Annotated in this window: 61 protein-coding genes, 2 tRNA genes and 2 pseudogenes (1 of these 65 running past the window's edge); 27 read left to right on the top strand and 38 right to left on the bottom strand. The window is 69.6% G+C overall.

The genetic code is table 11. The annotated features are described in order from the left end of the window. The first annotated feature begins 539 nt into the window (after positions 1–539). Entirely contained in the window at positions 540–764 is a 225-nt protein-coding gene (locus ACWEFB_RS26200; protein ID WP_326556216.1) for a hypothetical protein, read from the top strand. Positions 765–866: 102 nt separating this feature from the next. Here the strand turns inward: ACWEFB_RS26200 and ACWEFB_RS26205 are convergent, their stop codons facing one another. The 6 genes from ACWEFB_RS26205 to ACWEFB_RS26230 form a co-directional block, all read right to left on the bottom strand. After that, positions 867–1,664, bottom strand: coding sequence for a carbon-nitrogen hydrolase family protein (locus ACWEFB_RS26205; RefSeq protein ID WP_452289511.1), 798 nt, complete (start codon positions 1,662–1,664; stop codon positions 867–869). Positions 1,665–1,709: 45 nt separating this feature from the next. Further along, a complete protein-coding gene (clpX, locus tag ACWEFB_RS26210) occupies positions 1,710–3,002 on the bottom strand; it encodes an ATP-dependent Clp protease ATP-binding subunit ClpX (protein ID WP_326556214.1) in 1,293 nt (430 codons plus the stop codon). Between the two features lie 208 nt (positions 3,003–3,210). Beyond that, the gene (locus ACWEFB_RS26215) at positions 3,211–3,873 is read right to left on the bottom strand and encodes an ATP-dependent Clp protease proteolytic subunit (protein WP_121156500.1); all 663 of its coding nucleotides are present in this window, start codon (positions 3,871–3,873) and stop codon (positions 3,211–3,213) included. Between the two features lie 11 nt (positions 3,874–3,884). Next, complete coding sequence (locus ACWEFB_RS26220) at positions 3,885–4,526, bottom strand: ATP-dependent Clp protease proteolytic subunit (RefSeq protein ID WP_326556213.1); 642 nt, start codon at positions 4,524–4,526, stop codon at positions 3,885–3,887. 172 nt (positions 4,527–4,698) lie between these two features. Beyond that, positions 4,699–6,051: a trigger factor gene (gene tig / locus ACWEFB_RS26225; RefSeq protein WP_452289514.1), complete on the bottom strand. Its 1,353-nt coding sequence runs from the start codon at positions 6,049–6,051 to the stop codon at positions 4,699–4,701. Between the two features lie 115 nt (positions 6,052–6,166). Then, positions 6,167–6,240, bottom strand: a tRNA-Pro gene (locus tag ACWEFB_RS26230). A 226-nt stretch (positions 6,241–6,466) separates the two neighbouring features. On the opposite strand from ACWEFB_RS26230, the gene ACWEFB_RS26235 reads away from it, so the two are divergent. Continuing rightward, positions 6,467–6,540, top strand: a tRNA-Gly gene (locus ACWEFB_RS26235). Between the two features lie 100 nt (positions 6,541–6,640). Here ACWEFB_RS26235 and ACWEFB_RS26240 read toward each other — a convergent pair. The 3 genes from ACWEFB_RS26240 to ACWEFB_RS26250 form a co-directional block, all read right to left on the bottom strand. Beyond that, entirely contained in the window at positions 6,641–7,900 is a 1,260-nt protein-coding gene (locus ACWEFB_RS26240) for an acyltransferase family protein (RefSeq protein ID WP_452289516.1), read from the bottom strand. A 216-nt stretch (positions 7,901–8,116) separates the two neighbouring features. After that, on the bottom strand, positions 8,117–8,839 hold the full coding sequence (locus tag ACWEFB_RS26245; protein ID WP_452289518.1) for a transporter substrate-binding domain-containing protein: 723 nt from the start codon (positions 8,837–8,839) through the stop codon (positions 8,117–8,119). A gap of 50 nt (positions 8,840–8,889) precedes the next feature. Next, on the bottom strand, positions 8,890–9,018 hold the full coding sequence (locus ACWEFB_RS26250; protein WP_452289520.1) for a hypothetical protein: 129 nt from the start codon (positions 9,016–9,018) through the stop codon (positions 8,890–8,892). A 329-nt stretch (positions 9,019–9,347) separates the two neighbouring features. On the opposite strand from ACWEFB_RS26250, the gene ACWEFB_RS26255 reads away from it, so the two are divergent. Continuing rightward, complete coding sequence (locus ACWEFB_RS26255) at positions 9,348–10,025, top strand: hypothetical protein (RefSeq protein ID WP_452289522.1); 678 nt, start codon at positions 9,348–9,350, stop codon at positions 10,023–10,025. 17 nt (positions 10,026–10,042) lie between these two features. On the opposite strand, the gene ACWEFB_RS26260 is transcribed toward ACWEFB_RS26255, so the two are convergent. From ACWEFB_RS26260 to ACWEFB_RS26285, 6 genes are all read right to left on the bottom strand, one after another. Beyond that, positions 10,043–10,237, bottom strand: coding sequence for a hypothetical protein (locus ACWEFB_RS26260; protein WP_452289524.1), 195 nt, complete (start codon positions 10,235–10,237; stop codon positions 10,043–10,045). A gap of 77 nt (positions 10,238–10,314) precedes the next feature. Further along, a complete protein-coding gene (locus ACWEFB_RS26265) occupies positions 10,315–10,848 on the bottom strand; it encodes an SRPBCC domain-containing protein (protein ID WP_452289526.1) in 534 nt (177 codons plus the stop codon). Beyond that, positions 10,845–11,165, bottom strand: coding sequence for an ArsR/SmtB family transcription factor (locus tag ACWEFB_RS26270; RefSeq protein WP_452289528.1), 321 nt, complete (start codon positions 11,163–11,165; stop codon positions 10,845–10,847). The genes ACWEFB_RS26265 and ACWEFB_RS26270 overlap by 4 nt, the downstream gene beginning before the upstream one ends. 76 nt (positions 11,166–11,241) lie before the next feature. Next, positions 11,242–11,409 carry a hypothetical protein gene (locus tag ACWEFB_RS26275; protein WP_452289530.1) on the bottom strand — a complete coding sequence of 56 codons (168 nt, stop codon included), beginning with the start codon at positions 11,407–11,409 and terminating at the stop codon, positions 11,242–11,244. 23 nt (positions 11,410–11,432) lie between these two features. Continuing rightward, positions 11,433–11,873, bottom strand: coding sequence for an ATP-binding protein (locus ACWEFB_RS26280; protein ID WP_452289532.1), 441 nt, complete (start codon positions 11,871–11,873; stop codon positions 11,433–11,435). Next, complete coding sequence (locus tag ACWEFB_RS26285) at positions 11,870–12,682, bottom strand: MEDS domain-containing protein (protein ID WP_326556202.1); 813 nt, start codon at positions 12,680–12,682, stop codon at positions 11,870–11,872. The genes ACWEFB_RS26280 and ACWEFB_RS26285 overlap by 4 nt, the downstream gene beginning before the upstream one ends. A gap of 277 nt (positions 12,683–12,959) precedes the next feature. Between ACWEFB_RS26285 and ACWEFB_RS26290 the strand changes: the two genes are divergently transcribed. Next, positions 12,960–15,473: an alkaline phosphatase family protein gene (locus ACWEFB_RS26290; RefSeq protein ID WP_452289534.1), complete on the top strand. Its 2,514-nt coding sequence runs from the start codon at positions 12,960–12,962 to the stop codon at positions 15,471–15,473. Here the strand turns inward: ACWEFB_RS26290 and ACWEFB_RS26295 are convergent. Next, positions 15,456–15,713: pseudogene (locus ACWEFB_RS26295) on the bottom strand (DedA family protein); the annotation flags it as partial. The gene ACWEFB_RS26290 and the pseudogene ACWEFB_RS26295 sit on opposite strands and share 18 nt — an antisense overlap. A gap of 125 nt (positions 15,714–15,838) precedes the next feature. Continuing rightward, positions 15,839–16,612 carry an MBL fold metallo-hydrolase gene (locus ACWEFB_RS26300; RefSeq protein ID WP_452289536.1) on the bottom strand — a complete coding sequence of 258 codons (774 nt, stop codon included), beginning with the start codon at positions 16,610–16,612 and terminating at the stop codon, positions 15,839–15,841. A gap of 188 nt (positions 16,613–16,800) precedes the next feature. On the opposite strand from ACWEFB_RS26300, the gene ACWEFB_RS26305 reads away from it, so the two are divergent. The 3 genes from ACWEFB_RS26305 (at position 16,801) to ACWEFB_RS26315 (ending at position 20,261) form a co-directional block, all read left to right on the top strand. Further along, positions 16,801–16,995, top strand: a complete 195-nt coding sequence (locus ACWEFB_RS26305) for a CsbD family protein (protein WP_452289538.1) — start codon at positions 16,801–16,803, stop codon at positions 16,993–16,995. 449 nt (positions 16,996–17,444) lie between these two features. Continuing rightward, entirely contained in the window at positions 17,445–18,851 is a 1,407-nt protein-coding gene (locus ACWEFB_RS26310) for a glycosyl hydrolase family 18 protein (RefSeq protein WP_452289540.1), read from the top strand. 174 nt (positions 18,852–19,025) lie between these two features. Then, positions 19,026–20,261 (top strand): acyltransferase family protein, encoded by a 1,236-nt coding sequence (locus ACWEFB_RS26315; RefSeq protein WP_452289542.1) that lies wholly within the window; start codon positions 19,026–19,028, stop codon positions 20,259–20,261. Between the two features lie 127 nt (positions 20,262–20,388). On the opposite strand, the gene ACWEFB_RS26320 is transcribed toward ACWEFB_RS26315, so the two are convergent. The 3 genes from ACWEFB_RS26320 to ACWEFB_RS26330 all read right to left on the bottom strand — a co-directional run bounded on the left by ACWEFB_RS26320 (position 20,389) and on the right by ACWEFB_RS26330 (position 22,832). Beyond that, complete coding sequence (locus tag ACWEFB_RS26320; RefSeq protein WP_452289544.1) at positions 20,389–21,525, bottom strand: hypothetical protein; 1,137 nt, start codon at positions 21,523–21,525, stop codon at positions 20,389–20,391. Next, entirely contained in the window at positions 21,455–22,042 is a 588-nt protein-coding gene (locus ACWEFB_RS26325; protein WP_452289546.1) for a SigE family RNA polymerase sigma factor, read from the bottom strand. The genes ACWEFB_RS26320 and ACWEFB_RS26325 overlap by 71 nt, the downstream gene beginning before the upstream one ends. An 85-nt stretch (positions 22,043–22,127) precedes the next feature. Next, the gene (locus ACWEFB_RS26330) at positions 22,128–22,832 is read right to left on the bottom strand and encodes a TetR family transcriptional regulator (protein WP_452289548.1); all 705 of its coding nucleotides are present in this window, start codon (positions 22,830–22,832) and stop codon (positions 22,128–22,130) included. A gap of 94 nt (positions 22,833–22,926) precedes the next feature. On the opposite strand from ACWEFB_RS26330, the gene ACWEFB_RS26335 reads away from it, so the two are divergent. The 3 genes from ACWEFB_RS26335 to ACWEFB_RS26345 all read left to right on the top strand — a co-directional run bounded on the left by ACWEFB_RS26335 (position 22,927) and on the right by ACWEFB_RS26345 (position 25,858). Beyond that, complete coding sequence (locus tag ACWEFB_RS26335) at positions 22,927–23,886, top strand: SDR family oxidoreductase (protein WP_452289550.1); 960 nt, start codon at positions 22,927–22,929, stop codon at positions 23,884–23,886. 119 nt (positions 23,887–24,005) lie between these two features. Next, positions 24,006–25,205, top strand: coding sequence for a low temperature requirement protein A (locus ACWEFB_RS26340; protein ID WP_452289552.1), 1,200 nt, complete (start codon positions 24,006–24,008; stop codon positions 25,203–25,205). Between the two features lie 185 nt (positions 25,206–25,390). Then, positions 25,391–25,858 carry a hypothetical protein gene (locus tag ACWEFB_RS26345; protein WP_452289554.1) on the top strand — a complete coding sequence of 156 codons (468 nt, stop codon included), beginning with the start codon at positions 25,391–25,393 and terminating at the stop codon, positions 25,856–25,858. A gap of 107 nt (positions 25,859–25,965) precedes the next feature. On the opposite strand, the gene ACWEFB_RS26350 is transcribed toward ACWEFB_RS26345, so the two are convergent. After that, positions 25,966–26,625 (bottom strand): FMN-dependent NADH-azoreductase, encoded by a 660-nt coding sequence (locus tag ACWEFB_RS26350; RefSeq protein ID WP_452289556.1) that lies wholly within the window; start codon positions 26,623–26,625, stop codon positions 25,966–25,968. A gap of 156 nt (positions 26,626–26,781) precedes the next feature. Between ACWEFB_RS26350 and ACWEFB_RS26355 the strand changes: the two genes are divergently transcribed. Continuing rightward, positions 26,782–27,357, top strand: a complete 576-nt coding sequence (locus ACWEFB_RS26355; RefSeq protein ID WP_452289558.1) for a MarR family winged helix-turn-helix transcriptional regulator — start codon at positions 26,782–26,784, stop codon at positions 27,355–27,357. 9 nt (positions 27,358–27,366) lie between these two features. Here ACWEFB_RS26355 and ACWEFB_RS26360 read toward each other — a convergent pair whose 3' ends face one another. The 4 genes and pseudogenes from ACWEFB_RS26360 to ACWEFB_RS26375 all read right to left on the bottom strand — a co-directional run bounded on the left by ACWEFB_RS26360 (position 27,367) and on the right by ACWEFB_RS26375 (position 32,132). Further along, positions 27,367–29,604, bottom strand: coding sequence for a xanthine dehydrogenase family protein molybdopterin-binding subunit (locus tag ACWEFB_RS26360; protein ID WP_452289560.1), 2,238 nt, complete (start codon positions 29,602–29,604; stop codon positions 27,367–27,369). Then, a complete protein-coding gene (locus ACWEFB_RS26365; RefSeq protein ID WP_452289562.1) occupies positions 29,601–30,620 on the bottom strand; it encodes an FAD binding domain-containing protein in 1,020 nt (339 codons plus the stop codon). Before ACWEFB_RS26365 ends, ACWEFB_RS26360 begins: the two co-directional genes overlap by 4 nt. Before the next feature lie 5 nt (positions 30,621–30,625). After that, positions 30,626–31,089, bottom strand: a pseudogene (locus tag ACWEFB_RS26370) ((2Fe-2S)-binding protein); the annotation flags it as partial. Between the two features lie 110 nt (positions 31,090–31,199). Then, positions 31,200–32,132, bottom strand: a complete 933-nt coding sequence (locus ACWEFB_RS26375) for an alpha/beta hydrolase (RefSeq protein ID WP_452289564.1) — start codon at positions 32,130–32,132, stop codon at positions 31,200–31,202. A gap of 130 nt (positions 32,133–32,262) precedes the next feature. Here ACWEFB_RS26375 and ACWEFB_RS26380 point away from each other — a divergent pair, with 130 nt between their 5' ends. Beyond that, entirely contained in the window at positions 32,263–32,628 is a 366-nt protein-coding gene (locus tag ACWEFB_RS26380; RefSeq protein ID WP_452289566.1) for a winged helix-turn-helix transcriptional regulator, read from the top strand. Between the two features lie 181 nt (positions 32,629–32,809). Continuing rightward, on the top strand, positions 32,810–33,625 hold the full coding sequence (locus ACWEFB_RS26385) for a DedA family protein (protein ID WP_452289686.1): 816 nt from the start codon (positions 32,810–32,812) through the stop codon (positions 33,623–33,625). Positions 33,626–33,721: 96 nt separating this feature from the next. Here the strand turns inward: ACWEFB_RS26385 and ACWEFB_RS26390 are convergent, their stop codons facing one another. Continuing rightward, complete coding sequence (locus ACWEFB_RS26390) at positions 33,722–35,971, bottom strand: MMPL family transporter (protein ID WP_452289569.1); 2,250 nt, start codon at positions 35,969–35,971, stop codon at positions 33,722–33,724. A gap of 241 nt (positions 35,972–36,212) precedes the next feature. Here ACWEFB_RS26390 and ACWEFB_RS26395 point away from each other — a divergent pair, with 241 nt between their 5' ends. Next, positions 36,213–37,391, top strand: coding sequence for an ice-binding family protein (locus ACWEFB_RS26395; RefSeq protein WP_452289571.1), 1,179 nt, complete (start codon positions 36,213–36,215; stop codon positions 37,389–37,391). Positions 37,392–37,445: 54 nt separating this feature from the next. Beyond that, positions 37,446–38,462, top strand: a complete 1,017-nt coding sequence (locus ACWEFB_RS26400; protein ID WP_452289573.1) for a glycosyltransferase — start codon at positions 37,446–37,448, stop codon at positions 38,460–38,462. A 40-nt stretch (positions 38,463–38,502) separates the two neighbouring features. On the opposite strand, the gene ACWEFB_RS26405 is transcribed toward ACWEFB_RS26400, so the two are convergent. Then, on the bottom strand, positions 38,503–38,898 hold the full coding sequence (locus ACWEFB_RS26405; protein ID WP_452289688.1) for a GNAT family N-acetyltransferase: 396 nt from the start codon (positions 38,896–38,898) through the stop codon (positions 38,503–38,505). Positions 38,899–39,129: 231 nt separating this feature from the next. On the opposite strand from ACWEFB_RS26405, the gene ACWEFB_RS26410 reads away from it, so the two are divergent. From ACWEFB_RS26410 to ACWEFB_RS26430, 5 genes are all read left to right on the top strand, one after another. Beyond that, positions 39,130–39,738, top strand: coding sequence for a GrpB family protein (locus ACWEFB_RS26410; RefSeq protein ID WP_452289575.1), 609 nt, complete (start codon positions 39,130–39,132; stop codon positions 39,736–39,738). Positions 39,739–39,963: 225 nt separating this feature from the next. After that, positions 39,964–40,242 carry a hypothetical protein gene (locus ACWEFB_RS26415; protein WP_452289577.1) on the top strand — a complete coding sequence of 93 codons (279 nt, stop codon included), beginning with the start codon at positions 39,964–39,966 and terminating at the stop codon, positions 40,240–40,242. 83 nt (positions 40,243–40,325) lie between these two features. Then, positions 40,326–40,583 (top strand): hypothetical protein, encoded by a 258-nt coding sequence (locus ACWEFB_RS26420; RefSeq protein ID WP_452289579.1) that lies wholly within the window; start codon positions 40,326–40,328, stop codon positions 40,581–40,583. Positions 40,584–40,633: 50 nt separating this feature from the next. Continuing rightward, entirely contained in the window at positions 40,634–40,861 is a 228-nt protein-coding gene (locus ACWEFB_RS26425) for a hypothetical protein (protein ID WP_452289581.1), read from the top strand. Positions 40,862–40,901: 40 nt separating this feature from the next. Next, entirely contained in the window at positions 40,902–41,177 is a 276-nt protein-coding gene (locus tag ACWEFB_RS26430) for a hypothetical protein (RefSeq protein WP_326556177.1), read from the top strand. Positions 41,178–41,231: 54 nt separating this feature from the next. Here the strand turns inward: ACWEFB_RS26430 and ACWEFB_RS26435 are convergent, their stop codons facing one another. From ACWEFB_RS26435 to ACWEFB_RS26445, 3 genes are read right to left on the bottom strand one after another with little or no spacing between them, the layout of a single operon-like run. Further along, on the bottom strand, positions 41,232–42,236 hold the full coding sequence (locus tag ACWEFB_RS26435; RefSeq protein ID WP_452289583.1) for an ABC transporter permease: 1,005 nt from the start codon (positions 42,234–42,236) through the stop codon (positions 41,232–41,234). Continuing rightward, complete coding sequence (locus ACWEFB_RS26440) at positions 42,233–43,123, bottom strand: ABC transporter ATP-binding protein (protein WP_452289585.1); 891 nt, start codon at positions 43,121–43,123, stop codon at positions 42,233–42,235. The genes ACWEFB_RS26435 and ACWEFB_RS26440 overlap by 4 nt, the downstream gene beginning before the upstream one ends. Then, positions 43,120–43,509, bottom strand: coding sequence for a GntR family transcriptional regulator (locus tag ACWEFB_RS26445; RefSeq protein ID WP_326563182.1), 390 nt, complete (start codon positions 43,507–43,509; stop codon positions 43,120–43,122). Before ACWEFB_RS26445 ends, ACWEFB_RS26440 begins: the two co-directional genes overlap by 4 nt. Before the next feature lie 159 nt (positions 43,510–43,668). On the opposite strand from ACWEFB_RS26445, the gene ACWEFB_RS26450 reads away from it, so the two are divergent. Beyond that, on the top strand, positions 43,669–44,226 hold the full coding sequence (locus tag ACWEFB_RS26450; RefSeq protein WP_452289587.1) for a TetR/AcrR family transcriptional regulator: 558 nt from the start codon (positions 43,669–43,671) through the stop codon (positions 44,224–44,226). A gap of 35 nt (positions 44,227–44,261) precedes the next feature. Next, the gene (locus ACWEFB_RS26455) at positions 44,262–44,921 is read left to right on the top strand and encodes a hypothetical protein (RefSeq protein ID WP_452289589.1); all 660 of its coding nucleotides are present in this window, start codon (positions 44,262–44,264) and stop codon (positions 44,919–44,921) included. Between the two features lie 101 nt (positions 44,922–45,022). Here ACWEFB_RS26455 and ACWEFB_RS26460 read toward each other — a convergent pair whose 3' ends face one another. From ACWEFB_RS26460 to ACWEFB_RS26470, 3 genes are all read right to left on the bottom strand, one after another. Continuing rightward, the gene (locus tag ACWEFB_RS26460) at positions 45,023–47,296 is read right to left on the bottom strand and encodes a discoidin domain-containing protein (protein WP_452289591.1); all 2,274 of its coding nucleotides are present in this window, start codon (positions 47,294–47,296) and stop codon (positions 45,023–45,025) included. A gap of 228 nt (positions 47,297–47,524) precedes the next feature. Further along, positions 47,525–48,187: a hemerythrin domain-containing protein gene (locus ACWEFB_RS26465; protein ID WP_326556171.1), complete on the bottom strand. Its 663-nt coding sequence runs from the start codon at positions 48,185–48,187 to the stop codon at positions 47,525–47,527. A gap of 28 nt (positions 48,188–48,215) precedes the next feature. After that, positions 48,216–48,740, bottom strand: a complete 525-nt coding sequence (locus tag ACWEFB_RS26470; protein ID WP_452289594.1) for a hemerythrin domain-containing protein — start codon at positions 48,738–48,740, stop codon at positions 48,216–48,218. Positions 48,741–48,820: 80 nt separating this feature from the next. Here ACWEFB_RS26470 and ACWEFB_RS26475 point away from each other — a divergent pair, with 80 nt between their 5' ends. From ACWEFB_RS26475 to ACWEFB_RS26490, 4 genes are all read left to right on the top strand, one after another. Next, on the top strand, positions 48,821–49,285 hold the full coding sequence (locus tag ACWEFB_RS26475) for a MarR family winged helix-turn-helix transcriptional regulator (RefSeq protein ID WP_326556169.1): 465 nt from the start codon (positions 48,821–48,823) through the stop codon (positions 49,283–49,285). Between the two features lie 97 nt (positions 49,286–49,382). Continuing rightward, entirely contained in the window at positions 49,383–50,432 is a 1,050-nt protein-coding gene (locus ACWEFB_RS26480; protein ID WP_452289596.1) for an SMP-30/gluconolactonase/LRE family protein, read from the top strand. 212 nt (positions 50,433–50,644) lie between these two features. Then, positions 50,645–50,848 carry a hypothetical protein gene (locus ACWEFB_RS26485; protein WP_363600691.1) on the top strand — a complete coding sequence of 68 codons (204 nt, stop codon included), beginning with the start codon at positions 50,645–50,647 and terminating at the stop codon, positions 50,846–50,848. A 220-nt stretch (positions 50,849–51,068) separates the two neighbouring features. Continuing rightward, positions 51,069–51,923, top strand: a complete 855-nt coding sequence (locus tag ACWEFB_RS26490; protein ID WP_452289599.1) for a helix-turn-helix domain-containing protein — start codon at positions 51,069–51,071, stop codon at positions 51,921–51,923. On the opposite strand, the gene ACWEFB_RS26495 is transcribed toward ACWEFB_RS26490, so the two are convergent. The 5 genes from ACWEFB_RS26495 to rpmB all read right to left on the bottom strand — a co-directional run bounded on the left by ACWEFB_RS26495 (position 51,883) and on the right by rpmB (position 54,076). Continuing rightward, positions 51,883–52,752 (bottom strand): TIGR02452 family protein, encoded by an 870-nt coding sequence (locus ACWEFB_RS26495; protein WP_452289601.1) that lies wholly within the window; start codon positions 52,750–52,752, stop codon positions 51,883–51,885. The two genes, ACWEFB_RS26490 and ACWEFB_RS26495, sit on opposite strands and share 41 nt — an antisense overlap. Positions 52,753–52,759: 7 nt before the next feature. Then, the gene (locus ACWEFB_RS26500; protein ID WP_452289690.1) at positions 52,760–53,161 is read right to left on the bottom strand and encodes a Fur family transcriptional regulator; all 402 of its coding nucleotides are present in this window, start codon (positions 53,159–53,161) and stop codon (positions 52,760–52,762) included. 206 nt (positions 53,162–53,367) lie between these two features. After that, positions 53,368–53,673, bottom strand: coding sequence for a 30S ribosomal protein S14 (gene rpsN, locus ACWEFB_RS26505; protein ID WP_452289603.1), 306 nt, complete (start codon positions 53,671–53,673; stop codon positions 53,368–53,370). Continuing rightward, complete coding sequence (gene rpmG / locus ACWEFB_RS26510) at positions 53,673–53,840, bottom strand: 50S ribosomal protein L33 (protein WP_452289605.1); 168 nt, start codon at positions 53,838–53,840, stop codon at positions 53,673–53,675. Before rpmG ends, rpsN begins: the two co-directional genes overlap by 1 nt. Beyond that, positions 53,840–54,076 carry a 50S ribosomal protein L28 gene (rpmB, locus tag ACWEFB_RS26515; RefSeq protein WP_452289607.1) on the bottom strand — a complete coding sequence of 79 codons (237 nt, stop codon included), beginning with the start codon at positions 54,074–54,076 and terminating at the stop codon, positions 53,840–53,842. Before rpmB ends, rpmG begins: the two co-directional genes overlap by 1 nt. Before the next feature lie 126 nt (positions 54,077–54,202). Here rpmB and ACWEFB_RS26520 point away from each other — a divergent pair, with 126 nt between their 5' ends. Further along, positions 54,203–54,422, top strand: the 5' end (the start) of a protein-coding gene (locus ACWEFB_RS26520; protein WP_452289608.1) for a CobW family GTP-binding protein. It continues 1,079 nt past the right edge of the window; the window shows 220 of its 1,299 coding nt (coding positions 1–220); its start codon is at positions 54,203–54,205; the stop codon falls past the right edge of the window.

The raw sequence follows: 54,422 nt of genomic DNA on the forward strand, positions 1-54,422 counted from the left end.
AGAAACGTGAGCAAGCCGGCCGGGGTTAAATCATAATTGGCACTGGCTTATCAAGCACCCTGTTGAGTTCTCAAAGAACAAACACACACCGAACCACTGTCCTCGACTTCGAGGACCGCCCTCGGGGCAACTCACCTAACTTACCCGCCCGGTTTGGCGCTGTCAAGCCCGTATCTTGGACTTTCTTCGCTTCATCCGGGTTTCCTCGCGCTCGCGCCCACCGTCACCGGTGGTCGCTACTGTCCGAGGGAAGCCTGCAGACCGGCCGATAGTCGCTCAGCGACACATCCGCCCGGCTCCTGCCGGCCTCAAGTACTCTACCCGGTTGGCCTCGCGATCTCAACCCGGCTCAGCCGGTGAGTCGCACCACCCGATCCAGCCTCGCTCGGCACTCTCGCGCCACGAGCCTGGGCGCTTGCGGTTCCGGCCGTTTTGTCCGGTGTTCCGCTTGCAGAGAGAAAGTTACGCGAGGGACTCTCCGGAACGCAAATCAACGTCCATCACCACGTTGACGCCTCAGCCGTGCCAGAGTGGCAGCCATGGTTGCCGTACCGGAGGAACACCGACTTGCCGCGGACGCCATCGCCGGGCTGTTGCTGCCGATCTGGCAGCTGGTCATCGGTGGGCTCGTACTGCTGGCTCTCGTCATGTCGGTGCGCCGGCTGGCTCGGCGCGGCCCCACCCGGATGACCACCGGTCTGCTCGTCACGGCCGCGGCCATCGTCGGGCTTGCGCTGATCGGAGTGTTCCTCGAAGGACACTGACCCACCGGACGGTTCCGCCTCGTCGTCACGTCGGAGAGCGAGTCCAATCGCTTCGCGCGGGGTTACGGGGACACTCGGCACCGCGAGCTCGGGCAGGCGGGGTCAGAGCCGACGGTTGGCCAGGCTGGGCAGCTCTGCCCGGATGGTGTGCAGCCGGTCGAGATCGAGATCGGCACAGACCACGCCGATGGTGTCCGGGGCCTGGGCGAGGACCGTCCCCCAGGGGTCGATCACCATGCTCCGGCCGAAACAGTTCCGCCCCGGGTCGTGGTCACCGATCTGGCCGGCGGCCGCCACGAAACACTGGTTCTCGATCGCCCGGGCGCGCAGTAGCACCTCCCAGTGGTCCCGACCGGTGTGGGTCATGAACGCGGCGGGCACCACCAGCAACTGGGCCCCTCCAGCCACGGCAAGCTGCCGGTACAGCTCGGGGAAGCGCAGGTCGTAACAGATCGAGAGACCGACGCGTACGCCGTCGATGGTGACGGTCACCGGTTCCGGGCCCGGAGCCACTCCCCTGGACTCGAGGTAGGAGACGCGACCGGGGATCTCCACGTCGTACAGGTGGATTTTGCGGTAGGTCGCGATCAGCTCGCCGGCGCGGTCGAAGACCAGCGACGTGTTGTAGGTGTGCTGCGGGTCGGGGCCGACCTCGTGGAACGACCCGGCGTGGACGAAGATGCCGAGCCGGCGCGCGGCGGCGGCAAAGAACTCGGCGAACTCGCCGTCGACGGGCTCGGGCTTGGGTTGCCCCAGGGCAGGACCGAGATAGTCGACGTACTCCGGCAGGATCGCCAGATCGGCTCCGGCCGCTGCGGCCCGGTCGAGGAGGTCGGACGCGGCGGCGAGATTGGCTTGCCGGTCAGCGCGGGCGTTGAGCTGGCAGACGGCGACACGCATGCAACGAGCGTACGGGCCGCCGCCCACCTCAGACCAGGCCTGCGCTCAGGCCGACTTCTCCTCGCGGTCACGCCGCCGCCGGCCGGTGAACTCCCGCGGCACGATGGTCGGGTTGACGTTCTCCAGGACCACCTCACGGGTGATCAGGACCCTGGCGGCGTCGGGGTTGCTCGGGACCTCGTACATCACGGAGAGGAGGACCTCCTCCAGGATGGCGCGCAGGCCACGGGCACCCGTACCGCGCAGCATCGCCTGGTCGGCGATCGCGGCCAACGCGGGCGGCTCGAACTCCAGCTCCACCCCGTCCAGCTCGAACAGGCGCTGGAACTGCCGGACCAGGGCGTTGCGTGGCTCGGTCAGGATCCGTACGAGGGCCTCACGGTCCAGGCTCCGGACGTTGGTGATCACCGGGAGCCGGCCGATGAACTCGGGGATCAGGCCGAACTTCAGCATGTCCTCGGGCATCACCTTGCCGAAGATGTCGTCGGTCGACCGTTCCGAGACCGCGCGGAGGTGGGCGCCGAAGCCGGTCCCGCCCTGCCCGGTCCTGGATTCGATGATCTGGTCGAGACCGGCGAAGGCGCCACCGCAGATGAACAGCACGTTGGTGGTGTCGATCTGGATGAACTCCTGGTGCGGGTGCTTCCTGCCCCCCTGCGGCGGTACGTTCGCGACCGTACCCTCGAGGATCTTGAGGAGAGCCTGCTGCACGCCCTCGCCGGAGACGTCCCTCGTGATCGACGGGTTCTCCGACTTGCGAGCGATCTTGTCGACCTCGTCGATGTAGATGATGCCGGTCTCGGCGCGCTTGACGTCGTAGTCAGCCGCCTGGATCAGCTTCAACAGGATGTTCTCGACGTCCTCGCCGACGTAGCCGGCCTCGGTCAGTGCGGTGGCGTCGGCGATGGCGAACGGGACGTTGAGCATCCGGGCCAGGGTCTGCGCCAGGTGCGTCTTGCCGCATCCGGTGGGGCCGATCAGCATGATGTTCGACTTGGCGAGTTCCACCGCGTCGTTGCCGGCACCGGGGGCTCCGGCCGCCTCTGCCTGGATCCGCTTGTAGTGGTTGTAGACCGCGACCGAGAGCGCCTTCTTGGCCTGCTCCTGGCCCACCACGTAGTTGTCGAGGAACTGGCGGATCTCCATCGGCTTGGGAAGCTCTTCCCACTTCACCTCGCCGGACTCGGCCAGTTCCTCCTCGATGATCTCGTTGCAGAGGTCGATGCACTCGTCACAGATGTAGACCCCTGGGCCTGCGATGAGCTTCTTGACCTGCTTCTGTGACTTGCCACAGAAGGAGCACTTAAGTAGGTCGCCGCCGTCGCCGATCCGTGCCACCTACGTTCTCCCTGCGCTCATCGGCCGGATCAACCCGGCCCTGGCCTGAGGACGGTACGCCTCGTTGGTCTAGATCGCTCGCCGGGCTGACCGGCGAAGCGGTGCAGACCCGACGTTACTCGCTGCCGGAGCATTCTCCGACCCCCAAAACCGGGTGTGTCCGGAGGCGGGGGGCCAAAGCACCCCGGCCACCCCCGGACAACACTCGTCAGCTGGCGGCGTTCGCCGCGAGCAGGCCCTTCTTGCGGCTGGTCAAAATGGTGTCGACCAGGCCGTACTCGCGGGACTCCTCGGCAGTCATGATCTTGTCACGGTCGATGTCCTTGCGGACCTTGTCGACCGGCTGGTTCGAGTGCCGCGAGAGCATCTCCTCCAGCTGGGTACGCATCCGCAGGATCTCCCGGGCCTGGATCTCGATGTCCGAGCCCTGCCCGTAGCCGCCCTCGGTGGCCGGCTGGTGGATGATGATGCGGGAGTGCGGCAGCGCCATCCGCTTGCCCGGCGTGCCGGCGGCGAGGAGCACCGCTGCCGCGCTGGCGGCCTGCCCGAGGCAGACCGTCTGGATGTCCGGGCGGACGTACTGCATGGTGTCGTAGATCGCCGTCATGGCGGTGAACGAACCGCCGGGCGAGTTGATGTACATGATGATGTCGCGGTCCGGGTCGGTGCCCTCCAGCGTCAGCAGCTGGGCCATCACGTCGTTCGCCGACGCGTCGTCCACCTGGACCCCGAGGAAGATGATCCGGTCCTCGAACAGCTTGTTGTACGGGTTCGACTCCTTGACCCCGTACGACGTGCGCTCGACGAACGACGGCAGCACGTATCGGTTGTGCACTGGTGCGAACTGCGGCGGCAGCGTCAGGTCAGTCATCGTCAAGCTCCTCAGCTCAGGGTCCCGGCGCCTTCCGGAACCTGCGTGGCTCCGGTGATCACCTTGTCGATGAAGCCGTAGTCCTTGGCTTCCGCCGCGGTGAACCAACGGTCCCGGTCGGAGTCGGCCTCGATGGCCGCCTGGTCCTGGCCGGTGTGGAACGCGACCCGCTCCTGGAACATCCGCTTCGTGTACAGCATCTGCTCGGCCTGGATCGCGATGTCCGACGCCGTGCCGCCCATCCCACCGGACGGCTGGTGCATCATGATCCGCGCGTGTGGGAGCGCGTACCGCTTGCCCTTGGTGCCGGCGCAGAGGAGCAGCTGGCCCATGGAAGCGGCCATGCCCATCGCGACGGTCGAAACGTCGTTGTCGATGAACTGCATCGTGTCGTAGATCGCCATGCCGGAGTAGACCGAGCCACCCGGCGAGTTGATCCAGAGGTTGATGTCGCGGTCGGGATCCTCCGCGGCGAGCAGCAGGAGCTGCGCGCAGATGCGGTTGGCGACCTGGTCGGTCACCTCACTGCCCAGGAAGATGATGCGTTCCTTGAGCAGCCGGTTGTAGACCGAGTCGTCGAGGTTGCCAATCGAGTCCCCACCGCGGGCTTCGATCGCCCGCAGGGGCATCGCTGGGATGTTCATTTCGGTCATGGCAGCCCTTCGCTCTCCGTACCGTCTTACGCCGACACTAACCGCTGCGAGGGGTCCGAGCTTCCTCCTCCGGGCACTGTTCGCTCTCAGCGCAGCTACCCGGAGACGTACCCCGGAAGGGTTCCGGCCGCCGTGCGGGAGACCCGCGCGGCGGCCGGAGAACGCCCGTCGATCAGTGCTCGTGCGCGTGGTTGTGTTCCTCGTCGGCCACCGCGCGCAGCGCGTCGAGGCTGACCGCGTTGCCCGCCGAGTCGGTGATCTTGATCCGATCCATCACCGAGGCGAGCGCCTTGCCGCGCCGTACGTCACCGAAGACCGCACCGGCCGTGCCGGAGCGGACGAGCTGGTCGTAGTACTGCTGGGGGGCCATCCCCGCCCGCTGTGCCCGGTGCACGATCTCGTGTCCGAATTCGTCGTCGGACACCTGGACGTCCTCGGCGTCGGCCAGGGTGTCCAGCAACAGCTGCACCCGGACCCCCTCGGTGGCCGCCTCGGTCAGCTCGGTGTCGATCTGCTCCTCGGTCTTCTCCTCGGCGGCGAGGTACTCCTCCAGGGAGGCGCCGATCCGCTCGAGCTGGTCGACCATGGCCTGCTTGCGGTTGTCCACCTCGTCGCGGACGACACCCTCGGGCGCCGGCACCTCCGCGGCGTCGACGAGCTGCTTGAGCGCCTTGTCCCGGGCCGCGTAGATCTGCTCGACCTGCTTGTTCCGGGTGATCCGGTCCCGCAGGTCGTCGCGGAGCTGCTCCAGGGTGTCGAACTCGCTGGCGAGCTGGGCGAAGTCGTCGTCCAGCTCGGGCAGCTCCTTCTCCTTGACGGTCCGGACGGTCACCGCGACATCCGCGTCCTGACCGGCGAAGTCACCGCCGACCAACTGGGTCACGAAGGTGGTCGAGTCGCCGGCCGAGAGGCCGACCAGGACCTCGTCCAGCCCCGGAAGGAGCTGCTTGCTGCCGACCTCGTGCGAGATGTTGGTCGCCGAGCCGCCGGGGACCTCCTCGCCGTTGACCGTCGCCGCCAGGTCGATCTGGGTGTAGTCGCCGTCCTGGGCGGCCCGCTCGACCGTCTTCAGGGTGGCGAAGCGCTCCCGCAGGCCCTTGACCTGCTCGTCGACCTCGCTGTCGTCGATCTTCAGCTCGTCGACGGTCACCTCGACGGTGGTGAAGTCGGGCAGCGCGATCTCGGGGCGTACGTCGACCTCGGCGGTGAACTTCAGCGCGTCGCCGTCGTTGAACTCGGTGATCTCGACGTCGGGTCGGCCCAGCGTCTTCACGTCGTGCTCACGGACGGCAGCCAGGATGTTCTCCGGGATGGCTTCCTGCACGGCCTCGTTCAGCACGGTGCCCCGACCGACCCGCTGGTCGATCACGTTGGATGGAACCTTGCCCTTGCGGAAGCCCGGGACGGTGACCTGCTGGGCGATCTCCCGGTACGCCTTCCTGAGGCTCGGCTCGAGCTCGACGAACGGCACCTCGATGGCGAGCCGCACGCGCGTCGGGCTCAAAGTCTCGACGGTGCTCTTCACAGGCGTACTCCTTGACGGATCTCGGTCTTTGTCATGGGCGTGATTCAGCCCATCGAGTGTAGGCGAGCTGTCTGGAAGACCCTGCGGCGCCCGACACCGCGGTGGTGGATCACAGTCGGGGTGGCGGGATTTGAACCCACGGCCCCTCGCTCCCAAAGCGAGTGCGCTACCAAGCTGCGCCACACCCCGTGGCGACCAGCAGTGTATGCCGTCGGCGCCCACCCGCGCCGCCTGGTATCCGCCCGCCACGCCCGGCCGCGCTCCGACCGCCCCGTACCCACCGCCGTGACCAGGCCTTTTCAAGATCCATCTGTACGCGAAATCGCCTGCCTGCCGCAGTCGGGCGGATACCGCCTGGCAGCGGTCGGGGCGCCTCCAGTAAGCTGGCGGGACGTCACGGGTCACCGGGGCGTATGCGGGCGTAGCTCAATGGTAGAGCTTCAGTCTTCCAAACTGACTACGCGAGTTCGATTCTCGTCGCCCGCTCCAGTGCTGGGCCCGGATCGGGGAGCTTCCCGATCCGGGCCCAGCTACTTTCCGGCTGATGTGGCCCCCGCCGGCGCCGGGCGAGTACCGGTGGGTGTGGGCCTCAGACAGCCGCTGGTGCGGCGGCCGGGTCCCGGTCGATTGCCGGTGTGCCAAGGGAGGCCGCGGGCGTGGTGGCGCTTTCATCCCGTACGTCGGCGATCGGGCGATCCGCTTTCGGTGGGCCCGGGTTGTCGGGTCGCTCCCGCAGCATCGTCGGCGTCCAGTCCTTGAGCCGCAGCGCCGGCTTCTGCACCAGGTGCCAGGAGAGCATCGCGAACCCGGTACTCACCAGGGCGCTGACCAGGAAGAAGCCGACGAAGCCGATCGCCTGCACCCCGGCCTTGGCCATCACCTGCTGCACCACGGCCGAGTAGATGTACACCCCGTACGAGTAGTCGTTGACCCGCCCGACCCGGTGCAGGGCCTTCGGCAGGCGCACCGCGAGCCAGATCATGACGTACGCGTACGCGAGCAGACCGGGGCCGAAGACCATCCCGTGGTAGGCGAACCAGCCGATGACCGCGAGGGCGAGCACGCCGAGGAGGTCGCTGATCGGCAACCGCTCGCTGTACAGCTCGGCGACCCAGCCGCTGAGGAACATGAACCCGAACCACAGGATGTAGCTTCGCTGGAGCGCACCGAACAGCGGCAGCGGACCGATGTCACCCGTGGTCCAGATCGCCCCCTGACCACCGGTCACCTGCTGGTAGTAGTTCCAGCAGAGCACGCAGAACAGGACGACGAGCACGATCAGCGGCAGCCAGCGGAGTTGCCGGCGCAGGATGGTGAGAGCGGCCAGGACGGCCACCACGAGGTAGAAGAAGATCTCGTACGCGAGGGTCCAGAGGGCGCCGTTCAGCGCGTTGCCGCCCCGCCACCGCCAGAACGGTGTGTCGCCCACCAACAGGTCGGCGATGCCCGCCTGCCGGAGGCCGCCCCACCAGTTCAGGCGCAGGTAGTCGAGCACGCCGCCCGGACTGCGCCACAACCCGTCGAGCGTGCCGTGCCGCTGGTGGTACAGCAGGGGCGCGACGACCAGGCCGATGAACAGGAGGCCGACCCAGAGGCCGGGCCAGAGTCGAAGGGCGCGGTGCCAGAAGAAGCGGGGTACGGAGATCCGCCGGGCGCTGCGGGTGATGAGGAATCCGGAAACCACGAAGAAGCCGGCTGTCAGGCTCCCTGCGTCGATTCCCGGCAGGAGGAGCCGTCCGTAGCCGAGCGCGGCCGTGTGGGTCAGCACCACCGCGAACGCGAACGCGAGCCGGAGGAAGCCGAAGCTGTTCGCGCGTCCGGTGTATGACTCGGCCAACGGCACGGACATCGTTGCTCGTCGAACGGTGCGTTGGAGCGTGGAAAGCAAGGAGGACCGTCCTAGCGGAGGAACGAGGGCGTGACAGCCTCGCACAGCTTCGGAACACGTCCACGGGCGCACCCGCCCCATGATCGATTTCTGCTGATTGCCTGGTTGAGCCCAGGATTCGTACCTTGTGGGTACTGAGTGGTCCCGGTTGTCACCAGTTACCGCGCCGGTCCTTTTCTAGCCGGGTGGGGCGACCGTCGCGTCGGGTTGGTTCGAGCGTCCGAGGGCCTCGGCGACAAATCCGTCGGCCTTCAGCTCCTCTACGAGGTCACGGAGGAACTGGAGACTCGCGGGCCGCCGGGTCCTGGTCGTCCCCACCGCCTGCCGGATCTGCATGAACCGCTCCCCGATCAGCCGTACCTCCGGATGCGTCGCGACAAACTCGGCCATCGGTTGCCTGATGCCGGCCGCGACCTCCAGTCCCTGCGCGCGGAACTCGGCAACCCCTTCGTCCCCGCGTACGACGGTGGCGTGCTCCAGGGTGCGGGTGAGGTACAGGTCGTAGGCGGATCCGCTCTTCACACCGATCCGTACGCCCGGGCGGTCGACGTCGGCGGGGGTGACGATCGCCGAGTCCCGGGGCACGACGAACACACCCTCGATCACGACGTACGGCGCGGTGAACGCCACCTCGGCCTCGCGTGCGGGCTCGACGGCCAGGAAGCAGATGTCGGCGCAGCCCGACGCCATCGCCTCGTAGGACTTCCGCGCCGCGTCGAAACAGACGAGTTCCACCGGTACGCCCAACCGCGCGCCGACCTCACGGGCGATGTCGACCGTGACGCCCGTCGGCGCCGCCGGTGTGCCCTGGGCCAGCACCGGATTGCCCAAATTGATCGAGGCCCGCAGTACGCCCGTCGACGCCAGGTCCTCCCTGACAGCAGCGGTCACGTTCCCCATGCGACCGAGCGTAGAGCACCTCGCGGAGGGTGCGACCCGGCAGATTTCGGTCAGCGGCCGAGTACCGCCACCGCCACGTCGCGCAGTCTGCCGTAATACGCGGTCTCGTCGGGGTACGCCAGGAGCGGCAGGACTCCGTCGAGGGCGGTCAGGCACTGTACGAGCGCATCCGGCGCCATCCGTCCAAGCTGCCGTCTGCGCCCAACCAGGAGCTAACACAGCCGGCGGTGTCGGCGTCGAGCATCACCATGTCCTGGCCCAGCAGTCCCACGCCCCTCAGTCGGGCCGGGAAGTCTGCCGCCAGGTGGGCCTCCCATAGGGCCGCCACTGCCTCGTACCGATCGCCGCTTATTTGAACACGGTAAAGGTCTCGACCACTCCGGCACCGTCCCCGGTGGGTTAGGTCCCAACCGGCACGGGCGGCCGGATGAGATCGAGGAACGCTGGTCAGCGACAGTGTCATCGCCACCTCGGCGGGGTCGGGGCGGGCAGGAGCGGAGGCGACCGGTTGGCGAAGCGGACAAAACCCTGGCAGGAGATGGAGCACCGGGTGGCCGAGAAGGTGCTGCCGCCGCTCCGGACGAGACGACGATCGTTGGTCAGGAACAGCCTCGCCGTGGCCGCGCTCGCCGCCGTCAGCTACGGGCCGAGCATCTTCGAACTGGTACGGAACCGGGAACCGAGCGGAATATCGATCAGCTTTGCCTTTTTCGGCGGACTGGTCATAGTCATTTTTCCCGCGTACTCCTGCCAAGGCGAGTGGCCCGCCCGGCGCGGGGCGGGTCGGGACGCTCACCTGTTGACGGCGAAGACCCTCACGGGCTGGCGGACGATCGACCTCGACCAGATCATGACGATCCGGTTCCGCGACATGGGCGTGCGGGACTACGCCGGCCGGCTGAACTTCGTGGGCCACTACCTCATCGTCAGGGATGCGAGCCGGGTCCGTATCGGCATCCCGTTGCGTGACGAACTCGCACTGGGCTGGCTGCGCGAGGCAGCGACGAGCCCGGGTACGCAGACCCGGATCTCGGCCAGGGCCGGCACCGCGATGGGTCTCGACGCGGCGACGGCGAGCAGGTACCCGACGTGTGGAGAGAGCTGGCCAATGCGGTACGGCATCGTCATCTTCCTCGCCCTCTTCGCCGGCTACATGTTCGGCGTCGATGCATTCCTCAACCGGTGAGCGGAGGGTGGCTACCTCTACCAGCCCGCGCCGGTGTCCGGGTTCCTGACCTGGGCTTCGGCGGCGTAGCGTCCCGCCTCCGTGGTCGCCCGTCGGTGCGCGGCGCTGTCGTCGGCCGAGGACAGCCGACCGCGATCACGCCGGCCGACGTACGCGATCGAGGCCACGATCAGGACCGCGGCGATTCCGAGTGCCACTCCCACCAGCGTCATCCCCACAGAGTAGATCGACAACGAGCGTGGGGACCCGTGACGGTGTCGCGCCACGGGTCCCCACGCTCGGGCGTCGGTCAGGAAGAGAAGGCGGAGCCGGTCTCGACGAGGGTCTTGAGATCGCTGAGCACCCAGGCCCAACCGCCGCCCGCACCCGACTCCTCGAGGGCGCCGCCGGTCATGGCACCGGTGGCGGGGGCGCCGGCCACGTCGTGGGTGACGGTGAGCCGGCAGACGCCCGGCTGCGCCGGCAGTTCGGAGATCTCGTACGTGAGCTTGGTGAACGGCTCCTTGGCGGTGCTCTCGTCCATGAGCAGTCGCCAGGTCTGGACGAGCTTGCGCGGCGGGTCGACCTCGAGCACCTCACCGTCGACGATGACGTCCTGCATCGGCAGGCCGTGCTCGGCCGCGTACTTGCGCATCTCGTCGCTGGCCGTGGAGGTGTACGCACCACCGGGCCGCAGGTCGAACACGCCGGGGGCGCCGTAGCCGTAGCGCGCGTTCCACTCGGGCTCGGTGATGGCGTCCCAGATCTTCTGCGGCGTCGCCTTGATGTAGACGCGGTAGACCTGGGTGGTCTGGTCGGTCACGGTGTCGGTGCTCGTGCTCATGGTTGTTCCTCCAACTGGTTTTTCAGGTCGACGAGCGCCGTCACGTGACGCTCCGTGTATTTGTCGATCCACCGGTCGTGGATCAGCCGGATCGGTACCGGGTTGAGGAAGTGCAACTTCTCCCGGCCCGACCGGCGTGCGATGACGAGACCCGCCTCTTCCAGCACCTTCAGATGCTTCATCACGCCGAACCGGGTCATCTCCAGCTCGGATTCGAGCTCGGTGAGGGTCCGGCCCTCGCGTGCGAAGAGCAGGTCGAGCAGGAAGCGACGGGTCGGGTCGGCCAGCGCCTTGAAGACCCGATCGTCGTCCGTCATGACTCCAAGTTATGTGACCCAAAGGTCACATGTCAACCCCGAAACGACCCCGGACGGAGGTACGGAATGTCGACCGTCAGACGCCGCGCCGGCGGCGCTCGGCGGCCCGCCGACGGTCCGCGTCCTCGATCGCGTGGCGTACGGCGAGCCGGATCACCCAGTACAGGAGGAACAGCCCGCCGAGCCAGAGGACCAGGCCGAAGATCAGTTGGGGCAGCGACCCATTCGCCGACGTGATTGCCATGCCCCGCACGGTAGGACCCCGTGTCAGCCGGGGCCGATGACCGCCGTGACGGTGGTGCCGGGATCGTTGTTGGTGATCGAAATGGCGGCGCTCAGGCTCCGTACGATCCAGAGGCCCCGGCCACCGATCTGGGTGGCCGCGGGCTGCGTGGTCCCGGTGGCCGCCTCGTCGATGCCCGGCCCCGCATCCCGAACCTGGCAGTGGATGCGGCCGTCCGCCCGCCAGAGGCGCAGCCGTCCGCTACCTCCGCCGTGACGAACCGCGTTGCTCGCCAGTTCACCGGCGATGATGAGCAACTGTTGCAACTGCTCGTCGTCCACACCGAGGCGCTCGGCGTGCGCGGCGATGGTGGCCCGCATGCCGTACAGGCCGTCGCCGTCGAAGGAGTGGTCGAGCGTGACCTCCTCCGGCGCGGGGACTTCCCCCAGCTCCGAGGCGGCCGTACGCGGGTCGGGGCCGCTCATCGGACCGCTGTCACCCTGAGTCGGCCGGTGCCGTCCGACCCGACCAGGTCCATCATCTTGTGTACGAGACCACGGCAGGTGACGGTCATCCGCCGGGTGCCGGGCAGCTTCAGCGCGGCGTGGGCGATCGCCGACGCGCAGGCGGCGTCGATGTAGTCCAGCCCGGTCAGGTTCACGTACGGGTGCCGGTCGAGCCGTACCGTCTCGGTGAGCGCCCGGTTGAGCTCGTCCAGGTGCTGGTAGTCCAACTCGCCGGCGATCCGGATCCCCGGCGGGCTGTACTGGCGGCAGATACGCAGCAGCGCGTCGTCGTGGTACGCCAGCGCGGCGACCGTACGCGGATGGGCCTTGGCGGCGAAGGCGAGGGTGACGGCGTCGAACCGCTCCCGGTCGTACTGGCAGATCATGCACAGCCGGCCGTCGGCGAACAACGCGCCGACCTCCTGTTCGAAGGTGAGCAGTTCCTCGGGGGCGGTGAGCGGTCGGGTGGCCCAGCACATGTCGGCCGTGACCCGCAGTCCCGGATATCCCTCCCGTCCGGCGAGGTCGAGCTGTTCGGCGAGCAGGTCGACCATCTGCTGCGCGTCCGCCTGCCGGCCGTCCAGCAACGTCGCCTCGACCGGGGCGAAACGCAGTTGCCCGCGCCGGACCGCCCCGCCGGTACGCACCGACCGGGCCACCAACTGGCGGCCCAACTGCTCCGGGTCGACCGAGTCGGTCCAGCACAGGACCTTCTGCCCCTGGCGCAGGCCGTCACGGACGAACGCGGCCAGCAGATCGAGCCGCTCCTGTGGGTCGGAAAAGGTCAAACACCCGTGATCCCCGAGCCTGAGCTCGTCTACCCGGACAGCCTCGGCCATTCAGCCCCGCCTTCGTACCGTGATGAAGCTGGAGTCACCGTAAGGCCCGGCGGCGTACCCGTCACCTCAGGGCCGCCCGCCGCGCGGAATTCCCGGTCGGTCGGGGTGGGGTGGCGTCACCGTCGCGGCGGCGCCGCGAGCGGGCGACTGTTGCACTGGTCACATCGAGCCGGGCCCGTACCTCGCCACCGGACTCCGGGCTGCGCCACTGTGCCAAGGTGGGGCGGTGACCGCCCCCACCCCCGCCCGCCCGTCGAGCCCGCCCCGGCCCGGTCGGGTGCGACTCGTGCTGCGGGAGCTGCGGTCCTGGCGCCCGACCCTGGCCCGGGTGACCGGCCTGCTGCGCAGCGCGGTCACCTCGTTCATCGTGCTCGCCGGCACGCTCTGGCTGATGCCGGGCATCGACGTGAACGGGCTGACCGCGATCCTCTGGGTGGTCGTCCTGGTCGCGATCGTCGGGGCCCTGCTGCGACCGCTGCTCCTGGCGCTGGCGACCGTGCTCGGCGGGCTGGGCGCGATGATCGTCGGCGCCAGCCTTCAGACGATCATCCTGTACGTGGCGCTGCGGCTCGCCCCGGACGCGGACCTGTCCGGTCTGCCGGCCGCCTTCGCGGCGTCCTGGTTCGCGGTCGCGCTGGCCGCGATCGTGAGCTGGCTGACCGATTCGGGCACCGACGACGCCTTCGTCAGCGAGGCGTTGCGGCTGATGCACAAGGTCAGCCGGGCGGCCCAGAAACGGGGTACGGCGGCGCGCGGCGAGGGGCTGCTCGTCGTACAGCTCGACGGGGTGTCGGCCCCGCTGCTGCGCTGGGCGATCCACGCCGGGAACCTGCCGAACATCGGCCGGTGGCTGCGGGTGCGCAGCCACCGGTTGGGCACCTGGCACACCGGGCTGCCGGCGACCACACCCGGCGCGCAGGCCGGGATCCTGCACGGCGACGACCGGTCGGTGCCGGCGTTCCGCTGGTACGACAAGGGGACCGGCCGGCTGATGGTGGCCAACCGGCCACGGGACGCGGCCGAGGTCGAGCGCCAGATCACCGACGGTGCGGGGCTGCTCCGGTACGGCGGCGTCAGCATCAGCAACGTCTTCTCCGGCGACGCCCCGGCCACCCTGTTCACGGTCAGCCGGGCCACCCTGCCCGGCCGGTCGTCCCGTGGGTACGCCGAATTCATGATCAGCCCGTACGGGTTCGCCCGCGCGATCGTGCTGGGCCTGGGCCGGATCCTGAAGGAGCTGCACCAGGCCCGTGGGCAGCGGCTGCGCGACATCCGTCCCCGGGTCAGCCGGTCCGGGGCGTTCCTGGTGCTGCGCCCGCTCGCCGGGATGCTGCGCGACATGAACGTCTCGCTGATCGCCGAGCAGATGGCGCTGGGCGCCCCGGTGATCTTCTGCGACTTCGTCGACTACGACGAGGTCGCCCACCACGCTGGTCCCGCCCGGCCGGAGTCGCTGGACGCCCTCGGCCGGCTCGACCAGGTCCTCGGCGTGCTGGAGCGGCTCTCCGCCGAGGCCGACCGCACCTATCACCTGGTGGTCCTCTCCGACCACGGCCAGAGCCAGGGCGAGACCTTCCGCCAGCGTTACGGCGAGTCGCTGGCCCAGACCGTGGACCGGATCGTGAACGGCTCGGGTCGGGCGCAGGCCGACACCCCGGCCGCAGCCGGCGCGGCGAAGACCGGCCGGAGCGAGGTGAACGGGTCGGCTCGGGCGGACCGTACCGCGTCCGCGGCGACCGGGCCGGTCGAGCCGTGGGGACCGGTGAACACCCTGCTCACCGAGATCAGCGGTCGGCCGGGTGCCGGGGCTGCCGCGACCCGTGCCGCCGTCCGGTCCCGCACCGTCGACCGGGAGGTGACCCTGGGCCCGGCCGGTGAACGCAAGTCGCCGATCGGGCTGGCCGGCGCCGGCGAGGCGCACGAGATCTCCAGTACGGACGTGCTGGTGGTCGCCTCCGGCAACCTCGCAATGATCTACTTCACCCGGCACCCCGGCAAACCCACCCGTACGGAGATCGACGCCGCCTATCCGGGGCTGGTGGACGGTCTCGCCGCGCACCCCGGCATCGGGCTGGTGGTGGTCGACGACGGGACCGGTCCGGTGGCGATCGGCAACCGGGGCGAGCACCACCTGTGCGACGGGCGGGTCAGCGGTGAGGACCCGCTGTCCGCGTACGGGCCGAGGGCACGCGCCGACCTGTTGCGGCACCAGGAGGTCGAGCACGTCGGCGATCTGGTGCTGATCAGCGCGGTCGACTCGGGCACCGAGGAGGTGGCCGCGTTCGAGGAGCTGGTCGGCAGCCACGGCGGGCTCGGCGGTTGGCAGACCGATGCGTTCCTGCTCCACCCGGCCGAGTGGCCGGTCGCCGAGGAGCCGTTGGACGGGCCGGTGGCCGTACACCGGCAACTGGTGACCTGGCTGCACCAGCTCGGGTTGCGCGAGGAGGCCGTTCCGGAGGACAAGGTCGTACCGGACCACCTGGTGACCACGGAGCTGGCGGTGGTTCCGGACCTGGCCGTCGTACCGGCGCAGGTGTCGGCCGTCGGCCGGTCAATCGCCGGAGCGGCGCCGGACGAGTGCGACGACCTGGGTGACCACCAGCACGATGACCACCGCGACCAGGACTCCCTGCCAGGGCTCGGGGAAGATCGAACCGCCGAGCACACCGAAGGCGGCGTAGACCACCGACCAGAGCCCGCAGGCCGGGGCGTTGGCCAGCGCGAAGCGCCGCCAGCCTAGACCGGCCAGGGCGATGGTGAGCAGCACCGGGATCCGCCCGCCGGGGACCAGCCGGGAGATCAGCAGCACCGACACCTCACGCTCGCGCAGCCGCGCGGCGAGGCCGTCGAGCCGCTGCCCGTTGCGCAGCCACCGCAGCCGGCGGGCCAGCTTCTCCCCGCCGTACCGGCAGGCGACGTAGGTGACGGCGTCGCCGAGGTACGCGCCCGCGGCACCGGCGAGCACCACCAGGACGACCATCAGCGAGTGCTGGTGGAAGGCGAGCGCCGCCGCCGCGCTGACCGCGGCACCGGTCGGTACGACGGGAAGCACGGCGCCGAAGGCCACCAGCGCGAAGAGGGAGGTCAGCACCCCGATGGCGTTGTTCACGGTGCCGGGTCCACCGTCAGCGTCTCCCCGGGTTGCAGTTCGGTGACGCGGGTGCCCGGTGCGGCGGTGGCGACGTGTTCGACGAACCGTCGGCCGGGCTCGTGGAACATGCCCCGACGGAAGACCAGCCCGGCGGGCCAAAATGTGCCGAAGTGCACCGGTACCGCGTACCGGGGGGCGGCCAGTCGTACGGCCTCGGCCGCCCGTACCGGGTCGAGGTGACCGAGCCCCAGCGTCGGCCCCCAGCCGCCGACCGGGACCAGGGCCAGGTCGAGCGGCCCGAGGTCGGCCATGCCGTCGAAGAGTCCGGTGTCGCCCGCGAACCAGGTGTTGGCCTCGCCGTGGACGGTGTAGCCGATGGCCATTGCCCGGTGCCGTGACCAGGGGCCACGGCCGCCGTCGTGCGCCGCCGGGACGGCCCGGACGGTGATCGCGTCGACCCGGAACTCCTCGCCGGGCGCCAGCTCCACCGCGCGGGAGGCGGCGGCCGTACCCATCCGTCGCCGCAGGAACGGGCGCGATCCGGCGGGCACGATCAGCGCGACCCGGTCCGGCAGCCGGCGCAGCGACGCGACGTCGAGGTGGTCGGCGTGCAGGTGCGACACGAGTACGGCGTCCGGGTCGCCGGGCAGTTTCGGGGTCGGCCCCCGCATCCGCCGCAGGTGGGCGACCCGGTCACGCAGGACGGGGTCGGTCAGCAGCCGGACCCCGGAGTCCTCGATCCAGGCCGTGCTGTGCCCCCACCAGGTGACCTTGACCGTGGATGTCACCCCGCCACCGTACGGGCTCGGCCCGGAACCGGGCTTTCGGGGCGCTCGCGTACCGGTGTCCTCGGGTCGCTCGTGCCGCGGTGTCCTCGGGCACTCGCTGTTGCGGGGGTGTTTCGTCGCCGACGGTCCTGGGCACTAATGCCGGCAGCGGAGACCGAAACTGTTCGAAGCGAAACTTGGAGGACACCGTGAGCGTTGGCGACAAGATCAAGCACAAGGCCGAGGAAGTCACCGGCACCGTCAAGGAGAAGGTCGGCGACGCCGCCGACAACGAGCGTCTGCAGGCCGAGGGCGCCGCACAGCGCACCGAGGCGCAGATGAAGCAGGCCGGCGACCACGTCAAGGACGCCGCCCACGACACCAAGGACGCGCTGCGTCCCTGACGTCCAGATCTGATCTGCCGGGTGGGGTGCTCCGATTCGGAGCACCCCACCCGGTTTTTTCGTGTCCGTCGGCCGCACCGGGTACGCCTCGGGGGTCGGCCCGTGCCAGGTCCCGATCGCACCCGCACCCGCGCCCGGGTCGCGGGTGATCGTCGTCGGCCCGAGGGCCGTGTTCGCCATCGCTCACCGCGTCGAGTCCACTCCGTAGCGACTCCGCGTAGCGCACGCTCCGCCCCGCACGCACCCGCCGCCGTCGGGTTCGACGAATTCACATCCATTGACTTTTAATAGTTAAGTTTCCTAAGCTTTCAGCCACCTGAGGCGAAGCACCACGCAGTACCCCCAAACCCCCGCCTCGATCCGGCCCCGGGCCCTGGTCGGCCGAGCGCTCGAAGACACCGCCCCGCCTGGCGTGGGGCCGATGGCGTGTACGCCGCGAAAGGTCAAACATGTCCGACACATCCCCCGCTTCCAGCCCAACCGGGCGGACTCGCAAGTCCCGGCTCCTCACCGGAGCGCTCGCTCTCGTGACCGCGCTCGCCGGCTCGGTGACCGCCCTGGCGCCGGCCTCCCCGGCCGCCGCCGCGGTCCTGCCCAACGGCTTCAAGAGCGTCGGCTACATGCCCTCGTGGGCCGGCAACGTGGCGAACATCCAGTACAACAAGTTGACCCACATCAACTACTCGTTCGTACTGCCCAACTCCAACGGCAGCCTCCAGGCGGTCGACCAGCCCGGCAAGCTCCAGCAGTTGGTCTCGCTCGGGCACGCCAACAACGTCAAGGTGCTGATCGCGGTCGGCGGCTGGAACGACGGCAACGACTCCGCCTTCGAGGCGCTGGCGGCCAACTCCGGCACCCGTACGACGTTTGTCAACAACATGGTCAACTTCGTCAACCAGTACGGCCTCGACGGCGTCGACATCGACTGGGAGTACCCCGACCCGGGCACCTCGGCCAACAACTACACCCTGCTCATGTCTCAGCTCAGCACCGCGATGCACAGCCGCGGCAAGCTGCTCACGGCCGCCGTCGTCTCGGGTGGCGGCACCGCCAACGGCATCCAGCCGGCCGTCTTCGGCTACGTCGACTTCCTCAACATCATGTTGTACGACGGCGGTGAGCCGCACGCCAACTACGACTGGTCGATCAGCAACGCCCAGGGCTGGAAGAACCGCGGCCTGCCGGCGAGCAAGACGGTCCTCGGGGTGCCGTTCTACAGCCGCCCCGGTTACCTCACCTACACCCAGCTCGTCGCGCTGGACCCGGCGAACGCCAACCGGGACTGCACCACCGCCAACGGTGCCCAGCAGTGTTACAACGGCATCCCGACGGTGAAGCGCAAGACCCAGTGGGCCCTGGCCAACGCCGGCGGCATGATGAACTGGGAGCTGTCCCAGGACACGAACACCTCGACCTCGCTGGTCAGCGCGATCTACGACACGGTGATGGGTGGCACCACGCCGCCGCCGACCGGCCGTACCGGCCAGATCACCGGGTTGGCCGGCAAGTGCATCGACATCGCGGCGGCCAGCACCGCCAACGGCGCCGCCGTCCAGCTCTACGCCTGCAACGGCAGCAACGCCCAGCGGTGGACGGTCAGCACCGACGGCACCATCCGGGGCCTGGGCAAGTGCATGGATGTCACCAGTGCCTCGACCACCAACGGCGCCAAGATCCAGATCTGGGACTGCAACGGCAGCGGCGCCCAGATCTGGCGGAGTCAGAGCAACGGCACGCTGATCAACCCAGCGTCCAACAAGTGCCTCGACGTCACGGACAAGAACTCCGCCGACGGCACCCGGCTCCAGATCTGGGACTGCTACAACACGAGCAACCAGATCTGGCAGCTCCCCTGACCTGACTGAAGGAAGGCCCCGCTCGGCGGAGCCCCGGTCGACCCCGAACAGGTCGACCGGGGCTCCGCTGCTTCCCGGTTCGCCCGGTGGTCAAGTCGGGTTGTGGCGGAGCCGGCGGCGCCTCTAGTGTGCTGCTTCGAAGCGGGCCAGGTAGTAAGCGGAGGGCGGCGACCAGTGACAGCGACCATCGAGGACGCCACCCGAGGAATAGCCGTACCAGCGGCCACCGCGACAAAAACGGGCAAACCAGCGAACCAGCGACTGTACGTGCTGGACCTGTTGCGCTTCTCCGCCGCCATAATGGTCCTCGGCTACCACCTGATCCCGATCGTGGAGTTCGTTTACGGCGTCGACGCCGACGCCTACTTCGGTCGCCTGATCGCCCAGGGCTTCCGGTACGGCTGGATGGGCGTACACCTGTTCTTCATCATCAGCGGGTTCGTCATCTGCATGAGTTCCTGGGGTCGGTCCGCCAGTGAGTTCTTCATCTCCCGGGTCACCCGGCTCATGCCCGCGTACGTCCTGGCGGTGCTGCTCACGACGGCACTGCTGACGCTCTGGTGGCCCGCCGCGGAACGGCCGTCGCCGGTCGCCGTACTCGCGAACCTCACCATGGTGCAGGGCCTGCTCGGCGTCCCGAACATCGACACCGTGTACTGGACGCTGCTCGTGGAACTGAAGTTCTACCTGCTCTTCGCGATCGTGGTACGGCTCGGCCTGACCTACCGACGCGTGGTCGCCTTCTGCCTCCTCTGGACGACCGCCTCGCTCCTCGTACAGGTCAAGAACATCGGGATTCTCTCCACCGTTCTCGAACCGACCTACACCTACTTCTTCGTCGCCGGCATCGTGCTCTACCTGATGCACCGGTTCGGCCCCAATCCGCTCCTGTGGGGCATGCTCGTGGCGTCGTGGATATTCAGCACGAACTCGCTGCGGATCGTGTTCGCCGAACACCAGGTGCCGATGCGGTTCAACGTCGCACTCGTGCTGCTGACCGTGTTCTTCGCCGTCATGACGGCCATTGCCCTCGGGTGGTTCTCCTGGCTGCGGTGGCGCGGGTCGACGACGATCGGCGCGCTCACGTACCCGGTCTATCTGGTCCACTTCTTCCTCGCGTACGCGATTCTCCGGAAACTGCACGGACGCCTCCCGGACGCGGTCCTGCTGGTGTTGACCGTCGCGACCGTCCTCGCCGTCGGGTACGTCATCCACCGCCTGGTCGAACAGCCGGTGGGCCGCGCCCTGCGGACGTCGCTGCGCCGGGCCTTCGCCGACATCCGCCGGGCGGACGGCGTGGAGCCGGAACGCCGCACCGACGAGCCGGTGGTCGCCGGCCGGGGGGCCGGTCCCTCGACCTTCACCGGCTCGTTCGACGGGGCGGACCAGCTACCGGAGCGCGCCGACTAGAACCGAGGCGGTGTGCCGGAAGGTCTGTTCCGGCGGCCCGGTCAAGACGCACAACGGGCCGGAGCCGTGGGATTTTCCCTGGCTCCGGCCCGTTGTCGCCGCCGGTAGGGGCACCGGCGGCCGGGAATCAGCCGGTCACGGCGTCGTGCCAGGTGTTCGGCTGGCCGACGGTCGCGAAGACCAGACCGTCGGCGATCTTCCGGATCTCCGCGCCGGACAGGGTGCTCGACTGGTCGTGCACCTCGACGTAGTAGCCGCTGGCACCGATCGGCAGGTCGCAGAAGAACTGCCCCTCCGGGCAGGCCGGCGTCACCGGGTGCGGGTACGGACCCTCGGTGCCCGACGGCGCGACCATGATCTGCACGGTCGGCGTCGTCCCGTCCTCGAAGTTGAGCGGTGCGGTCAGCGCGTCGAACGAGGTGCCGGTACGGACCAGCACCACCCGGGAGATCGCGTCGTCGCCGAGGATGAGGTTGTGGCTGCCCGCCGCCACCAACCGCCACCCCGCCGGCACGTAGGTGATCTCGTACGGCGTCCGGACCGGCGCCGGTGCGGCGGTCCGGAAGGCGTCCGCCAGTTGCCGGATCGCGGTGACCGGCAGGCTCCGCTGGCCGATCCCGTGCGCCTCGATGACCGCCCAGGCGTCGTCGCCGTACTGCCAGGCGACGGCGGGAGCGGAGATGGGCTTGGTGATCACCTCACGGCTGTTCGGGTCGCCACTGCCCACCCTGATCTTCCGCGGCAGCTCCGTCTGGAAGCCGGGGCGTCCGCCGACGGTGATCGGCGTGCCGGCGCGGAACAGGTCCGGCCGGAAGACCCCCGGACGGTAGACCGTCATCGTGCCGAGGTGGTCCTCGATCGGTGGACCGTCGCCGACGTACACGTTGTCCTGGAAGATCATGGAACTCTGGTATCCGGGGGTGGCCATCGACGGGTCGGTGACCCGGAAGTCGCCGACCCGGTAGCCGGCGAACGTGTACGTCAGCGGCGTCGGCCCGGCGGTGGCACTCCCCGCCCCCGCCGCGGCGAGCCCGGCATCCGCCGTGGTCACCGGCGCACGGACGGGGGTCGCGGTGCCCGTCTGGGAGACGAGGGCCACGGCTACCGCGACGACCGCGAGGCCGCCGGTCGCCCCGGTCCACTGCCCGAACTTCCGCCGGCTGCGACGCCGACGTCCGGCCGCGACGATGTCGTCAACGGTGTACGGCGCGCCCGGCTGGTCCGACTGCGCGGTGGTCAACAACTGGTGCAGATCGCTTGTCATTCTCTCCGTCTCCTTCCCCTGTAACGAACGTGACGTCCTGCGCGGACAAGACCGAGCGCAGGGTCGCCAGACCCCGCGCGGTCTGACTCTTGACCGTCCCCGGACTGCGCCCGATCACCTCGGCCACCTCCTCGACGCTGAGCTGCTCGAAGAAGCGCAGCACCAGCACCGCGCGCTGGCCCGGTGGCACCCGGCGCAGCGCGGCCTGGATCCGGAGTCGCTCGGCGACCACGTCGGACCGGTCGGACTCGGCCTGCTCCACCACTGTGTGGCCGGCGGAGCGCTCCCGTCGCCAGGGCCGCCGCACCTCGTCGATCGCGGCCCGGACGACCATCCGGTACGCGTAGCTGTGCGGCGAGCTGACCCGGCCCCAGCGCGTGTAGAGCTTGGTCAGCGCGTTCGAGACCGCATCCTCGGCACGGTGCCAGTCACCGCACGTGAGGTACGCGACCCCGCGCAACGAGTCCATCCGCGCGGCGACGAACTGCCGAAAGTCCTCCTCGTCCTGCTCTCTCACCCGTCCCGGCTCCTTTCGTCGCCCATAGACGGGCCGGTGTGGCCGGGTGGTTGCACCAACCGGGGAAAAAGTTGGCGAACCCGGTCTACGGGTGCTCGGGCGCGAGCTTGGCCCGTACGGACAGTCCGATGAGCTGGTTGACCAGGGCTTCGCGGAGGTTGTGCGGGAAGGAGACCTCGGCGGGTGGGGCACCCAGCTCGGCGGTGACGGTGGCGACGGCTTCGGTGGGGGCCACGTAGGGCCAGAGGCCGGCGACGATGACAAACGCCGCCCCGGCGAAGTGCGCGGCGGCCGGGCGACCCAGGTGGGGCAGTTGTGCCCGGACGAGGTCGGTGAGGCGGTCGGTGTTCGCGGAGGCCCGGCGTTTGAACGTACGGGCGAAGTCGAGCGAGATGTTCCGTTCCAGGGTGCCGGCCATGGTGCTGATCAGTTCGCAGAGCAGGGGCTGTTTCGACAGCGAGTCGGCGATCAGGGTCGCGACCCGGGTCTCCCGCTGGTACGGCGCCGGGTTCCCCGGTTCGACGACCGTCCCCAACTCGACCTCGATACTGTCGAGCCAGGTGGTCCAGGTGGCGTCCAGCACCTCGAGGAAGATCGCCTCCCGGCTGTCGAAGTAGCGCAGGACGTTGGACTTCGCCAACCCCACCCGATCGCTGAGTTCCCGCAGGCTGATCTCCACCACGGGTCGTTCGGCGAGCATCGCCGCGGCCGTGTCGAGGATGGTGTTCCGACGGAGTTTCACCTGCTCCGGACGGCGTGCCCGCTGGAACCCGACCACCTCGTCAGCCATGCCACCCAGGCTAGCAGACCCCCGGTCTCTTGTTAACAGACCACTGGGTCGTTACAGTTTGGCGACAGCACCCGCAACGGCTCGGAGGGATCCCATGCCTCGCACGACACCGGACATCAACGTCGCCGACCTCACCGGCAAGCTCGCGGTCATCACCGGCGCGAACAGCGGAATCGGATTCGGCCTGACCGGACGGTTCGCCCGTGAGGGCGCCGAGGTGGTACTCGCCGTGCGGAACCGGGAAAAGGGCGACGCTGCCATCGACAAGATCCGGGCCGAGGTGCCGGACGCGCGGCTGAGCCTGCGTCACCTCGACCTCTCCTCACTGGCGAGCGTCGCCGCCCTCGGTGCGGAACTGAACACCGAGGGCCGCCCGATCGACTTTCTGATCAACAACGCCGGGATCATGACCCCACCGAGGCGGGCCGAGACCGACAACGGGTTCGAGCTCCAGTTCGGCAGCAACTATCTCGGCCACTTCGCCCTGACCGGGCACCTGCTCCCCCTGCTCCGGGCCGCCGGCACCGCACGGGTGATGACGATGAGCAGCCTGACCAACCGGTGGGGCCGGTTCGACTTCGACGATCTCCAGAGCGAACGGGCCTACCGGCCGGCGCGAGCGTACGGGTTGTCGAAGCTCGCCACCCTCGTCTTCGCCCGGGAACTCGACCGGCGCAGCAGGGCCGGACGGTGGGGCATCCGCAGCAACTCCGCCCATCCCGGCGGTACGGTCACCAACCTCCAGGTCACCGGCCCGACCCACGGCGGCGCGTCGGCACGGCTCGGCACGGCGGTCAACCGGGTCGCCTACCGCATCCCCTGGATGTGGCAGCAGATCCCCACCGGCATCCTGCCCGCCCTCTACGCCGCCATCAGCCCGGACGCCGAGGGCGGCGGTTACTACGGGCCCGACGGGATCTTCGAACTCACCGGCGGCCCCGCACCGGCGAGGATCCCCCGCCGGGCACTGGACACCGACGACGCGGCCCGTCTGTGGGACGTCTCGGAGCAGCTCAGCGCGGTCAGCTACCCGAAGGTCCACCAACCCGCCTGACCCGGCACAGGACGCCGGCCGGTGGGCGGCCCAACGTCCGTACGGGTCCTGGCTCGTTGGGACTGGGACATCGCCGATCGGTGAGGGGGCGCCGTGCACGTCTTCGGCATGGCCGCCCCGTGACCGGTGCCGGGGAGGCCGGCCTGCTCCGTGACGCGGAGAGTTCACAACGGGCCACGTTCCTCGAACTCTTCTTCGACCTGGTCTTCGTCTTCGCGCTGACCCGGATCTCGCAGCGGCTGATCACCGACTTCAATTCCGAGCGGCGGATCCTGCTGTCCGAGGCCGGCCAGACCCTGCTGCTCTTCCTGGCCCTCTGGCTGATCTGGACGTTCACCTCGCTGGTCACGAGCCGACTGGACCCGGACCAGCCGGCGATCCAACTCGTGGTGGTCGGCACCATGTTCGGCGCGATGGTGATGGCGGTCGCGGTGCCGAAGGGCTTCGGCGAACGGGCGATCATCTTCGCCGGGGCGTACATCACGGTCCAGATCGGCCGTACGGTGTTCCTCTTCTTCGCCCACCGGGCGGAACGCGACGTCGGGGTCCGGGTGTCGGTCTGGCTCGGCCTCAGCGCGGTGCCCTGGCTGCTCGGCGGGGTCGTCGACGACGTCACCGTACGCGGGGTGCTCTGGACCATCGCCATCCTGATCGACTACGGCGGGGCGATCACCGGCTGGCCCCTCCCGGTGCTGGGCCCGGCCCGCACCACCGAGGTCCCGATCGCCGGCGAGCACCTGGCCGAGCGCTACCAGCAGTTCCTCCTGATCACCCTGGGCGAGTCGATCCTGGTGATCGGGCTGACCTTCAGCGGGTCCAGCTTCGCCATCGACCGGACCACCGCGTTCCTGGTCGCGTTCCTGACCAGCGTGCTGATCTGGCGGGTCTACTTCCACCAGGCCGGTCACCTGCTGCCGCTGGCGATCACCACGGCCCGGCAGCCGGGCCGGTTCGGACGGTCGATGTCCTTCTCGCACCTGTTCATGATCGCCGGCATCGTCCTCACCGCGGTCGGTTACGAGCTTTCCATCGCCCACCCGCTCGGGCACACCACGCCGGTCTGGCTCTACACGATCCTCGGCGGTCCCGCGCTCTTCCTCGCCGGCCGGTCCCAGTTCGAATACCAGGTGTTCGCCCGGGTGTCCTGGTCCCGCATCGGCGGGCTGATCGCGCTGGTCCTGCTGGTGCCGGGCCTGCTGCACGTACCGCCGCTGGGGGTCAGCGCCGCCGCCGCGGGCGTACTGGCCGGGGTGGCGATCGCCGACGCGCTCCGGTCGCGCGGCCGGACCGTGCCGGAAACCCCCACCCCACCCACCTGACGGTCGCCCGATCCACCCGGCGACCCATCCCGGCCTCGCCGAGTACCCGCGGATTCTCGGTCCGTCCACCCCGGTCACGTTCCGGGCGCCCCGCCCGTCCCGACGGGTGTGTGCGAACCACCAGGAGGAAGAGTGCTGAAATCGATCCTGTCAGTCCGCGACGGCTCCGACCGGGGCAGGCGATCATGAGTGCCCGTGGTTGGCTCCGGGCGGGCCTGATCCTCCTCACCGTCGGCGAGGGCCTGATCGGCGCCACCCAACTGCTGCTGCCGAAGGTCTTTTACGACGACTTTCCCTGGCCGGGGCACCCGTGGGTGTCGTTGCTGCCGCCGTACAACGAGCACCTGATGCGGGACGTCGGCACGGGCACCCTCGCGTACGTCCTCGTGCTCGGTGTCGCGGCCGTGACCATGGAACGCCGGCTGGTCCGTACGGCCCTCGGCGCCTACCTGGTGTTCGCGGTGCCGCACCTGATCTTCCACACCAACCATCTCGCCCACTTCCCGCCGGTCGACGCGGTCGCCCAGACCGTCGCGCTCGCCGCCGCGGTGGCCATCCCGATCGCGCTGCTGCTGCTCACCGGCACCCTGGCACCGGCGAACCCCACCGAACCCGCCGCGCCCCGGCAACCGTCGAAGTGGCGCCTGCGCTGACGGTCCCGACCGCCGCCGGCGTTGGACAGCCCCGATCGGGGATGGTCGTCGACCGCCACTACCCCCGCGCCCGAACCGGACGCGGGGGCATGACCCGAGGACGTACCTCAGCGTGTCTGGCTGAGGACGTGCTGGGCGAGCAGTTCGCCGTGCTTGCCGGCGGAGGAGTGGCCCGCCTCCAGTTGCTGCTTGGCCAGGTCGCGCAGCTCGGCCATCGCGGGGTTGGACTCCGCCAGGGTCAGCTCGACCTCGCTCACGTGCAGGTCCAGCCCGAGCAGGTCGCCGAAGATCCGGCGGTAGTAGGGGGTGGCGTGGTCCCAGCCCTCGCGGGGAGTTCCGGGGCCGTACCCGCCGCCACGGGTGGTGACGAGTGCCGCCGGGCGTCCGGCCAGCGGCGGCGTCGCCGCACCCTGGATCCGGGGGTCGGTCAGGAGCAGGTCGATCCAGGACTTCACGTGCTGGGAGACGCCGTAGTTGTAGAGCGGGACCGCGAGCAGGTACGCCTCGGCGTCGAGCAGCTCGTCCACCAGCGACGTGACGAGTGCCTTGGCCCGAGCCTGCTCGTCGGTGCGCTGGTCGGCGGGGACGAAGCCGGCCGAGACCGCCGTGGTCCAGACGTCCGCCGAGATGGGCGACGTGACCAGGTCGCGCCGGACGATCCGGCCGTTCGGGTGGGTGCGGATCCAGGCCTTCTCAGCCGTGTCGGCGACCGCGCGGCTCGTGGACCGCTCGCCAAGGATGCTCGAGTCGAGTCGGAACAAGCTCACTACTACCTCCAGAAGATGTTCTGCGTTGACGATTAAATTAAGCACAGAACATCTCTTCATCCGCCAGGCTGTGACTTATATCATCTCGATTACAACACTATGGCACCCAAGAACATCTTGTTAACAGATTATCTTTCCCGTGAGTACACTGGTCCCGTGCCCCACGATGCAGCTACCGCCCAGCGCGCTCCAGGGTCTGCCGACCGCAGCGAGCAGATCGCTGCCGAGCTGCTCAAGGACGACTTCGGGTGGACCCTCGGGGTGATCCTTCGGCGCTACCTGCGAGCGGTGGAGGAAATCGTCAACGACGTGCCCGGTGGTCCCCGCGGTTACCAGGTCGTCGCCTCGGCGAGCCAGAACCTCGCCATGAACCAGGGCGCCCTGGCCGCGCAACTGGGCATCGACCGGACCGTGCTCACCTACCTGATCGACGACCTGGAGGCCGCCGGACTCGTCTCCCGCCAGCCCGACCCGGCCGACCGGCGCAGCCGCCGGGTGGTCGCCACCGAGGCCGGGCAGACCCTCTGGCAGGACCGGCAGAACGCCTTCGCCAAGGCCGAGGCGGACATCCTCTCGGTCCTCGGCGGCGACCAGGAGACCTTCAAGAGCCTGCTCCAGCAGGTGGCGATCCACGCGGACCAGCTCGACCCGGTCAACAACGCCTGCCAGGTCGTGGAGGAGATCAGCGAAGACCGGGGCCCGCGCCCACGCCGCCACCCCCGCCGCGCCTGACCGGCCCGCCTACAGCAGATCCTCCAGGCTGATCGGCAGCTTGCGGATCCGCCGCCCCGTCGCGTGGTGTACGGCGTTCGCGATCGCGGCGGCGGCACCGACGATCCCGATCTCACCGACGCCCTTCACCCCGAGCGGGTTGACCACGGTGTCGGTGACCTCGATCGTTTCCACCACCACGTCCGGCGCGTCGGCGTTCACCGGGATCAGATAGTCGCCGAAGCTCGGGTTCGCCCACCGGCCCGTACGCGGGTCCATCAGGGTGGCCTCCAGCAGTGCCTGGCTCATCCCCCACAACATCCCGCCCATCAACTGGCTGTGCGCGGTCTTCCGGTTCAGCACCCGACCGGGCGCGAACACCCCCACCATCCGGCGTACCCGGACCAGGCCCAGGTCGGCGTCGACGGCGACCTCCGCGAACTGCGCCCCGAAGGTGTGCATGCCGTACGGGGTGGTCAGTGGCGGCGGGTTCCACACCCCGAGTGCCTCGACGTCGGGTGTCATGCCCCGGGCCAGCATCTCCGCGTACGTCTCGCCGACCTCGGCCCGGTCGTGCAGCCGCATCCGGCCGTCCTCCACCGTCACCGTCCCCGGGTCCGCCCCGTGCAACGGTGACCGCTGGTCGGCGACGGCCCGTGCGATCAGTTGGTGACGCAGCTCGGTGACTGCCAGGTGCACGGCGGCGCTGACCGCGCCGGTGCCGGCGGACCCGACCGCGGCGGTGATGTTCGGCAGGTCGCTGCTGCCACCGACGAACCGGACCCGGTCCACGGGCAGGCCGAGTCCGTCCGCGGCGACCTGCCGCATGGCGGTGGTGACTCCGGTCCCGAACTCCGACACCCCCGCCTCGACCACGGCGCTGCCGTCGGCGTAGAGCCGGGCGCGGGCCCGCTGCTGGTTGGGCGGCACCGCGTGCGGGTACGCCGCCCCGGCCATCCCCGTACCGATCAGCCACTGCCCGTCGCGCCGGGTTCCCGGTGCCCGGTCCCGACCGTCCCAACCGAAGAGTTCGGCGGCCCGCTGGTAACACTCCCGCAGGCCGCTGCTCGACCACGGATTGCCGGTGCTCGGGTCGGACTCGGCGAGGTTGCGCAGCCGCAGCTCGACCGGGTCGATGTCGACCAGCTCGGCCAGTTCGTCCATCGCGCACTCCAGGGCGAACATGCCGGAGGCCTCGCCGGGGGCGCGCATGAAGGTCGGGGTGATGGTGTTGCCCCGGGCGAGGTGGTAGACGCCCTCGTAGTTCGCGCAGTCGTAGAAGATGCCGGGCGACTGGAGCGACGGTTCGGCCCAGTCGTCGAACGGCGAGGTGAGCGAGAGCTTGTGGTGGCGCAGGGCGGTCAGCCGGCCGTCGCCACGGGCGCCGATGGTGATCCGCTGCTCCTGTTCCTCCCGGTGACCGCAGGAGTGGAACATCTGCTCCCGGTTGAGGGCGAGCCGGACCGGCCGTCGCACCTCGCGGGCGGCGAGCGCGGCCAGGGTGACGTGCGGCCAGATCATCGCCTTCGAACCGAAGCTGCCGCCGACGTACTCGCTGATCACCTTGATCTGCCCGGGTGGCAGGCCGAGCAGGTGGGACACGGTCATCTGGGTGGCGGTCGGCCCCTGGGTGCTGTCGTAGACGGTGAGCCGGTCGACGTCGTCCCAGACCACCGTGGTCGCCGACGGCTCGATCGGGTTGTGGTGGTTGGGCGAGAACGCGTACGTCTGGTCGACCCGGTGTTCCGCCCGGGCGAGCCCGGCCTCGACGTCCCCTCGGGAGTTCCGACCCGGCAGCATCCCGCCGAAGATCCGCTGCGGCTCGTACGCCTGGTCGCGTACCTGGTCGAGCACGGTGTGGGCGGGCAGTTCCGCGAAGTCGATCCGGAGCAGGCTGGCCGCGTGTTCGGCCCGCTCGATGGTGTCGGCGACGACGATCGCGACCGGCTGCCCGGCGTAGTGCACCACCTCGTCCTGCATCGGGAAGAAGCTCTCCCCCGGTGCGGCGAGTCCCACCAGCGAGGGCAGCAGGCGCGGCTTTCCGGGGATGGGCGGCAGGTTGAGGTGACTCAGTACGGCGATCAGCCCCTCGGCCCGTTCCGCCTTCCCGGTGTCGATCCCGATCACCCGGCCGCTGGGGATCCGGGCGCCGACGAGGACCGCGTGCACCAGTCCGGGGAGCACCAGTTCGGCGGTGTAGCGGGCCGTACCGCTGACCTTCGCCCGTCCCTCGACCCGGTCGAGGGCGAGACCGATAGTGGGGCTCATGCGGTACCTCCGGTGGCCGTGGCGGTCTGCCAGTTGTCGGCGGTGATCGCCTCCAGGGCGCGCACCATGCTGCGCCGGGCCAGCTCGATCTTGAACTCGTTCATCCCGTACGGGACCGCCGGCAGCAACTCCTCCCGGGCGGCGGCGGTGAAGTTCTCCGTGGTGGGAGGTGCCCCGATCAGCATCCGCTCGGCCTGGCGGGCCCGCCACGGCTTGGTGGCGACACCGCCGAGCGCCAGCCGGATCTCACTGATCGCCCCGCCGTGCAGGTCGATCGCGACGGCGACCGAGACCAGCGCGAACTCGTACGACTCCCGGTCCCGGACCTTGAGGTAGAGCGACCTGGCGGCGGACTTCGTGGCCGGCACCTCGACGGACACGATCAGCTCGCCGTGGTCGAGCGGGTGCTCCCATTCCGGGGTGTCGTCGGGCAGCAGGAAGAAGTCGTCGACGGGGATCGCCCGCTCACCGGAGGCGCTCTGGGTGTGCACCACCGCGTCCAGCGCGACCAGCGCGACGGCCAGGTCGGACGGGTGGGTGGCGATGCAGCGTTCGCTGGTGCCGAGGATGGCGTGCCCCCGGTTGATGCCGTGCAGCGCGGCGCACCCGCTGCCCGGTGCCCGCTTGTTGCAGCCGGCGGCGAGGTCGCGGAAGTAACCGCAGCGGACCCGCTGCATCAGGTTGCCGCCGATGGAGGCCATGTTGCGCAGTTGCGGGGAGGCACCGAGCAGCAGCGCCTGGGAGATGACCGGGAACCCGTGCCGGACCACCTGTGCCTGGGCGACGTCGCTCATCCGGGCGACCGCGCCGATCCGCAGCCCGCCGCCGTCGACCGACTCGACCTGGCGCAGCGGCAGGTCGTTGATGTCGACCAGCCGGCCCGGCTGTTCGACGTAGATCCGGAGCAGGTCGACCTGGGTGGTGCCGCCGGCCAGGAAGGTGCCGTCGGGGTCGGCGCTGACCGCGCCGATGGCGGTGGCGACGTCCGGGACGCGGGAGTAACTAACCGGCCGCATCGCTGCCCCCGGCCATGCTGGCCTCGTGTACCTGGCGGATCGCGGCCCGGATGTGCGGGTACGCCGCACACCGGCACAGGTTCCCGCTCATCCATTCCTTGATCTGCGGGTCGTCCGGTTGGTGTCCCTCGGCGAGGAATGCCACCGCCGACATGATCTGTCCCGGGGTGCAGTAGCCGCACTGGAAGGCGTCCCGTTCGATGAACGCGGTCTGCATCGGGTGCAGTTCGCCGTCGCCGGCGAGCCCCTCGATCGTGGTGATCTCCCGCATCTCGCAGGTGATCGCCAGGGTGAGGCAGGCCAGCACCCGGCGCTTGTCCACCCAGACCGTGCAGGCCCCGCAGGCGCCCTGGTTGCAGCCCTTCTTGGTGCCGGTCAGGTCGAGCCGGTCGCGTAGCGCGTCGAGCAGGCTCACCCGGGGTTCGATCGGGAGCGTACGCGGGACGCCGTTCACCGAGAGCGTGATCATCACTTCTCCCGGGCCGCGTACCACCGCCGTGTCGGCGGTCCCCACCTCTCCGACGTACGACTTCACCGCACACCACCCCGCTTCCGGTCCAGGGGGAGGGTATCCAGAAATCACCTTGTATCGGACAAAAACCTCGAACGCTGTGGGTCCTGTGCGGTCGCCAAGTTCCGGTGGAGGAAGTCGGCACAGGCCTCGACCGCCCGCGAGACATACGGCTCGGTGTCGTACAGGTCGATGTGCCGGTCGGTGTCCAGCCAGACGATCTCCTTCACACCGGTCGCCTGCTCGTACAACCGCGTCGCGAGTTCCGGCCGGCAGTAGTCGTCGACCCGGCCGTGCACCACCAGCAGCGGCGTCGCACCGAGCAGCGGCGCGGCGCCGAGCGCGTCGAAGGTCATCAGCGAGTGCAGTGATCCCCTGGTCACCCGGTTCTCCCAGGACGGCGAGGCGGAGCGGGCGGTGCCGTAGTACGCGTACGGCTCCGCACCGCCCATCGCCGCCTCGCCGCCGTCCGGCGCCACGGCCGGCAGGTACTCGTCGTACCGGTCCAGGAACGAGCCGAGCGCGGACCGGTACCCCCCGATCCCCGACTGCCGCGCGAACCACTCCGGGCTGTTGTAGGCACCCGCGATGCCGACCGCCGCCCGGAGCCGGGAGTCCGCCGCCGCGGCCCGGACCGCGTACCCGCCACCGAGACAGATCCCGACCACACCGAGCCGGGCCGGGTCCACCTCGTCCCGCGCCGCCAGCAAGCCGACCGCCGCCCGCAGATCGGTCAGTTTTCCCTGGCTGTCCTCGTGCCCCCGGCGTCCGCCGCTCTCCCCGAAACCCCGGTGGTCGAATGCGAGGGTGCCGAACCCGGCCTGGGCGAGCCGGTCGGCGTAACCACCCGTGACCTGCTCCTTGACGCCGGTGAACGGGCCGGTGAGAACCACTGCGGGCACCGGTCGATCGGCGACCGGCAACCGCAGGAGGCCGACCAGTTCGATGCCCTCACAGGAAAAACTGACCCGCTCGGTACGGATCTCGATCGGCTCGGACATCCCACTCCCCTGCCATCGGCTAGCGTTGATCCCGACGGTAGGCGCGTCCCGATCCGTTGCCCAGAAGGCACTTTCCGGTGCCCATCCCCTCCGTCCGCCCGCTCACCCGTCGCGCCCGCAGGAGGTAACGATGACCCTGGTGATCCCGGACGTGCTGGTGGAGAGCTGCACCACACGGCAGGCCCTGGAGCGACTCGGCGCCAAGTGGCGGGTGCTGGTGATCTACGGACTGCTGGCCGGCACGCAGCGGCACGCCGAGCTACGCCGCCGGCTGCCCGGAATCACCCAGAAGGTGCTGACCGAGACGCTGCGCGGGATGGAGGCCGACGGACTGGTGCAGCGACGGGTCCTCAAGGACACGGCACCCCAGCACGTGGAGTACGCCCTGACCGAGCTGGGCCAGACGCTACGGGAACCACTCGCCGCGATCTGCGCCTGGGCGACCGAACACGGCAGCGACCCGGCACCGGGGACGGCAGGCGTGGTCGGGCCATGACCGGCCGGCGCTCATCCGCCGCTGCTGCCGGTTCGACGAGGTGTCCCGAGGGGGTGCGGTTTACCGCAGCCGGGCGCTGAGGTTCCACCGCCCAGGAGGGCGGTGCACCTCATGGTGACGCTCAGGATGGCCCCGTACCGTTTTCCGGGTGAATGGAACCTGGGAGTGGAACACCAGCTCGTTGCTCGCCGCCGATCCCTCGCCCGACTCGGGCGGCATCGTGGGCTTCGTGACCGGTCTGATGGAGAAACTCGGTGGTCCGGGTGCCGGTCTGGCGGTGGCCCTGGAGAACCTGTTTCCGCCGATCCCGAGCGAGGTGATCCTGCCGCTGGCGGGATTCACCGCCAGCCAGGGCAACCTGAGCCTGGCCAGCGCGATCATCTGGACCACCATCGGTTCGGTGGTCGGCGCGCTCGCCCTCTACTACGTGGGTGCGCTGCTCGGCCGGGACCGGGTACGCGCGATCGCCGCGAAACTGCCCCTGGTGAAGCTCGCCGACGTGGACCGGACCGAGGCGTGGTTCCTCCGGCACGGGGTCCAGGCGGTCTTCTTCGGCCGGATGATCCCGGTCTTCCGCAGCCTCATCTCCATCCCCGCCGGGGTGGAACGGATGCGGGTCACCACGTTCCTGCTCTACACCGCGCTGGGCAGCCTGATCTGGAACACCGTCTTCGTGATGGCGGGTTACCTGCTCGGCGAGAACTGGCACGTGGTGGAGGGTTACGTCGGGATCCTCCAGAACGTCGTGATCGTGGTCTGCGTACTTGCGGTGGGCTGGTTCGTGACCACCCGGCTGCTCCGGGCCCGGCGCGCCCGACTCTCCCCGGACCAGGTGGACGAGACGGACCTGCCGCAGGCCCGGCCGGCGCCGGACGCGTACGCCGGTTACCCGGCGCCGGACGGGTACCACGGGCAGGAGGCCGATCCGGTCGCCCGCGCCCGCGCCTCCCGGGGCACCCTCTACGGCACCCCGCGCCGGCCGACCGACCAGTGGTGAGGCACCACCGACCGCACCGGTAGACAGTGGACGAGGACGGACGCCGTACGAGCCCCCCGGCCCCGTACGACGTCCGTCCTCCCCCGTTGACGCCGATCAGGCTCCGATCGGTTGTCGTACCCGGTCGTCCTCGTCGTGCGCCTCGCCGTGGGAGAGGGTGGGCAGCCAGCCGAGCCAGACCGGCAGGTACCAGTTCCGTTCCCGGAGCAGGACCATCACCGACGGCAGCAGGACGGCCCGGACGATGGTCGCGTCGATCAGTACCGCGACCGCCAGGCCGAACCCGAGTTCCTTCATCGAGACCAGCGAGCCGGTGGTGAACAGCCCGAACACCGCGACCATGACCAGGGCGGCGCTGGTGATGGTGCCGGCGGTGCCGCGGATGCCCCGAGACACCGCGAGTTTGGTCGGCCAGCCCCGGTCGTGGCCCTCGCGGATCCGGCTCAGTACGAAGACGTGGTAGTCCATCGAGAGCCCGAACAGGATCACGAAGAGGAACAGCGGCACCCAGTTGGTGACCGCTCCGGCCGACTCGAAGTTCAGCACCCCCTCGCCCCAGCCGTGCTGGAAGACCAGCACCAGCAGGCCGTACGCGGCGGCGACGGAGAGCAGGTTGAGCACGATCGCGGTGAGTGCCACCACCAGCGACCGGAACGAGACGAGCAGGAGCAGGAACGCCAGGCCGAGGACGAACGCGAACACCAGTGGGGCGCTGCGTCCCATCGCGGAGTTGTAGTCGACCGAGTCGGCGGCCCGACCGGTCAGCAGGGCCTCGGCACCGTCGACACCCTTGACGGTGCGCGGGATGACGTCCTCGCGCAGGGTGCGTACGGCCTGTTCGGAGGTGGTGTCGATGCCGGTGCCGGACAGTCCGGCGCTGACCACGGCGAGCGTCCGGTCGGGGTTGACCTCGACCGTCATCGGTTCGTGCAGCGCACCGGCGGCCAGGGCCTCGGTCTTGAACCGGTCGATGGCGGCGGTGACCGCCGGGGTGGTCACGTCGTCGGCCCGGACGGCGATCACGGCCGGGTCGCCGCCGCCGGGGAAGGCGGACTCGACCCGGAGGAACGTGTCCAGTGCCGGGGCGGAGGTCTTCAGCGCGGTGATGTCCTCCTCGGCGGTGCGCATGCCGAGTGCCGGCACGGCGAGCGCGAGCAGCGCCGCCGTGGCCAGGACCGCGGAGAGCCCCGGCCGACGCAGCACCGCGTTGAGGAAGCGGGCCCAGCCCCGGCCGTTCGAGTCGCGGCGGTAGAGCCCCGGCACCCGGCCGAGGTCGATCCGGTCGCCGAGCTTGGACAGCACGGCCGGCAACACGGTGAGCGAGCCGAGGGCGGCGATCGCGACCACCAGGATGGTGCCGGTGGCGAGGCTGGCGAAGACGGTGTCGCGGGTCAGGAACATGCCCGAGGTGGCGATGATGACGGTCAGCGCGGAGATCAGCACGGCCCGGCCGGAGGTGGCCGCCGCGATGGCCAGGGCCCGTTCCGGGTCGGCGCCCTTCGCCCGTTCCTCCCGTTCCCGGCGCAGGTAGAACAGGCAGTAGTCGACGCCGACGGCGAGACCCATCAGCAGCATCAGGTGCATCGTGGTGTCGACCGCGGGCACCAGCCGGCTGGCCGCGGCGAGCAGGCCGAGGGACGCCAGGAACGCGGTCAGGGCCAGGCCCATCGGGAGTACGGCGGCCAGCAGCGCGCCGAACGCCACGATCAGGATGCCGAGTGTCACCGGGATGGAGAGCATGGAGAGCCGGTGCATGTCCCCGGCCAGGATCTCGTTGATCGACTTGTCCAAACTGGCGTCCCCGGTCTGGGCCACCAGCAGGTCCGGGTGTTCCCGTTGCACCCCGGCAACGGCGTCGCGTACGGCACCGACCCGGTCGGCGGCGGTGTCGGCGGGCCCGGACAGGTCGAAGGTGACCAGGGCCGAGTGCCGGTCCTCCGAGACCGCGTCGGCGCGTACGTTCTCCACCCGGCCGGTCCCCTCGACGGCGGCGACGGTGGCCGTGACGGCATCGGTGAAGGCGGGTGTGCCGGCGACCTGGGAGTCGCTTTGGATCAGCACCATCTCCCCGGCCCGGTCGGGGAACCCGGCGGCAGCGATCAGTTCGGTGGCGCGGCCGGACTCGCCGTGTCCGTACGAGCTGTCGGCGGCCTGCACGGTGCCGAGCATGGCGCTGAGTGCGGTCGCGACGACCACGAACAGCAGCCAGCCGACGATGGCGGTGGTGCGGTGCCGGGCACTCCATCCGGCGACCCGCGCGGCGAGGTTGCCGGGCCGGTGCCGGCCCGGTCGGGTGTACGGGTCCGGCCGGGGTACCGGCGGCGGGAGAACGGTCGTCGTGGTCATGCTTCGACGCTATGAGCTGGGCGGGCCTCGATCGATCCGGCTCACACCCCGGTTGCGGGTAGGGCTGTCCGGGCCACCGGGGTAGGGCAGACCCGACGACGACATCGTGCCGCTGGACACCTGGCCGCTCAGTAAGGGCTCGATGAAAGAGTTTGGGGTACTTAGCCCACTTCAAGTCCTTAAGGTGAAATCACTCGTGATTGACCGTTCCTTCTGTATGCCGGCGACCGATGGGAGACCCATGCCGCCCCCCAGGCCCACGGGTGCCCGCCGGACGATCGCCGCCGCCGCCCGGACCGCACTGGCCCTGACCTTGATCTTCGCGACGACGGTCGTGATCGTCCTGGTCAGGTCACCCGTGGCGAACGCGCTCACGGTGCCGGTGCCGCTGGGCACGGCCGCCGACTTCGCGGTGCTCGCCGGCACGACGGTCACGAACACCGGGCTCTCGGTGGTCAACGGCGACCTCGGGGTGAGTCCGGGCGCCACGGTGAGCGGATTCCCTCCCGGCGTGGTCAACGGGGACATCCACCCGGACGACGCCGCGGCCATACAGGCCCAGATCGATCTGACCACCGCGTACAACAACGCCGCGGGGCGTACGACCACCGGCACGGTGGCGGAGGACCTCGGCGGAACCACCCTGCCCACCGGCGTGTACGAATCCGTCTCGGGAGCGTTCGAGCTCTCCGGGGCGTTGACCCTCGACGCCGAGGGTGACCCGAACGCCGTCTTCATCTTCAAGGCCGCCTCCACCCTCACCACCGGCACCTCGAGCACGGTCACCCTGGCCAACGGAGCGCAGTCCTGCAACGTCTTCTGGCAGGTCGGCAGCTCGGCGACGCTCGGCATCGACTCCGTACTGCGCGGTGACATCCTCGCGTCCGCCTCGATCAGCAGCGCCGGAGGAGCGGAGGTCGACGGTCGGGCGCTGGCCAGCAGCGGCCAGGTCAGCCTGGACACCACGACGATCACCGCATCGACCTGCGCCGTACCGGGGGAGCTGTCGATCACCGCGCCGGCACCGGTGGACCTGGGCAGCGCCAGCCCCGACGGGATCCTGTCGGACAACCTGGGCCCGGTGACGGTGACGGACGAGCGCCTCCTGTCGGAACCGTCGTGGATCGCGACGGTCGTCGCCACCGACTTCACCAACACCGACGTCCCGCTCGCGACGATCTCGAACGAGTACGTCTCCTACTGGTCGGGAATCGCCGACACCACGGGCGCGGGGACGTTCACCTCGGGCCAACCCACGGAGGACGACGCCGAGATCATCGACGAGGAACGTATCGCCTACACCCTCACCGACGGCGTCGGCAACAACACCGCGACCTGGGATCCGACCGTCACGATCGAGGTACCCCTGTCCGCCATCGCCGGCTCCTACACCGGAACGATCACGTTCTCCGTCGCCTGATCCCCCGAGGCCGCCCGGACCGGGCTGCACAGTGTCCCGCGTAGATTCCTCGGCATGCGCGTACTGTTCGCCAGCCTTGCCTCGGTGGGACACACCTATCCGCTGATCCCCCTCGCGATCGCCGCACGCGACGCCGGGTACGAGGTCCACTTCGCCGCCGGTGAGGACGTGCACGGGGCGTTGGCGGCGAACGGACTGCGGCCCTTCCGCCCCGCGGACTCGTTCTACGAGATCTACGCCGAGGACCTGGAACCCGAACTGGCCCGACTGAAGCCCGATCTCGTCGTACACGAATGGGGCCTGCCCGGGGCGGCGGTTGCCGCCGCGCGGGCCGGCATCCCCGGCATCTGGCACGGATTCGGACGCATGATCCCCGAAGGCATCGGCTTCGATCTGCCCACGAGCAACACCGAGGCGCCCGGACGCCCGCACGTCGACATCTGCCCGCCCTCCCTACAGGACGAGCATTTCCTCGCCACCGAGGAACGCCTCGTCCTGCGCCCCGTCCCGTTCTCCGCCCCGGCCGCCGCGGCGACCGGGGCCATCCAGCGGGGCTCGCAGCCGCTGATCTACCTGACGCTCGGCACCGCGTTCGGCACCCCCGAGTTGCTCACCACGGCCATCGAGGGCTTGGCGACGCTGGACGCGCGCGTGGTGGTCGCCGCCGGCCGGGTACGCCCGGAGCAGCTCGGCGACCTGCCGGACAACGTCACCGTGCAGACCTGGTCACCGCAGGCGGACCTTTTGCCGTACGTCGACGTGGTGGTGCACCACGGCGGCAGCGGCACCACTCTCGGCGCGCTCGGCGTCGGCGCCCCGCAGCTGTTCCTGCCCCAGGGGGCCGACCAGTTCGCCAACGCCGAAGCGGTCAGCGCGGCAGGCGCCGGACTCCGACTGCTCCCGGAAGAGGTGAGCTCGGACGCCGTCGCCGAACAGGTACGGAAGCTGCTGCCGCGCGACGGACACACCGGCCACCGCGACGCGGCCCGGACGATCGCCGAGGAGATCGCCCAGATGCCCTCCCCGGACGACGTCGCCCGCCACCTGCCGGAGTACGGGAAGAGCGCATAAATCCCCGACCTGGCCAGACGCCACGCCCCTGAGCGCCGCGCTAGTCCGGCGGTCGCTGTAGGAGCTGCCGGGACGACTCGAAGCCCAGCCGTTCGTACACCGGCACCGCCCTGCGGCCGGAATGGACCGTCACGCGAACGGACCCGAGCTGGGTCGCATGCTCCGAAGCAGCCCGCACGAGTGCCGAGCCGATCCCCTGGCCCCGATGTTCCGGCATGACAAAAACGCTCTGGATGTCTCCGGACAGCCGACTCGTCGCGCCGGGTCTCGGGACGCGGGGCACGAGCGCGACCCAGGCCATACCAACGATCTCCGGCCGCCGGAGCCGAGCAACGAACGCCACATGCGAGTCCCGACGGGCCGCCCACCACTCCGCAAGCTCCGCCCCGAACCCGTCAACGGCCCCCCGCGCCGGTTCCTCCTCGAGCGTGTCCATCCACAACAACCGAGCCAAGCCCACAACGTCGTCCACACCCGCCCGCCCAATCCTCACGTAGGTAACTCTCCCATCCCACTCCCTTCGTCGATCTTGCAGTTGTGGCGCCTGGGAATGCCTGACTTATTGGGGTTTGCGTACAGCCACAAGTGTAAGATCGCCGGGCTGATCGGGGCGCTCGTGCGTCGGGTGTCGTAGTCTGGCGGACTTTGCTTTTTCGGGGAGGTTGGGGTGGGCGAGTATCCGCAGGACGTCATGCAGCGCTATCACGGCACGGCCGAGCAGATGGTTGCCGCGCTGGTGGGCGATCCGCCGGCGAGGTGGCAGTCGATCGTCATCGAGGACTACGACCCGGCCTGGGTGGACCGGTTCGCTGCCGCCAGCTCGTCGCTCACCGAAGCGCTCGGCGGCCTGGTCGTCGGAGTGGAACACGTCGGGTCCACGTCGGTGCCGGGACTGGCGGCGAAGCCCGTCATCGACATCGATCTCCTCGTCGAGGACACGACGGACGAGTCCCGCTACGTCCCCGCGTTGGAAACGCTCGGCTACCGACTCGTCCTCCGCGAGCCGTGGTGGCACGGGCATCGGATGCTTGTCAGCACCGCCGAGGACGTCAACCTGCACGTGTGGCCCCAGGACGCGCCGGAACCCGTACGGCACCGGCTGTTCCGCGACTGGCTGCGCTCGCATCCGGAGGACCGGGAACTGTACGCGACAACCAAGCGGCGCCTCGCCCGGAACACCGCAGACCGACCCGGCGACTATAACCTGGCGAAGAACGACGTTATCGATGCCATCTACGCCCGTATCTTCGCCACACCTCCGGGGCCTTCCTACTGACAGGCTTGCTCGGATCGGCAGTTCCTGTCCGGGACAACCACCGAACAAGCCTGCAATCAGGCCGGACACGCCCCCGCTGTCCGGGACACGCATCGACGCTGGCACCCAACCGTCCGGCGTCAATACGCTGAGCCCGATCACGTACCCATGGACTCATTCAGAGCCATGTGGAGTTACTACCGACAGCGGGGAGAAATCATGAGGCGTCTACTACAGGTAGCGGTCGTGACCGCCACACTCTCGATGGGTGCCGTCGCCATTCCTCAACCTGCGAGCGCTGCCGGCTGCCAATCCATCCAGTGGCAGCAAATGCGATTCAAGGACATGGCGCCGTTCCGCGAGTGGTATGCCGCCAGCGCCGACCCAACTGGTTACGCCTTCGACGAGTACACGTACACCATCAACGGCGTCTGCACCAGTACGGCTGGAAATCTGTGGTACCGCCGGGCTGCCGATGGGGCGCCATCCGTCTACATCTTCAGCGACCACCGCCGCCCGCTCTAGTCCACGGCGGGACCCGACGGCGGACCACGCGGAACGCTCGACCAGGGCGGCATCCCTGCCGAGCGTTCCGCCCCGCAAAGAACATGCGCCGAGTCGGGTCGGCGCTGTCTGGCGTACGCGACGAGGCCGAGGACCTCGGCGAGGGCACCCTGCGGCCGCGGGTCACGCACGTGCCCGAGGGCGCCGACGCCTGGCAGGGGGACTGGATCTCGCTGATCGGCGTGGAGATCCTGCCTGGCGGAGGCGGCGGACCGGACCGCGCGCTGATCGTCCGGGTGCAGGCGCTCCCGGGGTACGCACCAGCGCAGGCGGTTGCCGTACCCGGAATGTGTGGGGTGTGAGGGTGGCCCGGTCGATCATCGCGCCTGCCCTACATCTACCCTTACGTCCATTGTGGATCTGCCGCCTCGTCGCCCAGCCCTGGCCCTGCGCCGATGCGCGGCTCGCCCTGGTCGACGGCTTCCGCGACAGGACGCCGAGCCTGACCCTGCTCCTCGCCAGCCAGTTCGTCGAGGAGCTCGGTGACCTCGACACCATCGCCCCGAAGCTCCGCGCCCCGCCCGATTCCCGCGTTCTCGACGAACGCTTCATCGGCTGGGTGCCCGTGCGCCGTACCTGATGGGGAACGGACCACGGCTCACGAAGAAAGGAGCGCCGGCGTGACCGACGAGATCGACGACGACCTGAGCGCCCCGCACCGCCCCGGCGACGACTGGCTCTGCCGGGACGACGGCCTGGAATGGCCCTGTCCGATCTTCCGGCGCCGGATGTGGATCCTCTACCCGAACGACCCCCATCGGTTGGCCGCGTTCATGCGTCACTTCCGCGACAAGGCGGCACCCGCCCTGCCCGAACTGACCGCCAAGCAGGTGGAGGCTCGGTTCATCGGCTGGATCAAGGATCCTCCGACCCGTCGCCGACTCCGCGCGATCTGAGCGCCCGCACCGGCACGGACGGTGCGCTCTCCGTTTCCGGGCTGACCGGCGGGGCTAGGCGAGCCTGCGGCGTACCCACCAGAAGCAGAAGGCGGACAGGAGCACGCTGAGGGCGAGGAAGACGGCCGTCTCGTACCACTGGAGGGCCCAGAACCGGCTGGCCGGTTGGTAGGAGGCCTGCTGCCGGAGGTCGAGCGAGGCGAGCCAGGCCATGCACCCTTCTTTGGAGAAGGTCTTCCGGCCGCACGTCTGAGGATCGGCCGGGCCGGTGAACGGCTGCCCGCTCGGGGTGACGGTGGTGTTCGACACCACCCAGGCGCCCGGTTGGTTCACCTGCCCGGTGACCATCATGTCGGTCTCGGAGATCATGACCGACTGCATGGCCGAGGTGTCCAGCGGCGCGGTGAAGCTGACCGGGGTGACCAGGTGCGGGCGGAGGTAGAGGGGCGAGGCGACCAGGGCCGCGACGATCACCACGAGGGTGACGGCCATGGCCGGGATGGTGCGACGTACGAGCATGCCGGCGGTCACCCCGACCACGAACGCGAAGGCGGCGTACCCGATCGGGACGATGCCCCGGCCGGGGAAGACCAGCGGCAGCATCCGGTCGAGATTGGCCTTGTCGATGGGCGCGGCCCACCAGGTCACCGCGAGACTGAACACACCGGCCGTGGCCATGCTGACCAGGCCGACTCCGACGAGCTTCACCGCCAACCACCGGGTACGGGTCACGCTCTGGTTCCAGATCAGCCGGTGGGTGCCGGTCTCCAGCTCACGGGCGATCAGCGGTGCGCCCCAGAACACCCCGATGATCCCGGGCAGCACGAACATGAGCACGAGGGCGACGACGTAGACGCGGCTGTTCACCACGGTCATCGCCTCGTTGACGAAGCTGTCGGCGGCTGCCGTGCAGTTCGCCTGGCAGGCGGCCAGCCCGGTGGTGCGGGACAGCCGGGCCAGGTTCGGTCCGGTGACGGTCAGCGCGACCACGAGCGCGGCCAGGGCGGCGAGCGCCATCCACGCCTGGATACGGAATTGGCGCCAGGTGAGCCAGGTCATCGGGACGTCTCCAGCACGGGTGCACGGCCGACGGTGGCGGCCTGGGTCATGTAGGCGAGGACGAGGTCCTCCAGATCGAGCTTGTCCACGGTGCACGATGGATCGTCGATCGGTGCCGAGCTGCGTACGATGACGGTCGACTGCCGTTCGGTGTGGCTGGCCTGGATCACCTGGTGACCCGCCGGGAACGTGGCCGGGTCACGGGTGGGCCCGGTGAGCCGGTGATGGGTGGCCAGCAGTTCGTCCACCTCCCCGGCGACCTGCACCTTCGATGCGGCCAGCACGATCAGGTAGTCGCACACCCGCTCCAGGTCGGCGACCAGGTGCGAGGAGAGCACGACGCTGGCCTCGTGTTCGGCGGTGAACTCCATCAGGGTCCGCATGAACTCGCGCCGGGCCAGCGGATCGAGGCTGGCCACCGGCTCGTCGAGGATCAGCAGCTCGGGCCGCTTCGCGATGGCCAGGGTCAGGGCGAGCTGGGCCCGTTGACCGCCGGAGAGTTTGCCGGCCTTCTGACCGGGATCGAGGCCGAGTTGCCTGATCCGGCCGGTCGCCAGGGCGTTGTCCCAGCCGGGGTTGAGCCGGGCGCCGAGGCGCAGGTGGTCGGCGATGGACAGTCCGGCGTACGTCGGGGTGTCCTGGGCGACGAAGCCGACCCTGGCCACCTGCGCCGGCCCGGACGCCGGACGCGCACCGAGGACCTCGATGGTGCCGGAGGTCGGTGCCAGCAGTCCGCAGGCGAGCTGCAACAGGGTCGACTTGCCGGCGCCGTTGGGGCCGACCAGTCCCACCACCCGTCCCGGCGGAATGCTCAGGGTGCAGTCGGACAACGCCTGGCGGCGTCCGTACCGCTTGCCCAGGCCGTTGGTCTCGATGACCGGGGTCATGCCTTCTCCTCGGCGGGCGCGCGGAAGGTGCTGAGGAAGAGGGCCTCGATGCTCTCCTCGGCCAGGCCGGCTGCTCGGGCCCTGGTCAGCCACTGCTCCAGTTCCAGGCGCAGGGGGCCGTGCGCGGCCAGCGACTCGTCGCTCAGCGTCCGGGTCACGAAAGTCCCGACGCCGGGCCGGGGTTGCACGAGTCCCTCGTACTCAAGCTCGCGGTACGCCTTGAGCACCGTGTTCGGGTTGATCGCCACTTTCGCCACGACGTCCTTGACCGTGGGCAGCCGGTCACCCTCGCGCAGCAGGCCCAACCGCATGGCCTGACGCACCTGGTGGATCAACTGCATGTACGGCGAGACGCCGGAGCGGCCGTCCAGGTGAAACTCGATCACCATCATCTCGATTCAACTAGGTTACTAGCACAATAGCTATTTTCCTCCCCCGGATGTCAAGAACCGCCACTTGACAGTTCTCGGCTATGGCCATTAGCTTTTGGGCTATGAGAGATAGCCGGACGATCCCGGTCAGCCGTCACGCCACCGGAGCACCGGGTGCCTAGGGCCGGGCTCTCCACCCCGGCCGTGGTCAGCGCCGCGCTCGACGTGGTCGACGAACAGGGCGCCGGCGCCCTCACCCTCGCCGCCGTCGCCGCCCGCACCGGGGTCGCCACCCCCTCGCTCTACAAACACGTCGGCAACATCGCCGAACTGCGCGCCCTGGTCGGCGTACGGGTGATGACGGAGATGGCCGAGCGCTTCGGTGACGCGGTGATCGGGCGCAGCGGCGACGAGGCGGTGACCGTGCTGATGCACACCTACCGCGACTACGTCCGCGAACACCCCGCCCGGTACGCCGCCATGCCGGCCGACCCGCTGCACGATCCCGCCGTGGTCGAAGCCGCCACCCGGCTGCTCAACGTCTTCCTCGCGGTCCTGCGCGGCTACGGGCTCGACCACAACGCCGCGATCCACGCCACCCGGTGCCTGCGCTCGATCGGCCACGGTTTCGTCTCCATCGAGGCCGGCGGCGGATTCGGCCTGCCCCAGGACCTGGACGAGACGTACGAGCAACTGATCCGGATGTTCGTCGCGAGCCTGCCCCGGCCGTGACCGCGCTCCGCCCCTCCACCGAAGGAGACACCGGAATGTCCACCCCAGACACGCGCATCCGGCTCGGTGCGCTCGCCGCCGCCGTCGCCGCGCTGATGTTCCTGCTCTACCCCGCCGTACGGCCGTGGACGGACGAGACCACGGTTGCCGGTGCCACCGAGGCGATGAGTTCCGGGCGGTGGGTCGCCTCCCACCTGTTCGCCATGATCGGGTTCATCCTGCTGCCGCTGGCGCTGCTCGCCGTACGGTCGCTTGTCGCCCGTACGGCCGGCGAAGCCCTCGCCGCCGCCGGTGTCGTGACCACCTGGATCGGCGCGGGTCTGACCCTGCCCTACTACGGCGCCGAGGACTTCGCCCTGAACGCGATCGCCGGCCGCTCCGCCGACGGGCAGCCGCTCGACCTGCTCGACCTGGTCGACGCCGTACGCTACGGCCCGGTCGCGATCACCACCTTCGGGATCGGCCTGGTCCTGCTCGGGGTCGGCGCGGTGCTCGCGGCGGTGGCGATCTGGCGCTCCGGCCTGCTCCCCCGGGCCACCGGCATCCCGTTCGCGCTCGGTTTCGCCCTTTTCCTGCCCCAGTTCTACACACCACCGGCGGTCCGGATCGGCCACGGTGTACTGGTCGCGGTCGGCCTGGCCTGGGTGGCCCTGACCCTCTGGCGGCAGCCGGCGGCGACCCGCCCGAGCCCGTGACGAGGAAGGACCCGTTGCCACCGCCGCAGCGATGACAACGGGCCCGCACACCCCACTTCTTCCCGGCGTCGATGTCCGTGGGCGAACATCTCCAGGATCGGTCAGCGGTTGCCGAGCACGCTGACCCCGGCCAGCCCGGGTCGGGCGAACGGAAGGTCGGGGAGGTCGGTGAGGGTGACCCGGACATGGCGCCCGAGGCCGGTGAAGAGTCCCCGCTGGGTCTGTCCGGCAGCCGGATCGGCTGCCCGGTCGAGCACCTTCGTCCAGGTGAGGCCGTCCTTGGACACCTCGACCGTGTAGCCGTAGCCGAACTGGGCGGCCTCGCCGGCACCGGTCGGGACGGTGGCGCACTGGCCGGTGGCGGGACCGGCGACCGCGTTCGGATCGCCGTCGCGTACCGGAGCCGGCTGGTTGCCGGTGCAGGCCAGTGGCCCGCGTACGGTGTTCGCCGACACCACCACCGGCCGGTTGCCGGTGCGGTTGCCGGAGAGGCTGACCGGGCCGGCGACCTGGTTGCCGGTCAGCACGACCTGGCCGGTGGTGCCGCCGACCGAGACCGGGCCGGCGATCCGGCTGCCGGTCACCCGCACCACGACCGCCCCGGTCGCGGAGACCGGACCGGCGATGGTGGCGTTGTCGGCGACCAGCGAAGCGCCGGGGCGTACGGTCACCGGACCGCTGACCGTGCCGGTGAGGCAGGTGACCCCGTCGGTCACGGTGAGCGGGCCGGGATGGGTGCCACCGACCGTACGGGTGCAGGCGTCACGCACGTCCGTACGCGGGAAGGTCAGTTCGATCCCGGCGAGGGTGCGCCAGCGTCCCAGGTCGACCTGCCACCGCTGACCGGCCGACGTGCTGGCGGCCTTCCAGGCGGTGGCCGGGTCGCCGTCGGTGGCCAGTGCGGCGGCGTGTCCGGGCAGCGCACCCGTGGCGGTGGCGGGACGGCCGGCGGAGACGTCGACCGGGGTGTCCCCCGCGGTGTAGCGGGTGTAGTTGTAGAGCCGCTTCGCCTGCGGCAACGGGGTTCCGGTCACCTTCGCGGCCAGGTCGCACGGGCCGTTGCTCTTGATGGTCAGGGAGGCGCCCTGGATGTACTCGACGACCTCTTCCTTGTCGTCGCCGCAGAAGTCGGCGTGCCAGAGCCGGGCGGCCGGGTCGAGAACGCTGATCACGTCCCCGCTGCCGTTCATGATGGTGGTCGGCTCGCCGCAACCCCGGTTCCACACCATGATCAGGTCGCTGTGGTCGCCGGTCCAGTTGTGGATCGGTTCCGGGATCGACCCCCAGCAGCCTCGGGTGGTCCGCGCCTCCTGCCAGACCATGCCGCCCTGCTCGTCGAGGAGGAACAGCCCGTCGTACCCGTTCGCGGTCCGGTCGATCCGGTCCAGGCCGAGCGACTCCAGACCGGGCAGTTCCGGGATGTAGTCACCGGTCATGATGTTCTGCGTCTCGACGATGTCGCTGTTGCGCCAGAGTTCGGCACCGGTACGCAGGTCGTGCGCGACCGCCGCGTCACCGCCGAGGATGAGTTCGGGTTCGGCGTCACCGGCGATGTCGGCCATCCACATGGTGTCGGCGTGGCCGTCGCCCCGGTGCTGCCAGAGCAGTTGCCCGTCCGGGCCGACCATGTCGTAGCCGATCATCACCTCCTGCCGGCCGTCGTTGTCGATGTCGTACGGCCAGGGGTAGTGACCGGTGTTGCCCCGGTGGGTCCAGAGCAGGGTGCCGTCGCCGGACAACGCCCACGCGGTGTCGTAGCGGTCCTTGAGGATGATCTCCTGGGCGGTGTTCCGGCCACTGAGGTTGGCGAAGATGATCGCGTCGTGGGCGAGCCGGTCGGGCAGCGCGAAGTCGCGTACGAGTTGCCCGGTGGCGCCGTCGAAGATCATGAACCGACCGGGCTGACGGGTGTCGCCGCCCGGGTGCATGATCCCGACGACCTCGTTGTCCCCGTCCCCGTCGACGTCGTGCACCTGGGCGGGGATGTCGCTGCCGTTGTTGCGACCCCGGGGATCGGGAGTGCCGGCCTGCCAGAGCAGCCGACCGTCCAGGTCGTACGCGGTCAGCGCGGCGACCAGCGCGCCTTCGTACCGGTCGTCGGCGACGTAGTGCGGTTGCATGTAGACGATGTCGAGCCGACCGTCGCCGGTGACGTCGCCGAACAGTGGGCGGGATCCGCCACCGGCGGCCCTGGTGTCGAATGTGGTGACCACGGTCGGCACGATCTGGGCCGGGGCGGCGACCGGAGCCTGCGGGGACTCGGCGCGGGCGAGACCCGGTGGGGCGAGTACGGCGAGCAGCGCCACGGCCGAGCCGGCGGCCCGCCAGGGCCAGGACCGGGGTCGGGCGGAGCGGGACAGGGGTGCGTGCGGCATGTCGGAGCCTCCTGAAGGGAGCGGGGGGATTCCGCAAAGGAGATGAACCGTTTCAATAGACCGCGGTCAAGATATCCAGGACGTTACGAAGGTGTCAAGGAAAACAACGCCTTCCCCAATCCGGCGCGTGCTTTTGCCAGTGGGGAGGCGTGATCGGTTGACTTGCATACAAAGTCGCCGGTAACTTCCGAAGATTGAACTGTTTCAGATCATCCGTGCGTCAGACCGTCAGACCTGGCCGCCGAAGAAGCCGTACCGGGACAGCGGCCCGATCAGCTCGCGTTCCTCGTACGCCAGGTGGGACAGGAGCGCGTCGGTGAGCACGTCGACCGCCTCCTGGATGCCGGAGAGGTCGTCCGGGTGGCTCACCAGGTCGACCAGTGCCCGGTCCACCGCTTCGAGCACCTCGTGGATGACCTGGTGCTCCTGGTCGAGCCGGTCGATCACCGCCGCCAGCCCCCGGTCTGAGGCCTTCAGGTACGGGAAGATGCTGCCGCTCTCCATGGTGTGGTGCTGGGTCAGCGACACGCAGTAGGACTGGCAGAAGGAGCCGAGGGTCCAGTTGTTGGACCGCAGGGTCATCGCGTTGACCTCGCCCCGGGCGGCCCCGATGTCGAGGGCGTTCGCGCGTACCTGGTCGAGGATGTCGCGTACCCGGGCGAGTTCCTCCCGGTAGTGGTTGTGCACGTCGATCAGGTGCTTGCCGGCGGAAACGCCACGGCCGGTGAACCGCACCTCCTGCTCCGGCTCGGGCGCGGTCGGTCGGGTGCTCTCGTCCCAGACCTCGGTGCTGCTGTGCCGGGTACGCGGCGGCGGAGTGGGCGCGAGTCCGGTACGGCCGGTCAGCCAGTGGTCGGTGTCGGTCACGATCTTCCTGTCTCTGCTGGTCATCAGGTCGGCGATCAAGCTGGTTGACGGGTCAGCGGGGCCAGTCCCGCCACTGCCGCAGCGTCGGGATGACCGTCTTCTCCTCGAGGTCGAGGTGGGCCAGCAGCTCGGTGCCGACCGCCTCCAGGGCGGCGATCAGCCGTTTCCTGGTCTCCGGCCGGTCGTCGCCGCGGAGCAGGTCGGCCAGCGCCTCGACCTGGTCGAGCAGGTCGGAGATCCGACGGTGGTCGGCCTCCAGCCGCTTGACCGCCGGCACCAGGGCCGGATTGGACCGGCGCAGGGCCGGAAAGAGCCGTACGTCCTCGTTGCCGTGGTGCGAGTGCACCAGCCGGCAGTAGCTCAGGCAGTTGGTGCGAAGCTGCCAGAGCGGGCCACGGGTCTGCAACGAGCGGACGGTCGAGCGGACCCGGTCCGGTGCGGCGCCCCGGCCGATCTGGTCGGCAAGCTTGCGGAGCTGGTTGAGGTCACGGCGCAGTACGCCGTGGATCCACCTCAGCTCCTCGACCAGATGCTCACCCGGTGCCTTCGCCTGCCGGGGAGCGCGAGCGCGACTCATGCGGACGACCGTACCAGATCGTTTGTCTCGACAAATAATCCGTGGTCGCAAATCATTTTGGCTCTGCTAACATAACCCGCATGACGGTCGAGGAGACCCGGTCCCGGCGGGCAACGGACCGCATCGGCCTGCTGCTGGCCCGGCACGGCGGGATCAGCAACGCCCGGATGCGCGACGCGCTGGAGGCCACCGGCCTGAGCACCCGGCAGGGCATCACCCTGATGCACCTGGCCGAGAACGGTCCGATCGGGCAGCAGGCGCTCGTCGAGGCACTCGGTGTCGATCCCAGCGCCCTGGTGGCCATCCTCAACGACCTCGAACGGGACAACCTGGTCGAACGGCGCCGGGACCCGGCCGACCGACGACGACACATCGTCGTCCTCACCGACGCCGGCGGCTCGGTTCTGACCAGGGTCGACGCCGCGATGGACGCGGTGGAGCGCGAACTGCTCGCCCACCTCGACGCCGACGAGGTCGCCACCCTGCACCGGCTGCTGAGCCGGATCAACACCGCCGTCGACGACGACGCCTGCCGCGAGCACTGACCCCGACAGGGGTACGCCGACCCACAGCGGGTACGCCCCCACCGTCAGCACCGGGGCGCGCCGATCGCCCCCGGTCGTACGGGGGAGGAGTCGGCGGATGATCGAGTTGCCAACCGAGAACGACCCGCGCCTGCAGGCCACGTACCGGTCCGACCGGGTCTGGAGCGGCGTCACCACCAGCGGCGACGGACGGGTGTTCGTCAGCTTTCCCAACGCCGACCGCCCCGGCATCCAGGTCGCCGAACTCGGCCCCGACGGCCAGCACGTGCCGTACCCCGACGCCGCCTGGAACTCGGTCCGCGAGGACCACCACCCCGATGGCGCGTTTGTCCAGGTCAACGGCCTACGGATCGGGCCGGACGGCCGGCTCTGGATCATCGACGCGGGTGCGCCGGGCGTCGGCCGGGCGGCGATTCCGGGCGGCGCCCGGCTGATCGTGGTGAACCTGACCACCGACAGCGTCGCCGACATCTACGACCTCGGTCCGGCGGTCCGCCCCCGCAGCTACCTCGACGACCTGCGGTTCAACGGTGACCAGGTCTACCTCACCGACGCAGGCGAGCCGGGACTGATCGTCCTGGACCTGGGCTCGGGCGAGCTGCGCCGGGTGCTGGAGGACCATCCCAGTACCACCGACCAGCGCCCCCTGTACGCCGACCACCGCAAGGCCCGTGGCCCCGAGGGCGACGACCTGCTGGTCCACGCCGACCAGTTGGAGGTCTCCCCGGACGGCGGGCAGCTCTACTACCAGCCCGGGTCCGGACCGATGTCCCGGATCGGCACCCGGTGGCTGGACGACCCCTCGGTCACTCCCGGCGAGCTGGCCGACCAGGTCGAACCCTGGCTGGACACGCCGACCACCGGCGGCACCGCGATCGACGCGAACGGCGTGATCTACCTCAGCGACACCAACCAGCGGCGGGTGCTGGCGATCAGCCCCGACCGGGAGGTGGAGACGGTGGTCGCCGATCCGCGCCTGGTCTGGGCCGATGCCATGTGGCTCGACAGCGCCGGCGACCTGTGGATCCCGGTCCCCCAGATCAACCGCACCGCGGGTTTCAACGGTGGCGTGCAGGCGGTCGAGTATCCGGTGTGGATCTACAAGATGCACGTCGGCGCGGCCCCCGCTCCGAACGACCACCTCTGACCGAATGCGCGAATCATGCATGTTCGATCCTGAATGGATCATGCATCATTGCGGTACGTGTCGGATATGTTCGACTGAGCCAAAGTTAAGGCACTTTTAATGCCGTGTCGCGCCGCAAACTGGGTTAGCCGCCCATCGCGCAGACGCATAATGCAACGCAGGTCGCCTGGCATCCGGCCAAAAGCGGCATATCGAGAGTGAGAGGTGGAGCCGTGAAGCTCACCTTCGTTCGCAAGACTGCGTTGTCACAGGTAAACAACTGCCCGTCGCTATATCGCACCGACCGCGACACCTTCGTCGTACAGGGATGGCGGGTGTCCGACCCCGAAGCCCTGGCACAGCTTGACGTACCCGCGCACGAGACTGTGGTCGAGGTGCCGGTCGACGTACTGGCGGAGATCGCCAAGGCCATGTAGTTATCTGAGATCGGCTCACCGACCAGGAGTACGCGCACCCGCGAGAATCCCGCCGGTGAGCCGATCGACCTAAGCTGGACAGCGGAGGATCCACCACCGGGCCGGTGCCGTACCCGGACCGGTCAGCCCGACATTGGCTGGTCACTCGGCCGCTCTACCACCTGCGATGCCTTGTGAGCTGTACCGTGACGCCTACCCAAGCGCAGCTTAGGAGCAGGTGATGTCCAGCAACCAGACCGGCAGCGACCGAGGAGCGCTTGGGGCGAGGCTGCGAGAGCTTCGGGCACGCGAGGGCATTTCAGGGATAAACCTGGCAAGCCGGCTGGGCTGGGTCCAGTCGAAGGTCTCCCGGATCGAGACCGGTCGGCAACTACCCACCGAGGACGACGTACGGGCCTGGGGCGCGGTCATCGACGCCGACGAACCCCTCCTCGACGAGTTGCTGCGACAGTTGCGCGCACTGCGCGGGGAACACATCGCCTGGCGGCGCGGTGCGGTGGACGCGGCACAGACCGGCACCCAACGTTCCATGATGGAGTTGGCTGCGGAGGCGACCCTGGTCCGCAACTTCGAACTCGGCGTGGTGCCGGGACTGCTCCAGACCGCCGACTACGCCCGCGTACGCCTCGCCGAGAACGTCGAGTTCCACGGTGCCCCCGGCGACGACCTGGAGGACGCGCTGCTGCTGCGGATCCAGCGCCAGCAGGTGCTCTACGACTCGACCAAGCAGTTCCGGTTCCTGGTGACCGAGTCCGTACTGCGCATGTCGCTCTGCCCGGTCGACGTGATGCGCGGGCAGCTCGACCGGCTCACCGCGCTGACCGGCATGAGCAACGTCGAACTCGGTGTCATCCCCACCGAAGCCCGGTTGCCGCTCGCCCCGCTGCACGGTTTTGTCATGTTCGACGACACCGTCACGGTCGAGACGTGGGCCGAGGAACAGACCTGGCAGACCGCCGCCGACGCCCTGCGATTCGGGCGGATCTTCGACCGTCTGCACGAGGTGGCCCGGCACGGCGAGGACGCCCGCGACATCATCCAGGCGACCCTGGCCGGTCTCGCCACCCCCGCATGACCTCGTCGAACGCGGCGTGGACCGGGGTGCCCGGCATCTTGTCGTAGATCGCGAACACCACCTCGTCGAACCGGTCGACCACCCGCAGCGCCTCGGCGAACGCCCGCGCCACGGTGCCGGGATCGTTGCGGAACACCCCGCAGCCCCAGGCCCCGAGCACCAACCGGCGGTGGCCGTGCGCGGCGGCGATCCGGAGCACCCGCTCGGCCCGCCGCCCCAGCACCCCGGGTACGTCGGCGGCGTCCGCCGGCTGGTTGCGCACGATCGCCCCGAGGTTCGGCGCGGCCGAGGTCAGGAACGTGCTCCGGAAGGGCCGGTTGAGCAGGTGACCCCGCTCGTCCCGGAACACCGGGACCCCCGGTGAGTAGATCACCCGGTCGCTGTAGCGCAGGTCCTGCTGGTTGCGGTGAAACTCGTAGAACTCCGGGGCGCTGCGCAGGCACGGGTAGAGGGCCGAGGCGCGGGCGATGTCCTCCTCCTGCGCCTTGGCGCCGCCGAGGAAACCACCACCGGGGTTCTTCGCCGAGGCGAACACCAGGCAGGCCACGTCCGGACCGAACCGCGCGGCGGCGCCCAGGGTCGACTCACGGGTGACCGTCACCGCCGGCCGCTCCAGCGGCTGCCCGTTCCCCGCCTCGTCCGCTGTCGGCGGGGACGGTCGCGGCGCGGGTTCGGGCAGCGGGGTGTCGGGCAGGTAGTGCCGGGTGCCGGCGATCGCGGCGCCGACCGCCTCGGCGATGCTGATCCGCGTACCGGCGGGGCTCGTGTAGTGGCCGGACTCGGCGATTTCGACGGTCTGCCGGCCGATCTCCCGGAGCCGACCACTCACCGGGTCGTCAGTCCTGCCGTTGGGCCGCGCACTGGGCGCAGGTGCCGAAGATCTCCAGCGTGTGCCCCACGTCGGTGAAGCCGTGTTCGTCGGCGACCCGCTTGGTCCAGGTCTCGACCGTCGGTCCGGCCACCTCGACCGTACGGGCGCAGTGCCGGCAGACCAGGTGATGGTGGTGGGTCGGGCTGCACCGCCGGTAGAGCTGCTCCCCGTTGGGCAGCCGCATGACGTCGATCTCGCCCGCGTCGACCAGCGTCTGCAGGGTCCGGTAGACCGTGGTCAGTCCGACCCCGACACCGCGCTGGCGCAGGTCGGCGTGGAGCTGCTGGGCGCTGCGGAACTCGGTCACCTCACCGAGCAGGGCGACGACCTCGCCACGCTGCCGGGTGTTGCGAGTGACCCCGGGCATGGAATTGATCACGAGCGACACCTTCCCGACTCGGGCGTACGAGCGGGGCCAAGTGTACGGGTCCGGGCCGTGACCTGCTTCACGGCGAGCACGCCGTACCGTGCCTGCGGCATCGACGTTGCGTCAGCGTCGAGCGATGGACCGGGATCGTCCGTGACACACGGCCCAACGCTCATCCGCCCCGGAAAGCACCTCGATCGGGGCGGCTACCGGGAGGACTTGCGGATGCCGGGCAGTTCGCCGCGCAGCGCCAACTCGCGGAACCGGACCCGGGACAGCCCGAACCGGGACAGCACCCCGCGCGGGCGGCCGTCGATCTGGTCGCGACACCGCAGCCGGACCGGGCTGGTGTCGCGGGGCAGCCGGCCCAGCCGCCGGACCGCCTCGGCCCGCAGTCCCGGATCGGTGTCGGGGTGGCTGATCAGCAGCTTCAGCTCGGTGCGACGGTTCGCGAACCGGGCCACCAGGTCGGCCCGTCTGGCCTGCCGGATGCCGAGACTCCGGCGGGCCATCAGCGCTCCTCGCGGAAGTCGACGTGTCGGCGTACCAGCGGGTCGTACTTGCGCAGGACCAGCCGATCCGGGTTGTTGCGCCGGTTCTTCCGGGTGACGTACGTGTAGCCGGTGCCGGCGGTGCTCTTGAGCTTGACCACCGGGCGGACGTCGGTCTGGCGGGCCATCAGAGCTTGACCCCGCGGGCCCGCAGCTCGGCGACGACCCGGTCGATCCCCTTGCGGTCGACCGTACGCAGCGCCTTTGCGGTGAGCGTCAGCGTGACGAAGCGTCGTTCGCCGGCCACCCAGTAGCGGTGGCGCTGGAGGTTGGGGTTCCACCTGCGGCGGGTGCGCCGGTGGGAGTGGGAAACGGCGTTGCCGAAGCTCGGTTCGGCAACGGTGACAGCACATCGTCTGGACATGGTGTTCCTCCTTCGGCCCACACCCTAACGGAAACCGTTTTCATTTTCATACTTCGGGTGGATGGGAATCCTCCCCCGCGCCATGCCATGATGACAACGATTTTCATTTCGGATGGAAGGACCCGCATGTCGTCATCGCTTGCCCCGGCGGGTGTCACGCAGGCCCGGACCGACCTGCGACCGGCGGTCACCGTGCTCTCCGGCTTCTGGCCGGGGGCCACCTTCGCCGTCGCCCGCGCCCTGCTCGCCGACGACCCGACCTTGCTGCTCGTCCGGCACGACCTGACCGGCGTACGGGACGGCCACGTGCGCCGGGTGGTCCGGGACCACACCGGGATCGTCGAGG

It is taken from the genome of Micromonospora sp. NPDC004704 (genome assembly GCF_053601675.1).

What these genes read in the sequence shown, in the direction of transcription:
- ACWEFB_RS26320 (WP_452289544.1), bottom strand. Translation starts at nt 21,525, where the DNA reads ATGACAAGCGATCTGCACCAGTTGTTGACCACCGCGCAGTCGGACCAG.
- ACWEFB_RS26265 (WP_452289526.1), bottom strand. Translation starts at nt 10,848, where the DNA reads ATGAGCACGAGCACCGACACCGTGACCGACCAGACCACCCAGGTCTAC.
- ACWEFB_RS26405 (WP_452289688.1), bottom strand. Translation starts at nt 38,898, where the DNA reads ATGGACACGCTCGAGGAGGAACCGGCGCGGGGGGCCGTTGACGGGTTC.
- ACWEFB_RS26260 (WP_452289524.1), bottom strand. Translation starts at nt 10,237, where the DNA reads ATGACGCTGGTGGGAGTGGCACTCGGAATCGCCGCGGTCCTGATCGTG.
- rpmB (WP_452289607.1), bottom strand. Translation starts at nt 54,076, where the DNA reads ATGTCCAGACGATGTGCTGTCACCGTTGCCGAACCGAGCTTCGGCAAC.
- ACWEFB_RS26275 (WP_452289530.1), bottom strand. Translation starts at nt 11,409, where the DNA reads ATGGCAATCACGTCGGCGAATGGGTCGCTGCCCCAACTGATCTTCGGC.
- ACWEFB_RS26200 (WP_326556216.1), top strand. Translation starts at nt 540, where the DNA reads ATGGTTGCCGTACCGGAGGAACACCGACTTGCCGCGGACGCCATCGCC.
- ACWEFB_RS26480 (WP_452289596.1), top strand. Translation starts at nt 49,383, where the DNA reads ATGATCGAGTTGCCAACCGAGAACGACCCGCGCCTGCAGGCCACGTAC.
- ACWEFB_RS26400 (WP_452289573.1), top strand. Translation starts at nt 37,446, where the DNA reads ATGCGCGTACTGTTCGCCAGCCTTGCCTCGGTGGGACACACCTATCCG.
- ACWEFB_RS26435 (WP_452289583.1), bottom strand. Translation starts at nt 42,236, where the DNA reads ATGACCTGGCTCACCTGGCGCCAATTCCGTATCCAGGCGTGGATGGCG.
- ACWEFB_RS26335 (WP_452289550.1), top strand. Translation starts at nt 22,927, where the DNA reads ATGCCTCGCACGACACCGGACATCAACGTCGCCGACCTCACCGGCAAG.
- ACWEFB_RS26460 (WP_452289591.1), bottom strand. Translation starts at nt 47,296, where the DNA reads ATGCCGCACGCACCCCTGTCCCGCTCCGCCCGACCCCGGTCCTGGCCC.
- ACWEFB_RS26345 (WP_452289554.1), top strand. Translation starts at nt 25,391, where the DNA reads ATGAGTGCCCGTGGTTGGCTCCGGGCGGGCCTGATCCTCCTCACCGTC.
- ACWEFB_RS26420 (WP_452289579.1), top strand. Translation starts at nt 40,326, where the DNA reads ATGCGCCGAGTCGGGTCGGCGCTGTCTGGCGTACGCGACGAGGCCGAG.
- ACWEFB_RS26455 (WP_452289589.1), top strand. Translation starts at nt 44,262, where the DNA reads ATGTCCACCCCAGACACGCGCATCCGGCTCGGTGCGCTCGCCGCCGCC.
- ACWEFB_RS26360 (WP_452289560.1), bottom strand. Translation starts at nt 29,604, where the DNA reads ATGAGCCCCACTATCGGTCTCGCCCTCGACCGGGTCGAGGGACGGGCG.
- ACWEFB_RS26245 (WP_452289518.1), bottom strand. Translation starts at nt 8,839, where the DNA reads ATGGGGAACGTGACCGCTGCTGTCAGGGAGGACCTGGCGTCGACGGGC.
- ACWEFB_RS26250 (WP_452289520.1), bottom strand. Translation starts at nt 9,018, where the DNA reads ATGGCGCCGGATGCGCTCGTACAGTGCCTGACCGCCCTCGACGGAGTC.
- ACWEFB_RS26280 (WP_452289532.1), bottom strand. Translation starts at nt 11,873, where the DNA reads ATGAGCGGCCCCGACCCGCGTACGGCCGCCTCGGAGCTGGGGGAAGTC.
- ACWEFB_RS26220 (WP_326556213.1), bottom strand. Translation starts at nt 4,526, where the DNA reads ATGACCGAAATGAACATCCCAGCGATGCCCCTGCGGGCGATCGAAGCC.
- ACWEFB_RS26205 (WP_452289511.1), bottom strand. Translation starts at nt 1,664, where the DNA reads ATGCGTGTCGCCGTCTGCCAGCTCAACGCCCGCGCTGACCGGCAAGCC.
- ACWEFB_RS26490 (WP_452289599.1), top strand. Translation starts at nt 51,069, where the DNA reads ATGTCCAGCAACCAGACCGGCAGCGACCGAGGAGCGCTTGGGGCGAGG.
- ACWEFB_RS26465 (WP_326556171.1), bottom strand. Translation starts at nt 48,187, where the DNA reads ATGACCAGCAGAGACAGGAAGATCGTGACCGACACCGACCACTGGCTG.
- ACWEFB_RS26240 (WP_452289516.1), bottom strand. Translation starts at nt 7,900, where the DNA reads ATGTCCGTGCCGTTGGCCGAGTCATACACCGGACGCGCGAACAGCTTC.
- ACWEFB_RS26500 (WP_452289690.1), bottom strand. Translation starts at nt 53,161, where the DNA reads ATGCCCGGGGTCACTCGCAACACCCGGCAGCGTGGCGAGGTCGTCGCC.
- ACWEFB_RS26330 (WP_452289548.1), bottom strand. Translation starts at nt 22,832, where the DNA reads ATGGCTGACGAGGTGGTCGGGTTCCAGCGGGCACGCCGTCCGGAGCAG.
- ACWEFB_RS26365 (WP_452289562.1), bottom strand. Translation starts at nt 30,620, where the DNA reads ATGCGGCCGGTTAGTTACTCCCGCGTCCCGGACGTCGCCACCGCCATC.
- ACWEFB_RS26380 (WP_452289566.1), top strand. Translation starts at nt 32,263, where the DNA reads ATGACCCTGGTGATCCCGGACGTGCTGGTGGAGAGCTGCACCACACGG.
- ACWEFB_RS26395 (WP_452289571.1), top strand. Translation starts at nt 36,213, where the DNA reads ATGCCGCCCCCCAGGCCCACGGGTGCCCGCCGGACGATCGCCGCCGCC.
- ACWEFB_RS26270 (WP_452289528.1), bottom strand. Translation starts at nt 11,165, where the DNA reads ATGACGGACGACGATCGGGTCTTCAAGGCGCTGGCCGACCCGACCCGT.
- ACWEFB_RS26310 (WP_452289540.1), top strand. Translation starts at nt 17,445, where the DNA reads ATGTCCGACACATCCCCCGCTTCCAGCCCAACCGGGCGGACTCGCAAG.
- rpmG (WP_452289605.1), bottom strand. Translation starts at nt 53,840, where the DNA reads ATGGCCCGCCAGACCGACGTCCGCCCGGTGGTCAAGCTCAAGAGCACC.
- ACWEFB_RS26475 (WP_326556169.1), top strand. Translation starts at nt 48,821, where the DNA reads ATGACGGTCGAGGAGACCCGGTCCCGGCGGGCAACGGACCGCATCGGC.
- ACWEFB_RS26470 (WP_452289594.1), bottom strand. Translation starts at nt 48,740, where the DNA reads ATGAGTCGCGCTCGCGCTCCCCGGCAGGCGAAGGCACCGGGTGAGCAT.
- ACWEFB_RS26440 (WP_452289585.1), bottom strand. Translation starts at nt 43,123, where the DNA reads ATGACCCCGGTCATCGAGACCAACGGCCTGGGCAAGCGGTACGGACGC.
- ACWEFB_RS26215 (WP_121156500.1), bottom strand. Translation starts at nt 3,873, where the DNA reads ATGACTGACCTGACGCTGCCGCCGCAGTTCGCACCAGTGCACAACCGA.
- ACWEFB_RS26375 (WP_452289564.1), bottom strand. Translation starts at nt 32,132, where the DNA reads ATGTCCGAGCCGATCGAGATCCGTACCGAGCGGGTCAGTTTTTCCTGT.
- ACWEFB_RS26390 (WP_452289569.1), bottom strand. Translation starts at nt 35,971, where the DNA reads ATGACCACGACGACCGTTCTCCCGCCGCCGGTACCCCGGCCGGACCCG.
- rpsN (WP_452289603.1), bottom strand. Translation starts at nt 53,673, where the DNA reads ATGGCCCGCCGGAGTCTCGGCATCCGGCAGGCCAGACGGGCCGACCTG.